This window comes from Pseudomonas sp. HLMP (genome assembly GCF_046365545.1).
Taxonomy (GTDB): domain Bacteria; phylum Pseudomonadota; class Gammaproteobacteria; order Pseudomonadales; family Pseudomonadaceae; genus Aquipseudomonas; species Aquipseudomonas guariconensis_B.
The window spans coordinates 4,649,033-4,704,787 of the sequence record NZ_JBDLLR010000001.1; the positions used below are offsets into that span (position 1 = coordinate 4,649,033).

At 64.9% G+C, this 55,755-nt stretch carries 48 protein-coding genes, 1 tRNA gene and 2 pseudogenes (1 of these 51 running past the window's edge); 20 read left to right on the top strand and 31 right to left on the bottom strand.

Translation table 11 applies throughout. The annotated features are described in order from the left end of the window. The 3 genes and pseudogenes from ABFA30_RS21495 to ABFA30_RS21505 all read left to right on the top strand — a co-directional run. Window positions 1-905 (top strand): annotated as a pseudogene (locus ABFA30_RS21495) (PAAR domain-containing protein); the annotation flags it as partial. Then, a complete protein-coding gene (locus tag ABFA30_RS21500) occupies window positions 898-1,299 on the top strand; it encodes a hypothetical protein (RefSeq protein WP_410045902.1) in 402 nt (133 codons plus the stop codon). The pseudogene ABFA30_RS21495 and the gene ABFA30_RS21500, both read left to right, overlap by 8 nt. Before the next feature lie 389 nt (window positions 1,300-1,688). Then, a complete protein-coding gene (locus ABFA30_RS21505) occupies window positions 1,689-2,099 on the top strand; it encodes a hypothetical protein (protein ID WP_410045903.1) in 411 nt (136 codons plus the stop codon). Window positions 2,100-2,215: 116 nt separating this feature from the next. On the opposite strand, the gene ABFA30_RS21510 is transcribed toward ABFA30_RS21505, so the two are convergent. After that, on the bottom strand, window positions 2,216-3,301 hold the full coding sequence (locus ABFA30_RS21510; RefSeq protein WP_253104548.1) for a TerC family protein: 1,086 nt from the start codon (window positions 3,299-3,301) through the stop codon (window positions 2,216-2,218). 327 nt (window positions 3,302-3,628) lie between these two features. Between ABFA30_RS21510 and ABFA30_RS21515 the strand changes: the two genes are divergently transcribed. Then, window positions 3,629-5,866, top strand: a complete 2,238-nt coding sequence (locus ABFA30_RS21515) for a TonB-dependent siderophore receptor (RefSeq protein ID WP_410045904.1) — start codon at window positions 3,629-3,631, stop codon at window positions 5,864-5,866. 46 nt (window positions 5,867-5,912) lie between these two features. Here ABFA30_RS21515 and ABFA30_RS21520 read toward each other — a convergent pair whose 3' ends face one another. The 3 genes from ABFA30_RS21520 to ABFA30_RS21530 all read right to left on the bottom strand — a co-directional run bounded on the left by ABFA30_RS21520 (window position 5,913) and on the right by ABFA30_RS21530 (window position 9,928). Continuing rightward, entirely contained in the window at window positions 5,913-7,220 is a 1,308-nt protein-coding gene (locus tag ABFA30_RS21520) for a substrate-binding domain-containing protein (protein ID WP_410046064.1), read from the bottom strand. 333 nt (window positions 7,221-7,553) lie between these two features. After that, a complete protein-coding gene (locus tag ABFA30_RS21525; protein ID WP_225789643.1) occupies window positions 7,554-8,798 on the bottom strand; it encodes a saccharopine dehydrogenase family protein in 1,245 nt (414 codons plus the stop codon). Window positions 8,799-8,830: 32 nt separating this feature from the next. Beyond that, on the bottom strand, window positions 8,831-9,928 hold the full coding sequence (locus ABFA30_RS21530) for a carboxynorspermidine decarboxylase (protein WP_225789642.1): 1,098 nt from the start codon (window positions 9,926-9,928) through the stop codon (window positions 8,831-8,833). 259 nt (window positions 9,929-10,187) lie between these two features. Between ABFA30_RS21530 and ABFA30_RS21535 the strand changes: the two genes are divergently transcribed. Beyond that, window positions 10,188-10,646 (top strand): metallophosphoesterase family protein, encoded by a 459-nt coding sequence (locus ABFA30_RS21535; RefSeq protein ID WP_225789641.1) that lies wholly within the window; start codon window positions 10,188-10,190, stop codon window positions 10,644-10,646. A gap of 30 nt (window positions 10,647-10,676) precedes the next feature. Here the strand turns inward: ABFA30_RS21535 and ABFA30_RS21540 are convergent, their stop codons facing one another. Continuing rightward, complete coding sequence (locus ABFA30_RS21540; RefSeq protein ID WP_225789640.1) at window positions 10,677-11,072, bottom strand: RidA family protein; 396 nt, start codon at window positions 11,070-11,072, stop codon at window positions 10,677-10,679. Between the two features lie 112 nt (window positions 11,073-11,184). Between ABFA30_RS21540 and ABFA30_RS21545 the strand changes: the two genes are divergently transcribed. Beyond that, on the top strand, window positions 11,185-12,084 hold the full coding sequence (locus ABFA30_RS21545; RefSeq protein WP_225789639.1) for a LysR family transcriptional regulator: 900 nt from the start codon (window positions 11,185-11,187) through the stop codon (window positions 12,082-12,084). Window positions 12,085-12,087: 3 nt separating this feature from the next. Here ABFA30_RS21545 and ABFA30_RS21550 read toward each other — a convergent pair whose 3' ends face one another. Then, a complete protein-coding gene (locus ABFA30_RS21550; RefSeq protein ID WP_253104559.1) occupies window positions 12,088-13,011 on the bottom strand; it encodes a pyridoxal-phosphate dependent enzyme in 924 nt (307 codons plus the stop codon). 154 nt (window positions 13,012-13,165) lie between these two features. Then, window positions 13,166-14,869, bottom strand: a complete 1,704-nt coding sequence (locus tag ABFA30_RS21555) for an amidase (RefSeq protein ID WP_253104562.1) — start codon at window positions 14,867-14,869, stop codon at window positions 13,166-13,168. Window positions 14,870-15,131: 262 nt separating this feature from the next. On the opposite strand from ABFA30_RS21555, the gene ABFA30_RS21560 reads away from it, so the two are divergent. Further along, window positions 15,132-17,102: a BCCT family transporter gene (locus ABFA30_RS21560; RefSeq protein WP_225789636.1), complete on the top strand. Its 1,971-nt coding sequence runs from the start codon at window positions 15,132-15,134 to the stop codon at window positions 17,100-17,102. A gap of 40 nt (window positions 17,103-17,142) precedes the next feature. Here ABFA30_RS21560 and yghU read toward each other — a convergent pair whose 3' ends face one another. The 7 genes from yghU to ABFA30_RS21595 all read right to left on the bottom strand — a co-directional run bounded on the left by yghU (window position 17,143) and on the right by ABFA30_RS21595 (window position 24,914). Then, window positions 17,143-17,982 (bottom strand): glutathione-dependent disulfide-bond oxidoreductase, encoded by an 840-nt coding sequence (yghU, locus tag ABFA30_RS21565; RefSeq protein WP_225789635.1) that lies wholly within the window; start codon window positions 17,980-17,982, stop codon window positions 17,143-17,145. Between the two features lie 290 nt (window positions 17,983-18,272). Further along, window positions 18,273-19,481: an NAD(P)/FAD-dependent oxidoreductase gene (locus ABFA30_RS21570; protein ID WP_410045905.1), complete on the bottom strand. Its 1,209-nt coding sequence runs from the start codon at window positions 19,479-19,481 to the stop codon at window positions 18,273-18,275. 253 nt (window positions 19,482-19,734) lie between these two features. Next, window positions 19,735-20,799, bottom strand: coding sequence for a GlxA family transcriptional regulator (locus tag ABFA30_RS21575; RefSeq protein WP_368816562.1), 1,065 nt, complete (start codon window positions 20,797-20,799; stop codon window positions 19,735-19,737). A gap of 191 nt (window positions 20,800-20,990) precedes the next feature. Beyond that, a complete protein-coding gene (locus tag ABFA30_RS21580) occupies window positions 20,991-22,139 on the bottom strand; it encodes an ABC transporter ATP-binding protein (protein WP_368816561.1) in 1,149 nt (382 codons plus the stop codon). Window positions 22,140-22,158: 19 nt separating this feature from the next. Beyond that, window positions 22,159-22,968, bottom strand: a complete 810-nt coding sequence (locus tag ABFA30_RS21585; RefSeq protein WP_225789631.1) for an ABC transporter permease — start codon at window positions 22,966-22,968, stop codon at window positions 22,159-22,161. A gap of 6 nt (window positions 22,969-22,974) precedes the next feature. Continuing rightward, entirely contained in the window at window positions 22,975-23,892 is a 918-nt protein-coding gene (locus tag ABFA30_RS21590) for an ABC transporter permease (RefSeq protein WP_410045906.1), read from the bottom strand. After that, on the bottom strand, window positions 23,889-24,914 hold the full coding sequence (locus ABFA30_RS21595; protein WP_225789629.1) for a polyamine ABC transporter substrate-binding protein: 1,026 nt from the start codon (window positions 24,912-24,914) through the stop codon (window positions 23,889-23,891). Before ABFA30_RS21595 ends, ABFA30_RS21590 begins: the two co-directional genes overlap by 4 nt. Before the next feature lie 360 nt (window positions 24,915-25,274). Here ABFA30_RS21595 and ABFA30_RS21600 point away from each other — a divergent pair. Beyond that, a pseudogene (locus tag ABFA30_RS21600) lies at window positions 25,275-25,986 on the top strand (PAAR domain-containing protein); the annotation flags it as partial. Between the two features lie 712 nt (window positions 25,987-26,698). Here the strand turns inward: ABFA30_RS21600 and ABFA30_RS21605 are convergent. The 3 genes from ABFA30_RS21605 to ABFA30_RS21615 all read right to left on the bottom strand — a co-directional run bounded on the left by ABFA30_RS21605 (window position 26,699) and on the right by ABFA30_RS21615 (window position 30,996). Further along, the gene (locus ABFA30_RS21605; protein WP_225790554.1) at window positions 26,699-29,080 is read right to left on the bottom strand and encodes a DUF3772 domain-containing protein; all 2,382 of its coding nucleotides are present in this window, start codon (window positions 29,078-29,080) and stop codon (window positions 26,699-26,701) included. 57 nt (window positions 29,081-29,137) lie between these two features. After that, window positions 29,138-30,205 (bottom strand): bifunctional DNA-binding transcriptional regulator/O6-methylguanine-DNA methyltransferase Ada, encoded by a 1,068-nt coding sequence (ada, locus tag ABFA30_RS21610; RefSeq protein ID WP_410045907.1) that lies wholly within the window; start codon window positions 30,203-30,205, stop codon window positions 29,138-29,140. Between the two features lie 164 nt (window positions 30,206-30,369). After that, window positions 30,370-30,996 (bottom strand): DNA-3-methyladenine glycosylase family protein, encoded by a 627-nt coding sequence (locus tag ABFA30_RS21615; protein WP_225790556.1) that lies wholly within the window; start codon window positions 30,994-30,996, stop codon window positions 30,370-30,372. Between the two features lie 176 nt (window positions 30,997-31,172). On the opposite strand from ABFA30_RS21615, the gene ABFA30_RS21620 reads away from it, so the two are divergent. From ABFA30_RS21620 to ABFA30_RS21630, 3 genes are all read left to right on the top strand, one after another. Continuing rightward, window positions 31,173-31,688, top strand: coding sequence for a sigma-70 family RNA polymerase sigma factor (locus ABFA30_RS21620; RefSeq protein WP_368816418.1), 516 nt, complete (start codon window positions 31,173-31,175; stop codon window positions 31,686-31,688). Next, a complete protein-coding gene (locus ABFA30_RS21625; protein ID WP_253103481.1) occupies window positions 31,675-32,631 on the top strand; it encodes a FecR domain-containing protein in 957 nt (318 codons plus the stop codon). The genes ABFA30_RS21620 and ABFA30_RS21625 overlap by 14 nt, the downstream gene beginning before the upstream one ends. A gap of 96 nt (window positions 32,632-32,727) precedes the next feature. Beyond that, complete coding sequence (locus tag ABFA30_RS21630; protein ID WP_410045908.1) at window positions 32,728-35,217, top strand: TonB-dependent siderophore receptor; 2,490 nt, start codon at window positions 32,728-32,730, stop codon at window positions 35,215-35,217. A gap of 101 nt (window positions 35,218-35,318) precedes the next feature. Here the strand turns inward: ABFA30_RS21630 and ABFA30_RS21635 are convergent, their stop codons facing one another. Beyond that, a complete protein-coding gene (locus ABFA30_RS21635) occupies window positions 35,319-36,479 on the bottom strand; it encodes an MFS transporter (RefSeq protein WP_410045909.1) in 1,161 nt (386 codons plus the stop codon). A gap of 411 nt (window positions 36,480-36,890) precedes the next feature. Then, window positions 36,891-38,108 carry an MFS transporter gene (locus ABFA30_RS21640; protein ID WP_253103477.1) on the bottom strand — a complete coding sequence of 406 codons (1,218 nt, stop codon included), beginning with the start codon at window positions 38,106-38,108 and terminating at the stop codon, window positions 36,891-36,893. A gap of 183 nt (window positions 38,109-38,291) precedes the next feature. Between ABFA30_RS21640 and ABFA30_RS21645 the strand changes: the two genes are divergently transcribed. Continuing rightward, a complete protein-coding gene (locus ABFA30_RS21645; protein WP_253103476.1) occupies window positions 38,292-39,224 on the top strand; it encodes a FecR family protein in 933 nt (310 codons plus the stop codon). Between the two features lie 97 nt (window positions 39,225-39,321). Further along, window positions 39,322-39,398: transfer RNA gene (locus ABFA30_RS21650), tRNA-Met, on the top strand. A gap of 130 nt (window positions 39,399-39,528) precedes the next feature. On the opposite strand, the gene ABFA30_RS21655 is transcribed toward ABFA30_RS21650, so the two are convergent. Next, entirely contained in the window at window positions 39,529-40,143 is a 615-nt protein-coding gene (locus tag ABFA30_RS21655; protein ID WP_253091498.1) for a LysE family translocator, read from the bottom strand. A 141-nt stretch (window positions 40,144-40,284) separates the two neighbouring features. Between ABFA30_RS21655 and ABFA30_RS21660 the strand changes: the two genes are divergently transcribed. Beyond that, the gene (locus tag ABFA30_RS21660) at window positions 40,285-41,202 is read left to right on the top strand and encodes a LysR substrate-binding domain-containing protein (protein ID WP_410045910.1); all 918 of its coding nucleotides are present in this window, start codon (window positions 40,285-40,287) and stop codon (window positions 41,200-41,202) included. On the opposite strand, the gene ABFA30_RS21665 is transcribed toward ABFA30_RS21660, so the two are convergent. The 4 genes from ABFA30_RS21665 to ABFA30_RS21680 form a co-directional block, all read right to left on the bottom strand. Continuing rightward, window positions 41,142-41,684 (bottom strand): D-Ala-D-Ala carboxypeptidase family metallohydrolase, encoded by a 543-nt coding sequence (locus ABFA30_RS21665; protein ID WP_225790565.1) that lies wholly within the window; start codon window positions 41,682-41,684, stop codon window positions 41,142-41,144. The two genes, ABFA30_RS21660 and ABFA30_RS21665, sit on opposite strands and share 61 nt — an antisense overlap. A gap of 168 nt (window positions 41,685-41,852) precedes the next feature. Continuing rightward, on the bottom strand, window positions 41,853-42,497 hold the full coding sequence (can, locus tag ABFA30_RS21670) for a carbonate dehydratase (RefSeq protein ID WP_225790566.1): 645 nt from the start codon (window positions 42,495-42,497) through the stop codon (window positions 41,853-41,855). A gap of 52 nt (window positions 42,498-42,549) precedes the next feature. After that, on the bottom strand, window positions 42,550-43,005 hold the full coding sequence (gene rimI / locus ABFA30_RS21675; RefSeq protein WP_225790567.1) for a ribosomal protein S18-alanine N-acetyltransferase: 456 nt from the start codon (window positions 43,003-43,005) through the stop codon (window positions 42,550-42,552). Continuing rightward, window positions 43,002-43,790, bottom strand: coding sequence for an energy transducer TonB (locus ABFA30_RS21680; RefSeq protein ID WP_410045911.1), 789 nt, complete (start codon window positions 43,788-43,790; stop codon window positions 43,002-43,004). Before ABFA30_RS21680 ends, rimI begins: the two co-directional genes overlap by 4 nt. Window positions 43,791-43,994: 204 nt before the next feature. On the opposite strand from ABFA30_RS21680, the gene mksB reads away from it, so the two are divergent. The 3 genes from mksB to mksF are packed head-to-tail and all read left to right on the top strand — an operon-like array spanning window position 43,995 to window position 48,809. Next, window positions 43,995-45,284, top strand: a complete 1,290-nt coding sequence (gene mksB / locus ABFA30_RS21685; RefSeq protein WP_253081612.1) for an Mks condensin complex protein MksB — start codon at window positions 43,995-43,997, stop codon at window positions 45,282-45,284. After that, window positions 45,274-45,981: an Mks condensin complex protein MksE gene (gene mksE, locus ABFA30_RS21690; RefSeq protein ID WP_225790570.1), complete on the top strand. Its 708-nt coding sequence runs from the start codon at window positions 45,274-45,276 to the stop codon at window positions 45,979-45,981. Before mksB ends, mksE begins: the two co-directional genes overlap by 11 nt. Next, window positions 45,978-48,809 carry an Mks condensin complex protein MksF gene (gene mksF, locus ABFA30_RS21695; RefSeq protein WP_410045912.1) on the top strand — a complete coding sequence of 944 codons (2,832 nt, stop codon included), beginning with the start codon at window positions 45,978-45,980 and terminating at the stop codon, window positions 48,807-48,809. The genes mksE and mksF overlap by 4 nt, the downstream gene beginning before the upstream one ends. Window positions 48,810-48,925: 116 nt before the next feature. Here the strand turns inward: mksF and ABFA30_RS21700 are convergent, their stop codons facing one another. From ABFA30_RS21700 to rplU, 5 genes are all read right to left on the bottom strand, one after another. Next, complete coding sequence (locus ABFA30_RS21700; protein ID WP_225790592.1) at window positions 48,926-49,369, bottom strand: CreA family protein; 444 nt, start codon at window positions 49,367-49,369, stop codon at window positions 48,926-48,928. Window positions 49,370-49,391: 22 nt separating this feature from the next. Next, a complete protein-coding gene (proB, locus tag ABFA30_RS21705) occupies window positions 49,392-50,510 on the bottom strand; it encodes a glutamate 5-kinase (protein WP_225790572.1) in 1,119 nt (372 codons plus the stop codon). Between the two features lie 87 nt (window positions 50,511-50,597). Continuing rightward, a complete protein-coding gene (gene cgtA, locus ABFA30_RS21710) occupies window positions 50,598-51,821 on the bottom strand; it encodes an Obg family GTPase CgtA (protein WP_225790573.1) in 1,224 nt (407 codons plus the stop codon). Between the two features lie 189 nt (window positions 51,822-52,010). Then, a complete protein-coding gene (rpmA, locus tag ABFA30_RS21715) occupies window positions 52,011-52,268 on the bottom strand; it encodes a 50S ribosomal protein L27 (RefSeq protein ID WP_225790574.1) in 258 nt (85 codons plus the stop codon). Window positions 52,269-52,306: 38 nt separating this feature from the next. Further along, the gene (gene rplU, locus ABFA30_RS21720) at window positions 52,307-52,621 is read right to left on the bottom strand and encodes a 50S ribosomal protein L21 (RefSeq protein WP_225790593.1); all 315 of its coding nucleotides are present in this window, start codon (window positions 52,619-52,621) and stop codon (window positions 52,307-52,309) included. A gap of 246 nt (window positions 52,622-52,867) precedes the next feature. Here rplU and ABFA30_RS21725 point away from each other — a divergent pair, with 246 nt between their 5' ends. The 3 genes from ABFA30_RS21725 to ABFA30_RS21735 all read left to right on the top strand — a co-directional run bounded on the left by ABFA30_RS21725 (window position 52,868) and on the right by ABFA30_RS21735 (window position 54,742). Next, entirely contained in the window at window positions 52,868-53,836 is a 969-nt protein-coding gene (locus tag ABFA30_RS21725; RefSeq protein WP_225790575.1) for a polyprenyl synthetase family protein, read from the top strand. A gap of 167 nt (window positions 53,837-54,003) precedes the next feature. Continuing rightward, window positions 54,004-54,345, top strand: coding sequence for a zinc ribbon domain-containing protein YjdM (locus tag ABFA30_RS21730; RefSeq protein ID WP_225790576.1), 342 nt, complete (start codon window positions 54,004-54,006; stop codon window positions 54,343-54,345). Between the two features lie 151 nt (window positions 54,346-54,496). Beyond that, window positions 54,497-54,742 (top strand): hypothetical protein, encoded by a 246-nt coding sequence (locus ABFA30_RS21735; RefSeq protein WP_225790577.1) that lies wholly within the window; start codon window positions 54,497-54,499, stop codon window positions 54,740-54,742. A 149-nt stretch (window positions 54,743-54,891) separates the two neighbouring features. Here ABFA30_RS21735 and ABFA30_RS21740 read toward each other — a convergent pair whose 3' ends face one another. Both ABFA30_RS21740 and ABFA30_RS21745 read right to left on the bottom strand, forming a co-directional pair. Next, the gene (locus ABFA30_RS21740; RefSeq protein ID WP_225790578.1) at window positions 54,892-55,509 is read right to left on the bottom strand and encodes an FKBP-type peptidyl-prolyl cis-trans isomerase; all 618 of its coding nucleotides are present in this window, start codon (window positions 55,507-55,509) and stop codon (window positions 54,892-54,894) included. An 87-nt stretch (window positions 55,510-55,596) separates the two neighbouring features. Continuing rightward, a protein-coding gene (locus ABFA30_RS21745; RefSeq protein WP_225790579.1) for a DUF6482 family protein crosses the window boundary here: on the bottom strand, window positions 55,597-55,755 show its 3' portion. It continues 147 nt past the right edge of the window; only the last 159 of its 306 coding nucleotides appear in the window; its start codon lies off the right edge, out of view — the gene reads right to left on this strand; its stop codon occupies window positions 55,597-55,599.

Sequence of the window (55,755 nt, forward strand, 5' to 3'; positions counted from 1 at the left end):
TGCAAATGCTCAACCCCACGTTCGAGGAGGGGTTCAAGGCGGGAGAGATCTTCGTCATCGGCGACCCGGACAAGGGTGATGCCTGCACCCGTGAGGAAGCCCAACTGATGGAGGCTGCGGAGCGTGCGCGGCGCGCCTTGGTTGCGCTTGATTTCGCTGAGGCAGATTTCATGATGCAGCACCAAGCCGAGATCGCGGGTTTGCTCAGCGGGGCGAGCCAGTCGATGGGCGTAGGCAAGGACATGCTGGACCAAGGGTTGAAGCAAGTCAGCAGGACGTTGACGCAGATCGAGCAACTGCATCAGCGTGAGTTCGTGCAGCATGGACATTTGAACAGCCCGCAGTTCTTCGCTTCGCGGCGTCAACTCTTGCAACAGCTGGACGGCCAGCTGAAAGCGGCATTTCTCAACAAGCAACTGAACCTTGGAAACTATGAACGGTTAAGAAAGGATTTGAATATTTCAACCAAGAGCCTTGTTCATCACTGGTCGAAAGCGGGTGGGCCGGGGCAGATTCCAGGGTATGCGACGCATCTGGAAAGGGTGGCCAAGGCTGGTAAATACCTTAAGTACGGTGGACATATTGCGGTTGGGTTGGGTGGTGCTTCGTCCTATTTGAAAGTGCAAGAGGTATGTCGTGCCGGCGAGACGGAGGCTTGCAAGAAAGTTCGTTTGACCGAAGCTGGAAGCTTTACCGGTGGCCTTGCAGGAGGCACAGCAGGTGGTCAACTCGCAGGGCTGGCGGCCCTTTCGGTCTGTGGTGTTTTTTCCGTAGGGACGGCAGGTATTGGGGCGCCGGTGTGCGGCATTGCACTCGTGGGGGCTGGCTCGGTTGTCGGTGGTCTTGCTGGCGAAGGCTTTGGCGAGCTTGTAGGGGAGAAGATTTATGAGGGGCAGCATGATTGATATAAACAGCTGGCCACTGAAAGTGCAGCTTGCCTTTACGGTTACACCACTCATTTTCATGATGATGGGAGTGGCCATCAGCACATACGTTGCTTGGTCGCATGAGTTCGAGATCGTGAAGTCGTCGATACGCAGTAGTCCTTACTTGGAACAAATGAAGAATTTTTTGGGTGCCACCAGTTATCGGGCACGCTGGATAGTAGTTTGCCTAGCGGGTGGGCTTCTCTCTTTTCCTAGATATCATGCACGTAGAAGGCTTGTTAGTTTGGAGGAGTTAAAGGCGTTCCCTAAGGCCCTCAAGCGCAAGCTGGTGCTCTCAACTTGGCTGGTAATCGTTGGCTTTAGTTGGATGATGGTCGGGTATGCGTTGATACAGTTTGCAAAGACGAAGTGAGCGTTCAAGTTTGCACTACCTGGTCGCGTGCTCTGCCATCGCCAGTGATCCCCATTTAGAGCAGGTGAAACGTGCGTGGGGACTGGAAGTTTCAAATGGCGATGATTATTTGTGCAAAAATAATATTGCGAAAAAATTAAGTGATTTTATTTTTTGGCCGTATCTGTAGATCTTTTTCTTTTGTTGTTGCGTTCTCGCATGAGTCATGCTTCGCTTGACTGGCCTCCACAGGTTCCTGCCCAACGAATCACAGATCAAAAACGAGGGGAGACACCCAGGATGTGGGTCACCGTTAAATAAGATAGCGAAGGCGGCAAAATATTTAAAGTATGGTTATTGGGGCGGAGGGTCAGGCGAGCGGATGGCCGGAAAGGTTTATGAGGACGACAATGATTGATATAAATGGATGGCCAGTGAAACTACAGATAATTCTAATCATGATACCTTTTGTTATTGGAATGTCTGGAGTGGCAATCAGCGCGTGCATTGCGGGTTCTGCTAGTTTTTATATTGCTATCTCTGCTATTAAGAGTAATCCGTATCTTGAACAGATGAAAGGTTTCTGGGGGATGGGGAGTTTCAAGTCCCGCTGGTTGCTCATATGCTCGGTATGCGGACTGGTGACCTTTCCAGGGCCGCATTTGCGCAGGGGGCTACTAAGCCCAGAGGAGCTTGATAATTTTCCTGTAAAGCTGAGAAGGAGAATGGTCATATCAGTATGGCTAACGATCGTTGGGTTGGTATGGTTGGCGATTTTTGCAGGCTTGGTTGAATTGACGGAATATTTTTCCAAGAGTTAGGACCTGGTTTTCGCTGCGAGTCATCACTTTGGGTAAATGCGCACGTGGAATTTGTTGCCTTGACGTTCGACGGAGCCAGCGGCCTTGAGTCGCATCGGTAATGGTCAAGCCCAGAGTCAGACCCGCATATGCGGGTCTTTCTTTTCTTCATTCCTTGATTCGTTGTCAACCGCTGACGACGGCGCTTCTGGCTTTGCATCTTCGACAGTGGCTGCTACCGGACTGGCATGCCCATCCCGCGTCCTGACCAACGACAACACCACCCCACCCAGCAGCAACCCGAACGTCACCCCCAGCGACAACAGCGCCGGCACCTTGCCCACCAGCCCATGGTAGAAGATCTTGCAGCCAATGAAGATCAGCACCAGGGCCAGTGCGTACTTGAGATAGACGAAACGGTGCATCAGCGCCGCGAGGGCGAAGTACAGCGAGCGCAGGCCGAGGATGGCGAAGATGTTCGAGGTATAGACGATGAACGGGTCCTGGGTGATGGCGAAGATCGCCGGCACGCTGTCGACGGCGAACACCAGGTCGGCCAGCTCGATCAGCACCAGGGCCAGGAACAGCGGGGTGGCATAGCGCAAGGCCTTGTGCGTTCCTGGTGGGGTGAGGCGGACGAAGAAGTGCGCGCCGTGGAGTTGGTCGGTCACCCGCATGTGTCGGCGCACGAAGCGCAGTACCGGGTTGTTGGCCAGGTCCGGATGGCTCTCCTGGCGCGAGAAGGCCATCTTCACCCCGGTGAACAGCAGGAAGGCGCCGAACAGGTACAGCACCCAGGCGAAGTTCTGCACCAGCGCCGCCCCCACGCCGATCATGATCGCCCGCAGGAACACCACCCCGAGGATGCCCCAGAACAGCACCCGGTGCTGGTAGCGGCGAGGGATGGCGAAGAAGCCGAAGATCATCGCCATGACGAACACATTGTCCATCGACAACGATTGTTCCACCAGGAACCCGGTATAGAACTCCAGGGCCGACTGGGCGCCCAGTTCGTACCAGACCCATGCGCCGAACAGCACGCCGACGCTGAAATAGCCTGAGTACAACAGCAGGCTTTCACGCATCTCGATCTCGCGGTTCTCACGGTGCAGCACGCCCAGGTCCAGGACCAGCAGGCCGACGACGATAGCGATGAACACCAGCCACAACCAGGTGCTGGTGCCGAGGAAAGAAGTCGTGAGGAATGTCTGTAGAGCCGCCATAGCCCCTCCTTGATTGTCGACGTTGCATGGCAACAGTGATTCCGACATGGCGGCTCGGCAGCCGTCAGAGGGGCCCGGCATCACATGGGCTTGAGCCTAGACCTGTTTTGCCAGGAATGCCGACCGATGTGCTGTTACATTTTTTTGCCTGGATCCAATATTTGAGATTAATTCCCAATTGTAAATAAATCGTGAAAAACATTAAGATTCGTTCCGGCCTGCCGCAGAGCGGGCATGCCGTTCGGCAATGCATTCAAAACCAAGAATAAATCCCGTGATGAGCCCCCAAACGTATCGAGCAAACAGATCAACTAGGGGTCAACAAGCGTGCAACAGCACCACTCTCTGAACGCGGTCCACCTGGCAGGGAATGCCGTCACCGTTCGCTTGCGGCGCCAGCCGCTGGCATTGGCCGTTCTTGCGGCAAGCCTGGCCGCACCGAGCAGCATGGCCTGGGCCGAGGACGCCAGCAGCAAGGGCCCTCTGGAGCTGGGCGCCACCGCCATCACCGACACTCGCCTGGGCGAGATTACCGAGGGCAGCCGCTCCTACACCACCGGCGCCACCCGTACCGCCACGCGCATGGCCCTGTCGCCGCGGGAAACGCCACAGTCAGTGAGCGTGATCACCCGCCAGCAAATGGACGACCAGAACCTCACCAGCATCAGTGACGTACTCGGCAAGACGCCCGGTGTGACCGTCACCAAGCTCGACAGCAACCGCACCAGCTTCCAGGCCCGTGGCTTCGAGATCGATAACTTCCAGATCGATGGCGTTCCGGCGGCGTTTCGCTTCGGCAACGGCATCGACCAGACCGACATGGTCATCTACGACCGCGTCGAGGTGCTGCGTGGCGCCACCGGCCTGCTCAGCGGCTTCGGCAGCCCTTCGGCCACCGTCAACCTGGTGCGCAAGCGGCCGACCCGCGAGCTCTCCGGCTATGCCTCCCTCGGTGCCGGCAGTTGGGACACCTACCGTGGCGAGTTCGACATCGGTGGCGCACTGACGCCGGGCGGCAACGTGCGCGGACGCTTCGTCACCGCCTATGAGGACAGCCAGTCGTTCATGGACAACCTGTCCGAGAAGAAGCAGGTGATGTACGGCATCGTCGAGGCCGACCTGTCGGAAGACACCCTGCTCAGCGTCGGGCTCAGCCGTCAGACCAATCGCCCGGAAGGTTCTTCGTGGGGGCCGTCGACGCCGCTGCTGGATAACAATGGTAACGACTTCGCCATGTCGCGCTCGTTCAACCCCGCCGCCAAGTGGAGCCAGTGGGACAACACCGCCGACAACCTGTTCGTCACCCTCGAGCAGCGCCTGGCCAACGACTGGACGATCAAGGCCTCGGCCAGCCGTACCGAAACCGATTCGCCGGCCACCCTGGGCTCGGCGGCCAGTGGCTTTCCCGATGCGGCCACCGGTGGTGGCATGGGCGTATGGCTGGGGCGCTACCGCTACAAGACCGACCAGAACGCCTACGACCTGTATGCCAGCGGCCCGTTCCAGTTGCTGGGCCGCGAGCACGAGTTGGTGGCCGGGATTTCCCACCGTGATATCCGCGCCCACGAGGACAATTGGCCGTTCTTTTTCGGCAGCGCCAATATCTACCAGTGGGCCGGCGATTTCCCTGAGCCGGACTGGGGGCGCCCGCTCACCAAGGTCGATACTCGACTGCGTGAAGAGGCTGCCTACCTGACCGCCCGTTTCAAGCCAACCGACAAGCTCTCGGTGATCGTCGGTAGCCGCCTGTCCAACTGGGAACTGGACAGCACGCGCCTGACCACCGCGACCGACCAGCGCGAGAAGGTCCAGGACCTGGAGGAGAATGGCGTGGTCGTGCCCTATGCCGGGGTGGTCTACGACCTGAACGACACCTGGTCGGTCTACGGCAGCTACACCAGCATCTTCAAGCCCCATGAAAGCGAACAGGACGCCAGCGGCAAGATGATCGAGCCGGAGGAGGGCGATGCCTACGAGTTGGGGATCAAGAGCGAGTTCTTCGACGGCCGCCTGAATGCCAGCCTGGCGCTGTTCGAGGTGCAGCAGGACAACCTCGCGGAGTTCGCGGCGACCGACCCTGTGACCAACCGTGGCATCTACCGCTCGATCCAGGGCGCCAAGACCCGTGGCTTCGAACTGGAAGTGGCCGGCGAGCTGACCCCGGACTGGCACGTGCAAGGGGGCTTCACCCATCGCATCACCCGGGATGGCGACGACCACAAGATCTCCACCATCGAGCCGGAGAACCTGCTGCGCCTGTCCACCACCTACCGCCTGCCGGGCGTATGGAGCAAGCTGACCGTCGGCGGTTCGGCCAACTGGCAGAGCAAGGTGTGGAAGGACCTGGACAGCCCGGCAGGCAACGGCGAAACCGAACGCTACACCCAGTCGAGCTACCTGATCCTCGATGCCATGGCCAGGTACCAGGTGACCGACCAGCTGTCGGTGACCCTGAACGGCAACAACCTGACCGACAAGAAGTACTTCAACAACCTGGGCTTCTACAACGGTGGCTACTACGGTGACCCGCGCAATTTCATGTTGACCACGCGGTACGACTTCTAAAGGCCCAGCGCTTTTCGGGGCCGCTGTGCGGCCCCGTTCGCAACGTTCAGTACACCCACACCTCGACCCGACGGTTGCGCAGGCGTCCCTGCTCGACGTCGTTGTCGGCCACCGGCAGCTCATCCCCCATGCCGGTCACCTCCCTGGTTTCCACCCCATCCCGGGCCAGCTCCCGGCGTACCGCCATCGCCCGCAGGCGCGAGAGCAAGGCAGCGCGCCCCGGGGTGTCCTTGGGGTCGCCAAAGCCCACCAGCACCACCTTGCGCTGCAGTTTGCCGGCCTGGCGCAGGTAATCGGCGACCCGCTGTACATCGCGCTGGGCCTTGCTGTCGAGGCTGGCGCTGCCCTCCTGGAAGCGAAAGTTGACGGTCAGGCGTTGTGCCTCGCCGGCCAGGGCCTGGTAGCGGGGCGGCATGTTGGCCTGGATCGGCACGGGCAGGGCCTTGACCTGTTGGGAGACGAACCCCTGGTCGGCGACGATGGCCTGGCCGGCGGGGCCCTGGGTGAATTCGACCAGGGCCTGGGCCAGGGGGTGGGGATTGGTGGGCAGGTAGAAGTACAGCCGTCGTGTCAGCGGATAGTCTTCGCTGGCCACCAAGGCGCGTCTGGGCAGCATGGCCGGCGCGTCGCCTTCGGCGATGGCCAGGACCTTGGCCCCATGCACCGTGGCCAGGCTGCTGAAGCCGATGCCCTGGCGGTCGGCCCTGACCCGCTCGGCCAGCGTTTCGCTGGATTCGAAGCGTTGCACCTGGGCGGCCAGTTCGCTGTGGTGCGGGTCGAGCACCAGCGCCTTGAAGGTCTCGAAGGTGCCGGAGCGGTCGTCGCGCGCGTACAGGCGGATCGCTCCGCCGGGTACGCCCAGCTGTTCCCAGCGTTGTACCTGGCCGGAGAACACCTGTGCCAGTTGCGTGATGGTCAGTTGTGCCAGCGGGTTGTCGGGGTGGACGATCACCGCCACGCCGTCCAGGCCAATGACGTGCTCCGACCGGCTGCTGCGCAGGTTGCCCAGGCTCCGTAGGCGCTGCGCCTCGTCGTCGCTGATCGAGCGCGAGGCGGCAGCCAGGTCCGCCTCGCCACTCGCCAAGGCAGTGAAGCCGGTGCTGGAGCCGTGGGCGGCGATCGTGATGCGCACGGGGTGGCCTTGGCTGTCACGGGCGCGAATCTCGCTTTCATTGGCCACCGCCCCAGGCGTCTGCTCGATGGCCATGGCACCTTGGGCACGCAGCAAGCCTTGCACGAGCGCCGGTGCCAGGCCCGCGCCGATGGTGTTGGAGCCCTGGATGCGCAGCTGCGCCGGCTCGGCCAGGGCCAGCAGGGGGAACAGGTAGAGCAACAGGGCGAGGAAGCGGGGCATGCCGGAGGCCTTTGGCATGGAGTTGTCCCGCAGATTACGACAGTGGCGTGAACGTTGGGTGACAGTGGCAGTCATGAGGGCGGTGGTTCGATGACTCGACTTACCCCGCGAATAGGCCAGCACTTCCAGGTGATTGAAGCACTGTGCCAATTGGGGCAGCTTTGCAGCCCTTTCGCGGCACAAGGCCGCTCCCACAGACTGAGAGCACTAACATGGGAGCGGCCTTGCCAGGGCGCCGGAACAGTCGGAAAAGGGGGGCGTAACAGCCCCCGGCTTTGTGCACTCTGCACAAACCAGAAGGGGCGCCTTCATGGCGCCCCTTCGTCTTGCTGTTTAGGCTTCGGCGTCCCAGGGACGATCGCCTTTCTCATCCTTGACCCGGGTCGGCAGGCCCATCACGTCCAGCGCCTTGAGGAACGGCTCGGCCGGCAGCTCCTCGACGTTGACCATGCGCTTGGCGTCCCAGTCGCCGCGGGCGACCAGCAGGGCAGCGGCCACCGGCGGTACGCCGGCGGTGTAGGAGATGCCCTGGCTGTCGGTCTCGGCGTAGGCTTGCTCGTGGTCGGCCACGTTGTAGATGAACACTTCGCGTGGCTGGCCGTCCTTGGTGCCCTTGACCAGGTCACCGATGCAGGTCTTGCCGGTGTAGCCCGGGGCCAGGGAGGCCGGGTCTGGCAGGACGGCCTTGACCACCTTCAGTGGCACCACTTCCAGGCCTTCGGCGGTCTTGACCGGCTGCTCGGAGAGCAGGCCCAGGTTCTTCAGCACGGTGAACACATTGATGTAGTGCTCGCCGAAGCTCATCCAGAAGCGGATGTTCGGCACATCGAGGTTCTTCGACAGCGAATGGACTTCGTCGTGGCCGGTCAGGTAGAGGTTCTGCGAGCCCACGACCGGCAGGTCGTCGGTGCGCTTGACCTCGAACATCTTGTTGCTGGTCCACTGGCTGTTCTGCCAGCTCCAGACTTGCCCGGTGAACTCGCGGAAGTTGATCTCCGGGTCGAAATTGGTGGCGAAATACTTGCCATGGGAGCCCGCATTGACATCCAGGATGTCGATCGAATCAATGCGGTCGAAATACTGTTGTTGCGCAAGGGCGGCGTAGCTGTTCACCACACCCGGGTCGAAACCGACGCCGAGAATGGCGGTGATGTTCTTTTGTTGGCACTCTTCGAGGTGTTTCCACTCGTAGTTGCCGTACCAGGGCGGCGTCTCGCAGATCTTGCCCGGTTCTTCGTGGATGGCGGTGTCCAGGTAGGCGGCACCGGTATCGATGCAGGCACGCAGCACCGACATGTTGAGGAAGGCGGAACCGACGTTGATCACGATCTGCGATTCGGTCTCGCGGATCAGCGCCTTGGTCGCCTCGACATCGAGGGCATTGAGCGCGAAGGCCTGGATGTCGGCGGGTACCTTGAGGCTACCCTTGGCCTTGACGCTGTCGATGATGGCCTGGCATTTGGAGATGTTCCGCGACGCAATCGCAATACGACCGAGTTCGTCGTTATGCTGCGCGCACTTGTGGGCCACCACCTTGGCGACACCTCCTGCACCAATGATAAGAACGTTCTTCTTCAATTTAACCCTTTCTCCTTACTGAAGGCCTGTCGTCAGGACAGGCTGGACACGTAGTCTTCGAAACCGAACTCGCGAACCACCTCGACGCTGCCGTCGAGCTGCTTGACCACGATGGCCGGCATCTTCAGACCGTTGAACCAGTTTTTCTTGACCATGGTGTAGCCCGCCGCGTCGATGAACGACAGGCGATCGCCGATGGCCAGCGGACGATCGAACTGGTACTCGCCGAAGATGTCACCGGCCAGGCACGACTTGCCGCAGACCATGTAGGTGTGCTCGCCGTCGTTGGGAGCCATCTTGGCGTTGAGGCGGTAGATCAGCAGGTCGAGCATGTGCGCTTCGATGGAGCTGTCGACCACGGCGAGGTGCTTGCCGTTGTACAGGGTGTCGAGCACGGTGACTTCCAGCGAGGCGCTCTGGGTGATGGCCGCTTCGCCCGGCTCCAGGTACACCTGCACGCCGTACGTCTCGGAGAACGCCTTCAGGCGCGCGCAGAAGGCGTCCAGGGCGTAGTCCTCGCCGGTGAAGTGGATACCACCGCCCAGGCTGACCCACTCGACCTTGTGCAGCAGGTGGCCGAAGCGTTCCTCGATGTGCGAGAGCATCTTGTCGAACAGGCCGAAATCACCGTTCTCGCAGTTGTTGTGGAACATGAAGCCGGAAATCTGCCCGATGACCTTCTCGATCTTGTCCGGGTCCCACTCGCCCAGGCGGCTGAACGGGCGCGCCGGGTCGGCCAGCAGGTAGTCGGAGCTGCTCACCTGTGGGTTGACCCGCAGGCCGCGGACTTTGCCTTCGGACTGCTCGGCGAAGCGCTGCAACTGGCCGATGGAGTTGAAGATGATCTTGTCGCAGTTGGCGAGCATTTCCTCGATCTCGTCGTCGGCCCAGGCCACGCTGTAGGCGTGGGTTTCGCCGGCGAACTTCTGGCGACCGAGCTTGAGCTCGTAGAGCGACGAAGAGGTGGTGCCATCCATGTACTGCTGCATCAGGTCGAACACCGACCAGGTGGCGAAGCACTTCAGTGCCAGCAGGGCCTTGGCCCCGGACTGCTCGCGCACGTAGGCAATCTTCTGCATGTTGCCCAGCAGCTTCTGTTTGTCGATGAGGTAATACGGCGTCTTGATCATTTAAAGGCCCCCGGCCAGGCCGGCCAAAAAAAGGACACGCATTGTGCCTTCACTTGCCGCATATCGAAAGGGCGCAAGGCGCATTTCGTCCGAGTTCTGTTGCAGGTTGCTACCACGGTGCCACCGCTCCTGTGCATGCGCCATCCCCAGGGCCCAGTTGAACAGGGCAATATGACACCGATATAACCGAGCCGAGGCGTTGCGAGGCCCATCGCAGGGTATGATTGCCGGGTCAATCCTCGATACCGGGAGCCTGTGCATGAAGGTCGGCGTCATCTCCGATACCCATGGCCTGCTGCGACCTGAAGCGCTCGCGGCGCTGCAAGGCTGCGAGCTGATCGTCCATGCCGGCGACATCGGCAAACCGCAGATACTCGATGCCCTGGCGGCACTGGCCCCCCTGCAGGTGGTGCGGGGCAACAACGATCTCGGGTTGCCCTGGGCCGAGGCGCTGGAAGACGTGCGCCAGTTCGACATGGGGGGATGGACGACCCTGCTGGTGCACGACAAGGCCGACGTGCCCGACACGCTCGCCAGGGACGTGCGGGTGGTGATCACCGGGCATTCCCATAAGCCGTGCATCGACTGGCGCGAAGGGCGGCTTTATCTCAACCCGGGCAGTGCCGGGCCCAGGCGCTTCAAGTTGCCGGTGAGCGTTGCGTTGCTCGAGGTGAGTGCACGCGAGGTGGCGCCGAGGATCGTCAATTTGCTGGAGTGAAAGGGCCGTGGCTCCAACACGGTGTGGGGATTACGCCGGCAACCGGGCAACCACCTTGATCTCGAAATCGAACCCATACAGCCAGGTGACCCCGATCGCCGTCACGGTCGGGTAGGGCGCAGGCCCCCAGAACTCCGCGCGCACCAGGTTCCAGATGGTGTCGAACTTGTCCTGTGGATCGACGATGAACAGTGTCACGTCCTGCACATCGTCGAAGCTGCAGCCGGCTTCGGCAAGGATCGCGTTGAGGTTGCCGAATGCCCTGCGCACCTGGTTTTCCAGGCCAGGCTCGGGCGAGCCATCCTCGCGGCTGCCGACCTGTCCGGAAACGAAGAGCAAGCCATTGGTGCGGATCGCCGGGGAGTAGTGGTTGATGTCATACAAGGCCTGACGGCCTGGCGGGAACACGACGTCACGCTGAGTCATGGCATATCTCCATCGGGTGGGTGATGACGCTACTCTACGAAGCCCGGCTCGCGCGATAAATGCACAAGTCTGGTTATCATTGTTTGTTCATCCCAAATAATCGGGGCCGCTGATGGACCGTTTCGATGCAATGCGTGCGTTTGCCCGAGTGGTGGAGGCCGGCAGCTTCACCAAGGCCGCCGATACCTTGCACATGAGTCGCACCAGCGTCACCCAGCTGGTGCAGCAGTTGGAGACGCGACTGCGGGTGCGCCTGCTCAACCGCACCACACGCAAGGTGCGGCTGACCAATGATGGCGCGCTGTTCTACGAGCGGGTGGTGCGCCTGCTGGCGGACCTGGAGGATGCCGAGGCCAGCCTGAGCGGTGCGGCTAGCCAGCCCCGGGGCAAGCTGCGGGTGGATGTACCCAGCCCTTTGGCGAGCATGGTGCTGATACCGGCGCTGGCGCAATTCCACACGCGCTATCCGGACATCCAGATCGACATGGGCGTGAGCGACCGCATCGTCGACATCATCGGCGAGCACGTCGATTGCGTGGTGCGCGGCGGCGAACTGCTGGACCAGTCGCTGATGGCGCGCAAGGTCGCCGACCTGCAGTTGGGCGTCTATGCCTCACCGGCCTATCTGGAGCGGCTGGGGAGACCCCTGCATCCGCTGGAGCTGGAAGGGCCGGTGCAGCGTGTCGTCGGGTTTCTCTGGGCACGCACCGGCAAGCCGGTGCCCTATGCCCTGAGCCGGGGAGAGGAGCGCTTGCAGGTGCAAGGGCGGCCGGTGCTGGCGGTGGATGACGGCAGTGCCTATCTCGCCGCGGGGCTCGCCGGGTTGGGTGTGCTCTGGTTGCCGGACTACATGGCCCGGCCGCACCTGGCCACCGGCGCGCTGGTGCGGTTGTTCGAAGACTGGGCCCTGGAGCCTATGCCGCTGTATGTAGCCTACCCACCCAATCGCCATGTGGGCGCGAAGTTGCGGGTATTCATCGATTGGGTGGTCGAGGTGATGGCGAGGCCTTGATGCTCATCGGTCGCCCACCTGTTCCAGCCAGCTGCGAATCTGCTCCAGGGTCGCCGTGGCCCCGCCACAGACGATCACCAGCACATTGCGGTACTCCCCCAGGCGTCCAGGTGTGTAGGCCAGGGCCAGCGCCGCGCCGCAGGCCGGCTCGACCAGCACGCGGTGATCGAGCAAAAACCGCTCGCACGCCAGCAGGGCTTCGCGGTCGCTGACCAATTCGCTGTGAACGGGATGCTGGCGCACACAGTCCATCGCCCGGTCGGCCACACGCTTGGCCCCCAGGGAGGTGGCCACCGATGCGATACGTTCCAGCGCCACCGGGTGCCCGGCCTCGATGGCCGCATGCAGCGAGGCGGCGCCTTCGGTTTCCACTGCCAGCACCGGCACATCGTGCCAGTCGTTGCGTTGCAGGCCCTCGACCACACCGCTGAGCAGCCCGCCACCGCCGACCGACAGCACCACCGCGTCGGGCTTGTGGCCTTCCCGGGCCACTTCGTCGATCAGGCTGGCATGGCCGGTCCAGAGCAGCGGGTCGTCGAACGGGTGGATGAAGGCATCGCCCGGTCCCACCAGGCTCTGCGCCAGTTCGTTGGCCTCCTGCCAGGAGCTGCCGTGCACCACCACCTTGGCCTGCTCCAGGCGCAGCAGTTCCTGGGCCCGCTCGGTGGTCGTCTGCGGCACGACCACGGTCACTGGCACGCCGAGCCGGCGACCGGCATAGGCCACCGCCAGGCCGGCGTTGCCGCCGGAGGAGCAGACGAAGTGCCGGGCGCCACGGGCATGGTGGACCTCACAGGCATGGCCCACCCCGCGCAGCTTGAACGAGCCGCAGGGTTGCAGGGCTTCGAGCTTGAGCCAGACCGAGCGCTGGGTGGCCAGGGAGAGGGGGCGGGATTCGATCAGGGGTGTCTGGATGTGCAGGGGCATGGCAGTTTCCAATGAGTCGTTTTACGACCCAAGCATGCACCATTCGGGGCGGGGAGTGCACAAGCTCATTGGCGGGCGAGCCGCAATGTTGGTCAGCTAGCATTGGGGCTGCAAAGCAGCCCCGATGCTAGCTGAAAGCCTTACCTGCTCGGACTCAGCCCAGCGGTGGCGTACGCGGCGGGACCAGGCGGCGCGAGCCGGTGGACTCGAACGCCGCGCCAAAGCGCAGCAGCGCCGAGTCGTCGTAGGCGCGGCCAGCGAACGTCAGGCCGACCGGCATGCCGATGTCGGCCATCACGCCCATGGGCACGGTGACGGTGGGCACGCCCAGGTGACGGATCGCCAGGTTGCCATTGGCCACCCACACGCCGTTGCTCCAGGCGATATCCGCCGATGCCGGGTTGACGTCGGCGTCCGCCGGGCCGACGTCGGCCACGGTGGGGAACAGCACGGCGTCCAGGCCGAGGTCGTCCATCCAGTCCTCGAGGTCGAGCTTGCGCGTCTTCTCCAGGCCACGCAGGCCGTCCGGCACGGTCTCGATCTGGTCCCACGACTTGAGGCCGCGCTTGGCCATGTTCACGTACTCGTCCATGCCGGCAGCCAGGTCGTCCTCGCGGTTCGGCAGGGTGCCTGGGTCATGGGGGAAGATCTGCATGCCGTCGACATCGGCCAGGCGATTGAGTTTCGGGTCGCCGTTGGCCCGCAGGAAGTCGTCGAAGGCCCAGCCGGACAGCTCCCAGAGCTCGTCGTGCAGGAACTCCTTGGAAACGATGCCGCGGTTGAACACGGTCGGCGCACCGGGGCGGTCGCCCTCGCAGTTGGAGACCAGCGGGAAATCCACCTCGATCACCTCGGCACCGGCCGCTTCCAGGGCCTGGCGGGCCTGGTTCCACAGATCGATGACGCTGGCGCGGGTATTGATGCGCTGGCCGGTCGGGCCGCCGATACCTGGCTTCTGCGAGGTGCCGGCCTCGGGGTCGGCATTGATGTACATGCGTGGCACGCCGAAACGCTTGCCCTTGAGCGCGCTGGCGTCGGCGGCCAGGTCCAGGTACGAGGCCGGGCGCACTTGCGAGGCGGCCGGGATCGGTACCCAGGGTTGCAGGCGCCACAGGTCGCCGCGGGTATCGGCGTCGTCGGCGACCACCACGTCGAGGATCTCCAGCAGGTCGGCCATGGTCCGGGCATAGGGCACCACCACGTCCATGGTCGGGGTCAGCGGCCAGTTGCCACGCACCGAGATCACCCCGCGCGAGGGGGTGTAGGCGCACAGGCCATTGTTGGACGCCGGGCCGCGACCGCTGGACCAGGTTTCCTCGGCCAGGCCGAAGGCCGAGAAGCTGGCGGCGGTGGCGGTACCGGCACCGTTGGAGGAGCCGGACGCGAACGGCGCGGTCAGGTAGGCGGCGTTGTACGGGCTTTCGGCACGGCCGTAGACGCCACGCTGCATGCCGCCGTTGGCCATGGGCGGCATGTTGGTCTTGCCCAGGCAGATGGCGCCAGCGGCACGCAGGCGCTCGATGGTGAAGGCGTCACGCTGGGCCACCAGGTCCTTGAACGCCGGGCTGCCGGAGGCGGCCGTGAGGCCCTTGACCAGGTAGCTGTCCTTGGCGGTGTAGGGGATGCCATCCAGCGGGCCGAGGGTTTCGCCCCGGGCCCGGCGGGCATCGGAGGCCTCGGCCTCCTTGAGTGCGTCAGGGTTGCGTACCACCACGGCATTCAGGGCAGTGGCGGTGTCGGCTCCGTCATAGGCGTCGATGCGGGCCAGGTAGGCCTTGACCAGCTCGACCGCCGTCGTGCGGCCGGTCTCGAGCGCGTCGCGCAGCTCGGCAATGGAAACCTCGGTTACCTCGATCATGCTGTCACCAGTTGTGCAGGTGGAAAATCATGGCCGCGAGTGTAGCAAGAAGCCCTTGCCGGGCGCAGGCATGCAGCGTGGCAATGGTTTGTTGCAGCGCGGCACGATGGAGGGAACGCAGGCGAAGTTGACGGGTCGCAGTCTAGTCTTAGGCTTTGCATGAAAAGCCGTCGAGCGCTGCTCAGGCGCTTTTCGTACCAAGCCCAGGCCCATGTCGCCCGCGTTGGGGCTGGCAAGATCAACGATCCGGAGCCACCGATACATGCCCAATACGCCAGAATCTGCCTCCACCTCCACCGTCAACCCGCCAGTCTTCTGGATTTCCGCTGCCTTGCTGCTGGTGCTGGTGCTCTATGCCAGCGTCTTCCAGTCCCATGCCCAGGCCTTGTTCGCGCACATCCAGGGCTGGATCATCGGCAACGTCAGCTGGTTCTATATCCTGGCGGTGGCGATCATCCTCGGCACCGTGGTGTTCCTCGGTGTCAGCCGCTATGGCGACATCAAGCTTGGCCCCGACCACAGCACGCCGGACTACAGCAGCACCACTTGGTTCGCCATGCTGTTCTCCGCCGGCATGGGCATCGGTTTGATGTTCTTCGGCGTCGCCGAGCCGGTGATGCACTTCGTCAAGCCGCCGGTGGGCGAGGGCGGCACGGTGATGGCGGCCTCCGACGCGATGCGCATCACCTTCTTCCACTGGGGCCTGCATGCCTGGGCGATCTACGCCATCGTCGCCCTGATCCTGGCCTACTTCAGCTTCCGCCACGGCCTGCCGCTGACCTTGCGCTCGGCGCTCTATCCGTTGATTGGCGAGCGTATCCATGGGCCGATCGGTCATGCGGTGGACATCTTCGCCATCATCGGCACGGTGTTCGGGGTGGCCACCTCGCTGGGCTTCGGTGTCGCGCAGATCAATACCGGCCTCAACGCGCTGTTCGGCGTGCCGGTGTCGATACCGGTGCAGATCGTGCTGATCATCGGCACCACCTTCCTCGCCACCCTGTCGGTGGTTTCCGGCCTGGACAAGGGCATCCGCCGCCTGTCGGAGCTGAACCTGGGCCTGGCGGTGCTGCTGTTGCTGATGGTGGTGCTGCTCGGGCCGACGGTGCTGATCCTGCAGACGTTCGTGCAGAACACCGGCGGCTACCTGGGCGAAATCGTCAGCCGTACCCTCAACCTCTATGCCTACCAACCCACCGACTGGATCGGCGGCTGGACGCTGTTCTACTGGGGCTGGTGGCTGGCTTGGTCGCCCTTCGTCGGGCTGTTCATCGCACGCATCTCCCGGGGCAGGACGATCCGCGAGTTCGTCACCGGCGTGCTGCTGGTGCCGACCGGCTTCACCTTGCTGTGGATGACCGTGTTCGGCAACACGGCGATCCACATGATCCTCGACGAGGGCTTGACCGACTTGGCCCGGGCGGTGGACCAGGACACTTCGCTGGCGTTGTTCGCCTTCCTCGAGCACTTCCCGTTCGCCGGCGCCATCAGCACCTTGGCGATCGTCATGGTGCTGGTGTTCTTCGTCACCTCGGCAGACTCCGGCGCCATGGTCGTGGACATGCTCGCCTCGGGTGGGCAGGAGCACACGCCGGTCCGCCAGCGTATCTTCTGGGCCGCGAGCATGGGCGTGGTGGCCATCGCCTTGTTGCTGGCCGACGGCCTCAAGGCCCTGCAGACGGCGACCATCGCCAGTGCGCTACCGTTCACCATCGCCTTGCTGTGCAGCATGCGCGGGCTGCTCAAGGCGCTCAAGCTCGACGCCACCAAGCGCGGCCTGCGCTACCAGGCCCTGGCGATCTCGCCGACCGCCTCCCGCGCCGCCGGCAACTGGCAGCGGCGTTTGCGCACCCTGGCCATGTTCCCGCGCAGGGCGCATGTGCTGCGGTTCATCGCCGAAGTGGGGTTGCCGGCCTGCCAGTCGGTGGCCGAGGAGTGGCGCCGGCAGGGCTATGAATGCAGCGTGGAGGAGGGTGAGGGCGGCAGTGTCACGCTCAAGGTGGGGCCGAGCGACCATCCCTTCGTCTACGAGATCAGGCCCCATGCCTACACCATGCCCAGCTTCGTCATGAGCGATACGCCGGGTGAGGAGCGCAAGTACTTCCGCGCCGAGGTGCACCTGCGTGAAGGCGGGCAGGACCATGATGTGATGGGGTGGTCGAAGGAGGAGGTGATCGGCGACATTCTCGATCACTTCGAGCGGCACATGCACTTCCTGCACCTGGTGGGCTGAGGTGGCAGCGGGGCCGCTCTTGCCGGAGCGGCCCGTGCGGTCAATCCAGGTCTGCCGCCGAGTGGCGTTCCGGCACTTGGCTTTGCTCGTCGCCCCAGGTCCGGTTGACCCGCGTGCCACGCTGCACTGCCGGCCGCTGGGCGATCTCCTCGGCCCAGCGGCGCACATGGGTGTACTCGTGCACGGCGAGGAACTCGGCCGCGTCGTAGAGGTTGCCGCGCACCAGTTGGCCGTACCAGGGCCAGACGGCGATGTCGGCGATGCTGTATTCGTCCCCGCCCAGGTAGCGGCTTTCGGCCAGGCGCCGATCGAGCACATCCAACTGGCGCTTGGCTTCCATGGTGAAGCGGTTGATGGCGTATTCGAACTTCTCTGGCGCATACACGTAGAAGTGGCCGAAGCCGCCGCCCAGGTAGGGTGCCGCGCCCATCTGCCAGAACAGCCAGTTCAGGCTCTCGGTACGCGCCGCCGGGGTGGTTGGCAGGAACGCGCCGAACTTCTCGGCCAGGTACAGCAGGATCGAGCCGGACTCGAACACCCGCACCGGCGGCTCGGCACTGCGATCGAGCAGGGCGGGGATCTTGGAGTTGGGGTTGACCTGGACGAAGCCGCTGGAGAACTGGTCGCCCTCGCCGATACGGATCAGCCAGGCGTCGTACTCGGCGCCGCGGTGGCCCAGGGCGAGGAGCTCTTCCAGCAGGATGGTCACCTTGACCCCGTTGGGCGTGGCCAGGGAGTAGAGCTGCAGCGGGTGCTTGCCGACCGGCAGATCCTGCTCATGGGTGGGGCCGGCGATGGGGCGGTTGATGCTGGCGAACTGGCCGCCGGAGGCTGTGTCGTTGGTCCAGACCTTGGGCGGGACGTAGGGGGACTTGCTCATGCACGGAATCTCCTGATGGCTCGAAGCGGTCACGTAAAGACGTGGACCTGCATCTATGCCACGGGTTCGGAGCAAAGGGCAAATACGGAGGGGCCTTTCCTGGGCGTTCAGCGCTAGTCAAGACGCTCTATTGGCATTCGGGGGCGCGGTGCGCCCCATCGCCGGCAAGGTACAGCGCAATTCTGGAGTCCGGCGCCACCCTGTGGGAGCCGGCTTGCCGGCGATGGGCTGCAAAGCAGCCCCAGGACCGCCAAGCGCTGCTCAACTGAGCGCCGAGGCGACGTGATCGGTCAGGCCACGGGGATCAGCGGGTCCGCTGCCGCCAGCGCCGCGGTGCGTTCCGCTGCCGGCGGGTAGATCCACACGGTATTGATCTGCGCCTTGAGCTTCTTGGCCTCGGCCCTGTCCTCGGGCGGCATGACCTTGCGTTCCCAGCCCTCGGTGTACACCGCGCCCCAGGCGCCGAGGTCGAGGCAGGTGACGTACTTGGGCTGGCTGTAGGTCATCGGGGCCACGCCGATCAGCTCGGCGGCGGCGTTGTTGCCCGCGTAGCGGCCCAGCGGAATGGCATGCTGGCAGGACATCACCGCATGGTTGCCAACCTCGTCGCAGGCGGCGTAGGCGACGTCGCCTGCGGCGTACACCGCATCGTTGCCCTTGACCTTGAGGTGGCCGTCCACGTGCAGGCGGCCCTGGCGGTCGTGCTCGCCGCTGATCTGCCCGGTGAGCGGGTTGGCCTTGAAACCGACGGTCCAGACCACGGTATTGGCGGCGATGCGCTGGCCGTTGTCGAGCAACACCCCATCGGCATCCACCGAGGCCACGGTGGCTGCGCAGATCCATTCGATGCCCAATGCCGCGGATGCCTCCACGATGGCCGGGCTGATGCCGTCGCCCAGGGCGGCGCCAATCCTCGCGCCGCGGTCGACCACGACGATACGCGGCTTGACCTGCTCGCCCAGGATCGCCCGCAGGCGGCTGGGCAGCTCGGTGGCGGTCTCGATGCCGGTGAAACCACCACCGGCGATCACCACGGTGTTGCGTGCCGCGCTGTCGGGTCGCGAGGCCAGGGACTTGAGGTGCTCTTCCAGGCGCACCGCCGACTCGATCTTGTCGACGTCGAAGGCATGCTGGTCGAAACCAGCGAGATCCGGGCGATTGAGCAGGCTGCCACAGGCCATGATCAAGCGGTCGTAGCCCAGGCTCGCCTCCTGGCCGGTGGGATCACGGTAGGCCACCGTACGGGCCGCCTCGTCGATGCGCTGGGCCGTGCCCCTGACGAAACGCACGTTGACCGCGTCGAACAGCGCCTGCAGGGGCGCTGCCATGTTGTGCACGTCGGCTTCGTAGAAGCGCGGGCGGACATGCAGTTCGGCCTGGGGGGCGAGCACGGTCACCTCGACATCGTCCCGGCCATGCTGGTCCAGCAGGCGTACAGCGCTCAGGGCGCTCCACAGACCAGCGAATCCTGCACCGATAATCAGAATCTGTCGTTTCATGTTGTGCTCCTGGAGAAAGTGACGGGCAGATGCATCCCCGAGGGCGTTCTCCAGAGGCCTGGAGAGGATACCGCTCAGTGGATGCGTGGCTGGCGGGCACGCGGTGTCTGCGTGTCGCCGGACACGGTCTGGCCTGTTGTCGTTCTTGGGGTCATGCGTTTGTTGGCGGATGGGCTGGAATCGATGCTAAGCGCAACGGCGTGCGCCACATAGGCCAAAAAACCCTGACTTTCGGCCAGCCCGGTCGAACGCCCTAGAGCGGGTTGGCGGGGAGGGCGACGCCGGCAAGGTTGAACGGGCGGGTGAAGCGGCTGCGGTAGTCCCGTGGCGACACCGCCAGGTGACGCTGGAAGGCATGGCGCATGCGCTCCTCGGTGCCGAAGCCGCAGTGGCGGGCGATCTGGTCGATGTTGCTGGTGGAGTTCTCCAGCAAGCGGCGTGCGGCTTCCAGGCGGAACACCTCGATGGCCTTGGCCGGCGTGCGGCCGGTTTTGGCCTTGTAGACGCGCGAGAAGTTGCGCACGCTCATGCGCACCTGCTGGGCCATGCTTTCCACGCTCAGGCGTGGGTCGTCCAGGCGCTGGCTCAGCCACAGGTGCAGCGCCTCGAACTCGGCGCAGTCCTGGCCCTGGGACTTGAGCAGCTCGCTGAACTGCGCCTGCCCGCCGGGGCGCTTGAGGAACACCACCAGCTCCCGCGCCACCTGCATCGCCACCTCACGGCCACAGTCGGCCTCCACCAGTGCCAGGGCCATGTCGATGCCAGCGCTGACGCCGGCAGAAGTCCAGACCTTGTCCTGCTGGACGAAGATCGACTCGTTGTCCACCTCCACCGCCGGAAAGTCCCGGCGCAGGACATCGCACATGGCCCAGTGGGTGGCCGCGCGACGGCCGTCGAGCAGGCCGGCGCTGGCCAGCAGGAAGGTGCCGCTGCACACCGAGGCGGTGCGCCTCACGCCTTTGGCCGCCTCGCGCAACCAGGCCACCAGGGGGGCATGATCGGGGAGGGTACGGATGATGTCCGGTGCGCCGGGCACGATCAGCGTATCGACGGGCTGGTGCATCAGGGGCGCGAGGCGCTCGGTGGCTACTGCCAGGCCTTCGGCGGTCGGCTGCAGGCCGCCTTCGAGGCTGGCGGTATGCATCTGGTAGCCGGGCAGGCCACGTTCGCCCATGGCCTTGGTGGCGGCCCAGAACACCGTCTGGGCGCCGGTCAGGTCGAGCAGGCCCATCTGGGGGTAGGCGAGGAACACCAGCCGGCGCGGCTGGCCGACGGGTTGCAGGGCAGGGGACTGCGGGATGTGGGCGATATCGTTCATGGTGGCGCAATCGTTCGGCTGTCATGGGAGGCGCATGGACTGAGGTCGGCCCTGACCTTGGCCCATGGTAGTACATGCCGGGGGAGCGGGGTAAGGCGCCTTGCGTTCTATGAGTTCCCTGTGGGGCTGTTGTCGTGCAGAGAGCACACAGGGGCCGCGAAAGCGGCCCCCAAGATTACACCCAGGCTGGCTCAGTGCGCGCCCGCCGCCTTGCTCAGGTCGCTTTCGGCCCAGGTGGTATACACACAGGCATCGGCCACCGCCCAGCGCACCTTGACGGTATCCCCGGGCAGCATCGGCATGCCCGCGGCGGACAGCGCCTTCACGGTCATCTCGGTCCCTCCGGCGGTGACTACATGGCAGGTCTGGCTCTCGCCCAGGAACAGCACCTCGCCCACGCGGGCACTGACCTCGTTCCACCCCGCCGGCAACGGCTCGCGCAGGGCCTGCTCGGCCGTCAGCGCCAGGGCCTTCTCCGGTCGCACCATGACCAGCGCATCCTGTTCGGCAACCAGCCCCGGGGTCAGGCGGATCGCCAGCGACTGTCCCTCGAAACCCGCCGCGCCATTGCTGCTGGCCTTGACCCGGAGGAAATTGGAGTTGCCCAGGAACGAGGCGACGAAGGCGTTCGGTGGGTTCTGGTAGAGGTCGTAGCCGCTGCCCAGACCGACGATCTTGCCGTGGCTGAAGATGGCGATACGTTGGGACAGGCGCATGGCCTCTTCCTGGTCATGGGTCACGTAGACGATGGTGATGCCCAGGCGCCGATGCAACTGGCGCAATTCGTCCTGCAGGTCCTCGCGCAGCTTCTTGTCCAGGGCGCCGAGGGGTTCGTCCATCAGCAGGATGCGCGGTTCGTACACCAGTGCCCGGGCGATCGCCACGCGCTGCTGCTGGCCGCCGGACAGCTGCGCCGGGCGGCGGTGGGCGAACTTCTCCAGTTGCACCAGCTTGAGCATGGCATCGACCTGTTTGGCTGTTTGTGCGGCGTTTTGCTTGCGAATCGCCAGGGGGAAGGCGATGTTGTCGCGCACCGACAGGTGCGGGAACAGCGAGTAGCGCTGGAACACCATGCCGATGTCGCGCTTGTGCGGCGGCACCTTCACCAGCGACTGGCCCTGGACCAGGATCTCGCCGCTGCTGGGCGTCTCGAAGCCGGCCAGCATCGACAGCGTGGTCGACTTGCCCGAGCCGCTGGAGCCGAGGAAGGTGAGGAACTCGCCGTCCTGGATGTCCAGGCTGATGTTGTCCACGGCGGCGAAGTCGCCGTAGTGCTTGTTCAGGTTGCGCAGGCTGACCAGGGTCTTGTCGTGCGCGGAATCGTTCATGACTGCACTCATTGTCGTTGTCTCCGGGCGCTCAGGCGCTGACTTCGTTGCGCCGGCGCAGGGCGGCGGCGATGACCATGACCAGTACCGACAGGCCGATCAGCAGCGTCGAGGCGACGGCGATCACCGGGGTCAGGTCCTGGCGCAGGGTGGTCCACATCTTCACGGGCAGGGTCTGCAGGGTCGGGCTGGCCATCATCACGCTGAGCACCACCTCGTCCCACGACACCAGGAAGGCGAACAGCCCGCCGGCGATCATCCCCGGGCGGATCGCCGGGAAGGTCACCTTGAAGATCGCCTGCAGGCGCGAGGCGCCGCAGATCACCGCGGCATCCTCGATCGACTGGTCGAACAGCTTGAGCGAGTTGATGATCGAGATGATGGTGAAGGGCAGGGCGACGATCACGTGGCTGACCACGAAGGAAAACAGCGTGCCGGTGTAGCCGAGCTTGAGGAACAGTGCGTACACCGCCACGGCGATGATCACCAGCGGCACGATCATCGGCAGGGTGAACAGGCCATAGAGGAACTCGCGGCCCGGGAAGCGCCCGCGCACCAGGGCGAAGGCCGTGGGCAGGCCCAGCAGCACCGCGCATAGGGTGGTCAGCACGGCGACCTTGAGGCTGGCCAGGGCCGCGTCCATCCATTCGGGGTTGGAGAAGAACTGGCCGTACCACTTGAAGGTCCAGCCCGGCGGCGGGAAAACCAGCCACTGGGATGAGCCGAACGACAGCAGCACGATGAACAGGATCGGCAGCAGCAGGAAGGCCGCGATCACGCCGGTGGTCAGGTACAGGCCCACCCGCAGCGGGCGGCCCATGGCGTTGGGAGTCAGGAGCATGGCGGCTTACCTCGCGTTGCCGACCGGCGATTCCGGCTGCAGCTTCAGGTAGAAGTAGAAGAGCACCAGGGTGATCAGCACCAGCAACGCGGCGGCGGCGCTGGCCAGCCCCCAGTTGAGGAACGACTGCACCTGCTGGACGATGAACTCAGGCAGCATCATGTTCTGCGCGCCACCGAGCAGGGCCGGGGTGACGTAGTAGCCCAGGGACATGACGAACACCATCAGCGCGCCGGAGAACAGGCCCGAGCGGCACAGCGGCAGGAACACCCGCCAGAAGTTGGTCCAGGGGCTGGCGCCGCAGATCGAGCCGGCCTGCAGCACCATCGGGTCGATCGCCTGCATGGTCGCCTGCAGCGGCAGGACGATGAACGGGATCATGATGTAGCTCATGCCGATCACCACGCCGGTGAGGTTGTGCACCAGCTCCAGCGGCGCATCGATGATGCCGACGGCCATCAACACCTTGTTCACCACCCCGGAGGCTTGCAGCAATACCAGCCACGAGTAGGTGCGCGCCAGCAGGCTGGTCCACATCGACAGCAGCACGATGTTCAGCAGCCAGCGGCCCCAGCCGCGTGGCACCAGGGTGATCGCCCAAGCCAGGGGAAAGCCCAGCAGCACGCTGATCAGGGTGACCAGGCCAGCGACCGAGAAGGTGTTGAACAGCACCCGCGCATAGGCCGAGTTGGCGAACAACTGCTCGTAGTTGCCCAGCCCTGGCACCGGCTCCAGCACCCCGCGCAGCAACAGGCCGATCAGCGGGGCGAAGAAGAACAGGCCGAGAAACAGCAGGGCCGGCAACAGGTTGCGGCTGCCGCGCCAGCGTTGGCTCAGGGATGGGCGGCCCACGGCCGCCCCTGGTGCGCCGGTGCCGCTGGGGGCGCCTTGCGTGTCGCGCAGGGCGTTGATGGCGACTTTCATTTGACCAGCCACTCATTCCAGCGGGCCGCGATGGCCTGGCCGTTCTTCGCCCAGTAGGCGAAGTCCAGGGTCACCTGGTCCTGGGCGTAGGCGGTCGGCAGGTTCGGCGCCAGGTCGGGCTTGAGTTGGGCGATGCTGTCCAGGTTGACCGGGGCGTAGGCGGTGAGGTTGGCGAAGTCGGCCTGGCCCTTGGCGCTGCTGGCGTTGGCCAGGAACTTCATGGCCGCGTCCTTGTTCTTGGCACCCTTGGGGATGACCAGGAAGTCGGCCATGACCAGGTTCTGCTTCCAGCTCACGCCGACCGGCGCGCCGTCCTGCTGCAGGGCATAGACCCGGCCGTTCCAGAACTGCCCCAGCGAGGCCTCGCCGGAGGCCAGCAGTTGCTGGGACTGGGCGCCGCCGCCCCACCAGACGATGTTCTTCTTGATGGTGTCGAGCTTCTTGAAGGCGCGGTCCAGGTCCAGCGGGTAGAGCTTGTCGGCCGGCACGCCGTCGGCCAGCAGGGCCAGCTCCAGCACGCCGGGGCTTGGCCACTTGTACAGGGCGCGTTTGCCTGGGTAAGTCTGGGTGTCGAACAGGGCCGACCAGTCCACCGGCTTGTTGGCGCCGAGCTTGCCTTCGTTGTAGCCGAGCACGAAGGAGAAGAAGAACGAGCCGACACCGTGGTCGGAGACGAAGCGCGGGTCGATGCGGTCGCGCTGGATGGTGGAGAAGTCCAGGGGCTCGAGCAGGCCTTCGCTGGCGGCACGCAGGGCGAAATCGGCTTCGACGTCGACCACGTCCCACTGCACGTTGCCGCTCTCGACCATGGCCTTGAGCTTGCCGTAGTCGGTGGGGCCGTCCTGCACGACCTTGATCTTGCTGCTCTGGCTGAAGGGTTCGGCCCATGCCTGTTTCTGGGCGTCCTGGGTGGTACCGCCCCAGCTGACGAAGTTCAGGCTGTCTGCGGCCAGGGTGGCCTGGCAGGCCAGGGTCAGCAGGCTGGCGGACAGCACTGCGGTTACACGTTTGCTCAACAGCATGGTTAACGCCCTCGTTGCTTTTGTTATTTCAGCGGGCTTCCTGTCGCCCGCCATGTATTCGGGGAGCAGCTTTGCAAAGGATGTCGCGCGGCCGTGTTGTGCTTGTGAAGTCGGCCGAAAACTCAAGGTCTACGGGATATCATATTATGGTATTCCAAGTTTTTGGCAAGAGGTGTGAGGCTACCGGCCATCATTTGTGCCGTGCCAGCGGCAGGCTCATCGCTGAGCCTGTCGGGTCGCGATTGGGCTGCAGAATCTTTCCTGTGCGGTGTAGGAAAGGTCTCTTTTGTCAGCGCCAAGGCAACAGGCCCGCTTGCACCTGTTAGGTTTCGGAGCTTTTCCAGGCAAAGGAACCTGCATATGTACCGCGTCAGTCTCGAGGGCAGAGGCCAGGCAGTAGACGGTGACATCACCACGACGGGGGCGATCTGCATCGCCAGTGGCGAGGGCTATCTCTGCGAGGGGCGCAAGGTCCTGCGGGTTGGGGATGCAACCACTGAATGCCCACTGTGTGGCGAACCTGGGATCGTCGTGGAGGGCTATCTCGGGTGGATTTCCAATGGCCAGCCACTGGCGATGGATGGCTCGCTGGTCGCGTGTGGATGCCCCAGTGGCCGCAACAGGGTGGTGGCGCCCTTGCATGGCGAGGTACCGTCCAGCCGTTCACTGGGCGGCGTCACGCCCACTGCCCGTTCGGCGCACGCTGCCGCCGGCACGCAGGCAGTGTCTGCCGTGCAGGCACCGGCGGGCATCACCTCATCGCCGGTCGCGCTCGAGCCCGGTTTCTACATCGTCCCCCGCAGCATGTCTGGCCCACAACTGCTGGGCCGGTTGCTGGAGCAGGACCAGACGCTGCCCATCGCCCGTATCCAACGGCTTAACCCCACCTTCGAGCAGGGCTTCAAGGCCGGCGAGATCTTCGTCATCGGCGACCCCGACAACCACCATGCCTGTACCCGTGAAGAAGCCGACCTGATGCGCGCGGCCGAGCATGCACGGGAGTCGTTGGCGATCCTCAGCGAGGAGGAGGCCAATTTCATGATGGCGCATATCGGGGAAATTGCCGCGGCAATTTCCCCGATATGCGCCATCATGAAATTGGCCTCCTCCTCGCTGAGGATCGCCAACGACTCCCGTGCATGCTCGGCCGCGCGCATCAGGTCGGCTTCCTCGCGGGTACAGGCATGGTGGTTGTCGGGGTCGCCGATGACGAAGATCTCGCCGGCCTTGAAGCCCTGCTCGAAGGTGGGATTAAGCCGTTGGATACGGGCGATGGGCAGCGTCTGGTCCTGCTCCAGCAACCGGCTCAGCAGTTGTGGGCCAGACATGCTGCGGGGGACGATGTAGAAGCCGGGCTCGAGCGCGACCGGCGATGAGGTGATGCCCGCCGGTGCCTGCACGGCGGACACTGCCTGGCCTCTGCCCTCGAGACTGACGCGGTACATAGGCAGGTTCCTTTGCCTGGAAAAGCTCCGAAACCTAACAGGTGCAAGCGGGCCTGTTGCCTGGGCGCTGACAAAAGAGACCTTTCCTACGCCACGCAGAAAGTATTCTCGCAGGATCGGCTCCCATGGCGTCTGAGTCGATCACACATGATGTGATTTGCCGAGCCTTGTGGGGCCTTGCCCCACGAATGAGCTCCCTCGCGTCCTGTCTCGGAAATACGTTCGCTTTTGGCGAGTGGCTTGGGTGTTCGGTCAAGGCGCCGCCAAAAGCGAACAACTTATCTCCGAGACAGGGCACTAGGATGACAACCTTGAGCTGACTGGCATTAGCCCCCTACTTCACGCCGACTGCCCAGGCTCCTGCAACAACACCATGCTCTGCGGCGACGACAAGGCGATGCCCTCGTCACGCAAGCGCCCGAGCACGGTGAACAGCAGGTCGCTGCGTGTGCCCGACACCTGCCGTGGGCTGGCCACGTAGCCACTGACGCTGAGCACCATGCCGCTGGCGGTGATGTCCTTGAACGACACCGACGTCGCGGGCGCATCGAGGATCGACTCGTGCTCGTGATAAGCCGCCAGCAGCAGTTCGCGCACCTTGTTGGCGTCGGTATCCAGCGGCAGGGTCAGGGTGATACCGACCACGCCCAGGGCATTGCCCATGGTCACGTTGCGCACGTTCTGCGAGATGAACTGGGAGTTGGGCACGATCACCGTGGAGCGGTCGGACATCTGGATCTCGGTGGCACGCACGTTGATCCGGCGGATATCCCCCTCGACCCCGGCCAGGCTCACCCAGTCGCCCACCTTGACCGGGCGCTCGGTGAGCAGGATCAGGCCAGAGATGAAGTTCTGCACGATCTGCTGCAGGCCGAAACCGATACCCACCGACAGGGCACTGACCACCCAGGTCAGGCTCGTCAGGTTGATGTGCAGGGTCGACATCACCAGCATGGCCAGGAACAAAAAGCCCAGGTAGCCGACCAGCGTCACCAGGGAGGCGCGCATGCCAGCGTCCATGTCGGTCTCCGGCAGCAGGCGCTCGCTCAGCCAGCGCTTGAGCACACGAAGACCGAACATGCCGCCGATGAACATGGCCACGGCCAGGAAGATGTCCTGGGGCACGATGTTCAGGTTGCCGAGGACCTTGCCACCGCTCCCGTCCCATTCCCCCAGGCTCAACAGCAGCTCGCCGGGGCTGGTGCCCGACGGCATGAAGGCGAACAGCGCGGCGACGAACAGCAACAAAGTGCGGCCGATACCCGCCAGGATGGTGCTGGCCTGGGCCTGGTGGCGCTGCTGCAGGCCCAGGGCCGAAGCCAGGGCCAGGCCGCCAGGCTGGCGCGGCGAGAGCAGGTTTTCGCAGAGATCGCCGAACAACGTGATGAGCAGGTAGGCGCAAGTGGCTACCACGCTGATCCACAGGAGCTTGGCAGTGAGGAAGTAGGCCAGGGTCAGGTAGCCGGTGAGCAGCGCCAGCAGGATCAGGCCGACCCACACCAGGCTCACGAACGGGATCAACCCAGCCAGCCCAGGCGGGCGCGCCAGGCCATGCTGGCGCCGGGTGCGGCTGTAGCGCACCAGGGCCGCGACGAAGATCAGCGACACCACCAGGGCGGTCAGGCCGTTGGTGGCCACGGTGAGCGCCAGGCTGGTGCCGATCACACTGTTGATGCGCTCCTGGGTCAGCAGCACCATCAGGGCCAATGCCAGCAGCGGTGGGAACCAGCCCAGGGCACGGGCGATCTCGTCGGGGATCGGCGGCAAGCGCCAGGTGGGGCGTTGCAGCATCAGCATGGCGCGGCCAAGGCCGGAGATGAAGGCGCTGAACACCACCAGGGTGAGGATGTGGTTGGTCAGGCTGGCGATGTCGGCGCCCAGCTCGGCGCTGCTCTCCAGGCCCCAGCGCACCAAGGACACCGCGCCGCCGATGGTGGCCAGGGTGGCCAGGCTGACACCCACGGCCAGGGCGCTGCGGCGCAGTCGGCCCTCGGGCAGCCAGCGGATCGTGGCGTCGGCCAGCAGGCGTTCGACCATCCGCCGGAGCAAGGTCCAGACCAGCACCGCGATCACCAGGCTGGCGACGAACAGCCAGCGCTGCCCGGCACTGAAAGCGCTGGCCACGGCATCCGCCGCCTCGCCGCGCAGGCTGCGCAGGCGCGCCAGGTCCTCGTCGGTGGGGCGGATCAGGCTCGACCAGAACGCCGGGCTCAGGGGGCTGGCGGCACGGCTTGTGACCTGCGAGTTGAACAGGCTGCGGCGCAGGTTGACGATCTGTGTCGACAGGTCGCGGGCCGACTGGGTCAGCTGGGTGGCCTGCGTCTGCTGGGCGAGCAGGGATTTCTTCTCGTCCTCCAGCTGCTTGCGCTGGCGGGTGATGCTCTCGGCCTCGTCCGGCAACACCGGGCCGAGGACCTTGAGCTGGTCGTCCAGGCGCTCCACGTCGGTGGTCCGCAACGTGCCCAGGGCGTCAGCCTGGCGCTGGACCTGCAAGGCGGCCTGGCGCAACTGCGACAGCAGGTCGTCGTTGGCATTGCTGGTAACGCCCTGGCGGATCTGGTCGAGCCGGTCGCCCAGTTGCTCCAGGCTGGCGTTTTCATCCAGCACCGACAGCTCCGCCGGCGCCAAAGGTGCTGCCGACGCCGACCAGGCCGGTGTCGCCACGCACAGGAGCAAGGCCAGCAGGCCGATGCATAAATGGTCAAGGCTCAAGCGCCTCATCCGAATTCCCCTATTGATAAGCTCTGTTGCGCGGGAATTCTACGCTGCTCGTGATGATCAGGTGAGTGCCGTTTCTCGCTCCAGCAACTGCCGTTTGCGCTCCACGCCCCAGCGATAGCCGCTGATGTCGCCATCACGGCGCACCACCCGGTGGCAGGGGATGGCCACGGCGATGTGGTTGGCCGCGCAAGCCTGGGCCACGGCGCGCACTGCCTTGGGCGCACCGATGCGTTCGGCGATCTCGGTGTAGCTGACCCGGCTGCCGGCCGGCACTTCGCGCAGGGCCTGCCAGACCCGCTCCTGGAATGCCGTGCCCTGCACATCCAGCGGCAGGTCCAGGCCCAGGGCGGGCGCCTCGACGAAGCCCACCACTTCGGCGACCAGGCGCTCGAAACCGGTGTCCGCGCCAATCAGCCGTGCCTTGGCGAACTGGTCCTGCAGGTCTTGCAACAACTGTTCAGGGTCATCGCCCAGCAGGATGGCACAGATGCCTCGCTCGCTCTGCGCCACGAGGATCGCGCCCAGCGAGCACTGGCCGATGGCGAAGCGGATGGTCGCGCCTTCGCCGCCGGCGCGGTATTGCCGTGGGCGCATGCCCAGACGCTGGTCGGCGTTTTCGTAGAAGCGGCTGTTGGAGTTGTAGCCAGCGTCGTAGATGGCCTCGGTGACCGTGCTGCCTTCAGCGTCGAGCCGCTGGCGCAGGCGCCGGGCGCGGAAGGCCGAGGCATAGGCCTTGGGCGTCAGGCCGGTCTCGGCCTTGAACAGGCGGTGCAGGTGAAAGGGGCTGACGGCGAGCGCGGTGCCGAGCTGGTCGAGGCTTGGGGGCGTCTCGCTGGCCTCGATCAGGCGGCAGGCGCGGGTCACCAGTTCGGTACGGCGTCCATTCGGGTCGGCCATGGCGTTCATGCAACGCTTGCAGGCACGGTAGCCGGCAGCCTCGGCGCTGGCGGCATCGGCGAAGAACTCGACGTTTTCGCGCTTGGCCAGGCGCGAGCTACAGCCGGGGCGGCAGTACACGCCGGTGGTGCGCACGGCGTAGACGAAGTGGCCAACGGCCTCGGTATCACGGGCCTGCACGGCGAGCCAGCGTTCGTGGTCGGAGGCACAGGTGGGGGCAGGCTTCATGGGGAGGTCTCCTTGCGGTTGATGGCACTAGCCTGGCAGGCCTGGCTTGGGCCATCACTCCGATTCTTGCCGGTGAATCTTCGGTGTCTGCATCTGGAAAGCAATGGGGCTGCCGTGCAGCCCCGACTCCCCGGCCTGAAGTATGCCATTCCCCCTGGCCCGCACTAGGCCCGCCACAGGTACCAGGCCGCCACTGTCCGGTACGGGCTCCAGCCACCACCCAGCGAGCGCAACTGCGCCGGTGTCGGCGCCTTGTCCAGGCCTTTCATCCGACGATACCCCTCACGCACGCCAAAGTCGTCCACCGGTAGGATGTCGGAGCGCTCCAGGCAATAGATCAACAGCATCTCGACCGTCCAACGCCCGACGCCACGCAGGGGCACCAGGCGCTCGATCAACGCATCGTCATGCAGGGTCAACGCCTCCTCGCGGCTCGGCACGATGCCCTCCAGGCTCGCCTGGGCGATGCCTTGGAGGGTCGCAAGCTTGCTGGCAGAAAAGCCGCAGGCCCGCAGCGTCTCGGGCGCGGTCGCCAGCAGTTGCCCAGGACTGGGGAACGCCACGTCGGGAAACAGCGCCAGCAGCCGCCCGAGGATCGCCTCGGCCGCCCGCGCATGCAGTTGCTGGTAAGCGATGGCCCGCACCAAGGCCTCGTATGGCTCGCGCCCTGGCATCGCCGCATGCTGGCAAGGACCGATCGCGGCGATGTGCCGCGCCCAGTCAGGGTCCAGGGAGGCAAGAAAGTCCGTAGCCTCGCGGTAGGCCTCGGGCGACAGATCGGCCAGGATCATGGCGTGGTACCTGTGGGTGTTGGGGAACAACCAGCTTAGCCCAACCGCTCATCGGGCAAACGCCGGATCTTGCGCGGCAAATTCCCGGCATGCCATTGCTCTGCGACCGATGGCCCGCATAGAATTGAGAACTATTAGCAAACGCACCGCCATCCGGGACCAGGGTTTTCGACACGATGCAGATGAACGACACGCTCAAGCCGTCCGAGGTCGATCTGCTCTATCAAACCCACCACGCCTGGTTGCGCGGCTGGCTGCGAGCACGGGTCGGCTGCCGGGAGAATGCCGCCGACCTGGCCCAGGACACCTTCGTGCGCTTGCTGCGTGCACGCCAGCCTTCACCCCTGAAGGAACCCCGCGCCTACCTGAGCAGCATCGCCCGGGGCCTGATGATCGACCAGTTCCGCCGCCGTGCCCTGGAGCGCGCCTACCAGGAAAGCCTGGCCAGCCTGCCCGAGGGCGAAGCGCCCAGCGAGGAACACCGGCTGGTCATCCTCGACACCCTCGGACGCCTCGACCAAGCCCTGCACCAGCTCAAGCCACGGGCACGCCAGGCGTTCCTGCTCGCCCAGCTCGACGGCCTGAGCCTGGTGCAGGTCGCCCAGCGCCTGGGCGTGTCGCGGGCCACCGTCGAACGCGACCTGGCCAAGGCCCTGGGTGTCTGCTACCGGTTGCGCTATGCCGACGCCTGATCGCCACCCAGCCCAGTCCCAGGTCGACCAGGCCATCGACTGGCTGGTGCGACTGCGCTTCGACACGCCCAGTGCGAAGACAGAGCAGCAGTTCCAGCAATGGCTGGCCAGCCATCCGCAGAACGCCGTGGCCTGGCAGCGGGTCAGCCACCTCAGCGACGAGCTGGCGGGCTTGCCCAGCGAGCTGAGCCGACGCACCCTCGAAGGCAGCCGTCGCCAACGCATCGGCCGCCGTGACCACCTCAAGCTACTGGCCGTGCTGGCCGTAGGCGGCAGCCTCGGCTGGACCGCGCGCGAGCCGCTGGGTCTACCAGCGCTGCTGGCCGACTCCAGCACCGGTACCGGCGAGCGACGCAGCCTGCAAGGCAGCGATGGCAGCCGCATCCAGCTCAACACGGCCAGTGCCGTCGACCTGCGCTACAGCGCCGATCAGCGCCTGCTGACACTGGTCAGGGGCGAGGTCAGCCTGGACAGCAACGCCAACGACAACCGGCCGTTCCGCATCGACACCCGCGTCGGCCCCCTGGGAACCCAGGGCGGCCAGTTGCTGCTCCGGGAGAACGACCAGGGCCTGCTGCTGGCGGTGCGCCGCGGCGAAGTCACGCTGTTCCCCTCCTCTGCTTCGCCGCGCCTGGTGCGCAGCGGCGAGGTCCTGCAAGTGTCGCCGTCGGGTACGTACCAGGCCGCCGCCCTGCATGGCGACCCCTGGGGCTGGACCGAGGGAGTGCTCAGCGTGCAACGGATGCCGCTGGGCGAGTTCGTCGCGGAGCTCTCGCGCTACCGGCCCGGGCTGCTGCGTTGTGCCCCTGGAGTGGCCGACCTCAGGGTGTCCGGCACCTACCAGTTGGCCGATACCGAGCAGATCCTGTTGCTGCTCGCCCGTAGCCTGCCGGTGCGCGTCGACTACCGCACACGCTATTGGGTGAGCATCGAGGCGGCCTGAAAAAATTTTGAAAATAAATGAGGTGGAATCTCATTCTCGTTCGGCCTGAAGGAACAAAGCCCGAAAAGTGGTCTTCACAACCTTCAGGAGCGCTTCATGAGTCACCCCTGTTCCCCCCACAACGACCGGCTGCGCCATGCCGCGCGCGCCGCCGTGCTCGGCTTCGGCCTGGCCGGCGCCTGCTGCCTGCCGGCCCAGGCCCTGGCGGCCCCGGTCAGCCAAGGCCAGCAGATCGACTGGAACATCCCGGCAGGCCCACTGGCCGTCGCGCTGGACCAGATGGCCCGCCAGGGCGGTCTGAACCTGTCGTTCGATGCGAACAGCCTGCAAGGCAAGACCACCGGCGGCGTCCGGGGGCATTACGACAGCGCCCAGGCCTTGTCGATCCTGCTCCAGGGCAGCGACGTGCAAGTGCAGCAGCAAAGTGACAAGAGCTTCCTGCTGATCCCCGCCATGGATGTCGGCAGCGCCCTGGAGCTGGGCGCCACCAGCATTTCCAGCAACCGCCTGGGCGAGACCACCGAGCACAGCGGCTCCTACACCACCGGTGCAGTGACCATCGGCAAAGCGCCCCAAAGCCTGCGCCGCACGCCGCAGTCGGTGACCGTGGTGACCCGCCAGCGGATCGACGACCAGAACATCACCAACCTGACCAACCTGCTCGAACAGACCCCAGGCGTGGTGGTCAACCTCACCGACAGCGAGCGGGTGCAGTACTACTCACGAGGCTATGCGATCGATGCCATCCAGTACGACGGCGCCACCGTGGTGCAGAGCAGCGGTGGCGGCTCGTTCATCCAGAGCGATTCGGCGATCATCGACCGCGCCGAAATCCTGCGGGGGGCCACCGGCATGTTGCGCGGCGCCGGCAACCCGTCGGGCACAGTGAACCTGGTGCGCAAGCGGCCAACCTACGAGTTCCAGGGCGAAGGCAGCGTGACCCTCGGCTCCTGGGATGCCCAGCGCTACGTCGCCGACCTCTCCGGCCCGCTGACCGAGACGGGCAACGTGCGTGGCCGGGTGATCGCTGTGCATGACGACAAGGATCACTTCCAGGACTCACGCATGGAGCGCAAGGAAGTGTTCTACGGCGTGCTGGCCTTCGACCTGAACGACAGCACCACCCTCACCACCGGCCTCGAATGGACCAAGCTGGACGCCACCGGCGCCTGGGGCAACCTGCCGGCCGACTATGACGGCTCGCCCCTGCCCCTGGGCCGCAGCACCTACCTGGGCGCCGACTGGAACCGCTGGGACCGCAGCAACCTGCAGACCTTCGCCGAGCTGGAGCACCGCTTCGACAACGACTGGAAGCTCAAGCTGATGGCCCAGCGCACCCACTTCGAGCTCGATGACCACGGCTTCAAGCAAACCTACTTCACCCGCGCCAGCGGTGCCGACAACCCGACCAACAACCCGTACCTGATGAACTACCAGGTCACCGAGGGCGATGGCGGCGAAAGCCTGCAGAACAACCTCAGCGCCACCCTCAACGGCCCGTTCGAGCTGTTCGGGCGAACCCACGAACTGATGCTCGGGGTCGAACGCATCCGCAACGACTCCTATGCCTCGGCCACCCATTTCACCCCCTCGGGCCTCTTCGACATCCGCGACTGGGATCCGAAGACCAGCCTGCCGGAGCCGGACATCGACATCACCGCCCCCCCGGTGCGCACCCGTACCACCCAGGAAGGTGCCTACGCCACCTGGCGCATCTCCCTGGCCGACCCGCTCACCGCGATCATTGGTGCACGGAACAACTGGTACGACTACGAGCAGGAGAACAACACCAGCGGCAACGGCACGTTCAGCGTCGACAACAAGCTCGTGCCCTACGCCGCGCTGATCTACGACCTGAACGAAAACTTCAGCGCCTACGCCAGCTATACCGAGATCTTCAACCCGCAGACCGTGACCGACGTCAGCGGCTCGGTACTCAAGCCAGTCGAAGGCGAGGCCTACGAGACGGGGATCAAGGGCGAGTTCTATGATGGGCGCCTGAATGCGTCGCTGGCGTTCTTCCGTATCTACCAGGTCGGCAACGCCATCGATGACATCGCCTCCGGCATGCCATGTGGCGGCAACACCGGCTACTGCAAGATCGCGGCGGGCAAGAACCGCAGCCAGGGCTTCGAGCTGGAGATCTCCGGCGAAGTGCTGCCGGGCTGGAACGTCACCGGTGGCTACACCTACAACACCACCGAGTACCTGAACGACCCCAACAACCAGGGCAACGCGATCCGCACCACCGACCCCAAGCACATGCTCAAGCTGTTCACCAGCTATCGCCTGCCGGGTGAGCTCGACGCCTGGACCATCGGTGGCGGCGTGCAGGCGCAGAGCGACATCTATTCACGCGCCACGGCCAGCTCGCGCGGCGTCAACCCCGACGCCGTGGCCAGCCAGTCGGGCTATGCGGTGTACAATGCCATGGTCAACTACCGCTTCAACGAGCACTACTCGCTGCAGCTCAACGCCAACAACATCTTCGACAAGAAGTACTACCGCCAGGTGGCACCGACCCCGACCGGTTACTACTGGGGCGATCCACGCAATGTGTCGGTGACCTTGCGCGGGAGCTTCTGAGCCTGGCCCATCCAGGGCCAGTGCTTGCAAGGTCTTCTAATGATGAGTCAGGGCAAAACTGGGGGCGCGAAGCGGCCCCAGTGGCTGTCTTGGAGGGCACCTCACTCCGCCACCGCCCGCAGCCTCCCCGCCCGCCGATACGACTGCCGGGCAAAGCACACGAACAACCCCGCCATCAGCGCCAGGGCCATGGGCAGCCCGTGGGGCGCCACGTCCATGGCCGCGCCACTGAGCAACGGCCCGACCAGGCTGCCGACACCCCACAGCAAGCCCACGCTGGCATTGGCGGTGACCAGGTCCTGGCCCTTGAAGCGCTGGCCGATCAACACCAGCGCCAGGGTGTAGATGCCCCCGGCCACCGCCCCCAGCAACACCAGCAGCGGCCACAGCAGCCAGGTCATCTGCAGCAGCCACGGCAGGCCGATGCCGATCGCCATGGCCACCAGCCCGCACACCAGGTGCAGCCCGGTACGCTCCACCCGGTCGGCCAGCCAACCCAGGGGCAGTTGGAAGAGCATGTCGCCAGCGAACACCACGGTGACCATCAGCGCCGCCACACCCACCGCGAAACCATGACTGGTGGCGTACACCGGCAGCAGCGACAACACCACCGCATCGAAGAACGAGAAGAACAGCACCGCCACGCACAACGCCGGCGCCACCCGGAAGAATCCTGCCAGGGTGAAACTCTTCTCGCCCTCGTCGCCATGCTCTACATGATCGTCGGGCACGGTCAGCAGGATGCACAGCAGCGCCAGGCCGTAGCAGGCGGTGACCACACCGGTCACCCAGGGGCTGTTGGCACCGAGCACCGCCAGCATCGCCGGGCCGAGCACCTGGAAGCCAGTGAAGCTGGTGGCGTACAGGGCCATGATCTTGCCGCGGTTGTGCTCCGGGCACAGCTCGTTGACCCAGGACTCGCCGAGGATGATCGCGATGCCCATGCCGATCCCCAGGCCCAGGCGCAGCAGCGCCAGCAGCCAGATCGAGGAGAACGCCCACTCCAGCAGTGCGATGCTCAGGGTGCACAGGCTGAAGCACAGCAGGTAGATGGAGCGCCGGGTCAGGTGGCGGCAGCAGGTGTCGACCATGAACGCCGAGAGCATCATCCCCGCGGCGGGAATGGCCGAGAGAATGCCGATCTCCAGGGTCCCCGCACCGGCCTCGTGCAGGCGCAACGACACCAGCGGCAGGCTCGCCCCCAGGCTGAAGCCCACCACCGACACGGCGAACAACAGGCCCGCCAGCAAACGCATGTTCATGTACCACTCCTTGCACGCCGACGCACTGGCCCCCTGGGCACCGGTCGGCGGGAAATCACTGAAAAGATGTTCGAACGCAGGCGCCCGCAGCCACGCCATGGCGGCGGGTCATGCAGGGACGCGGATCAATTCAGGCAAGGTGTGGCGAAAAGGTGAAAGCGAACAGCACGCTACGCCGACGCTTGAGCACCGTGTCGCTCGGCCATGCACGACGTACCACCTGGACGACAGACTGGCGGACGGGGCGAAGGCTCGGGGTACGGCGCATTGCATCGACTACATGGATTGAAAGGAGGCGGCACTCTAGGCCAAGGGCAGTCGGCTCGTCAATTGCCGGGGCCGCTTCGCGCGGTCTGGCAAGCCCGGGAGCCGGCTTGCCGGCGATGGGCTGCAAAGCAGCCCCAACCACGCTCAACGCTTGCCGGTAGAAGGCAGGAACACCGCCAGCAACCCGAACAACGGCAGGAACGAGCACAACCCATAGACATACTCGATGCCACGCAGGTCGGCCAGGTACCCCAGCAACGCCGCGCCAATGCCGCCGAAGCCGAACATCAGGCCGAAGAAGATCCCGGCGATCATACCGACGCTCCCCGGTACCAGCTCCTGGGCATAGACCACGATGGCAGAGAACGCCGAGGCCAGAATGAAGCCAATCACCACGCTGAGCACGGTGGTCCAGAACAGGTCGGCATAGGGCAGCGCCAGGGTGAACGGTGCCACGCCCAGGATCGAGAACCAGATCACCGCCTTGCGCCCGATGCGGTCGCCGATCGGCCCACCGAAGAAGGTGCCGGCCGCCACCGCGCCGAGGAACAGGAACAGGTGCAACTGGGAACTGGCCACCGACACGCCGAACTTCTCGATCAGGTAGAAGGTGAAATAGCTGGTGAAGCTGGCCATGTAGAAGTACTTGGAAAACACCAGCAGCCCCAGGACCACCAGCGCCAGGATCACTCGCTGGCGGGAGATGCCGTGGCTCGCCGGGGCGGCCTTGCGTGCCTTGAACTGGTTGAGGTGGCCCTGGTACCAGCGGCGCAGCAGCAAGGTCACGGCGAAGAAGAACAGCCCGGCCAGACCGAACCAGGCCACGTGAGTCTGGCCGAAGGGGATGACGATGGCGGCCGCCAGCAATGGGCCAAGGGCCGAACCTGCGTTGCCACCGACCTGGAAGGTCGACTGCGCCAGGCCGAAGCGCCCACCCGAGGCCAGGCGGGCGATACGCGAGGTCTCCGGGTGGAAGGTCGAGGAGCCGATGCCCACCAGCGCCGAGGCCAACAGGATCATCGGGAAACTACCGACGAAGGCCAGCATGACGATCCCCACCAGGGTACACAGGGTGCCCAACGGCAGCAGGTTCGGCGTCGGCCGGCGATCGGTGAAGAAACCGACCCAGGGCTGCAGCAACGACGCGGTGATCTGGAAGGTCAGGGTGATCATGCCGATCTGGGCGAAACTCAGGTCGTAGTTGGCCTTGAGCATCGGGTAGATGGCTGGCAACACTGCCTGGATCAGGTCGTTGATCAGGTGCGCCAGCGCGCAGAAGGCGATGATGCGCATCACCAGTGGGTTGGCTTGCGCTGCCGTCTGCGGGGCGGCGCTGGTGGTCTGGGCACTGCTCATGGCCATGGGCTGGGTATCCGTGCGTGCGCGAGTTGGGATCCGATTATCCGGAAACAAGTAGATACATAGCTAGCTTTTTATGGCGCTCATCAAACACGCACTTGTAAATGGTTCTCAATATATTTAGCATCTTCAATTCTATACCCCTGTAAACATTGGGCGAAACCGCCCTTTCCGCGAGCAGATCCCATGAGCCCGATGCCCGCCTTGCAGATCCAGGCCGATCCCCAACGGGAGGCGCTGGAATGGTTTTCCCGCCTGCGCCAGCCCGGTGGCGACGAACGGCTGCACCAGGCGTTCAGCGCCTGGTGCCAGGAGCCCGACAACGCACGGGCCTATGCCGAGCTGGAAGCCTACTGGCAACGGCTGCAGCCACCTCCGGCACGGCCACGCCCCCGACAAGTCAAGGCGCGTCGCAGTCGGGCCGGCACGTGGCTGGCGGTGCTGTTCTTGCTGGTGCTGGCGGGCCTGGCCTACCTCTACTGGCCACTGGCGCAGCGCCTGGGCAGCGAGCTGCACACCGCCAGCGGCGAGCGCCGCAGCCTGCGCCTGGCCGACGGCTCCACCCTGCACCTGGACAGCGCCAGTGCCATGAACGTCGACTTGCGTGGCCGCACGCGCCTGTTGCAGCTGGTGCAGGGCCAGGTCTACCTGGAAGTGATGCTCGACGGGCGCGCCATGGAGGTGCAGGTCGACGCAGCACGCATCCAGGTGTTCGGCACGCGCCTGATGATCGCCCGTCATGCCGGCCATGACGAACTGGTGGTGCTCAAGGGCAAGGCCATGGTCATCCAGGGCGGCGAGCAGCGCATGGTCTCGGCCGGCGAGCGGGTCACCTTCACCGATACACGCATCGACCCGGTGCAGAAGATCGACGCCAAGGCAGCCGACGCCTGGCGCAGCGGCCATCTGCTGGCCAAGGACACGCCCCTGGGCGAAGTCCTGGAGCGCCTGGCCGGCTACCTGGGCCGACGGGTCTGGCTGATGGACGAGCAGACCGCCTATCGACGCGTCAGCGGCGACTTCAACCTCGAGCGCCCCGTCGAAAGCCTCGAGCGCCTGGCCAACGACCAGCGCCTGCAACTGCACGACGTGCTCGGTCATTGGCTGATCGTCCGCTGAAGATCGGGCTTTCTGGCTAAGCGTTTGAAAGCGCGTAAATTTTTTTTGAAAGGGGTGTTGACAGGATCGGGATTCAAGCGAATAATGCGCGCCACTTGGCTACATAGCTCAGTCGGTTAGAGCACGGCATTCATAATGCCGGTGTCCGGGGTTCAAGTCCCTGTGTAGCCACCATCTTCGAAAAGGGTTTACCGCAAGGTAAGCCCTTTTTCTTTTGCCCTGCGAAAACCATTCGCGTAATGCCGGTCGATTAAGGCTTCCATTTAGTAGGGCCGCTTCGCAGCCCAACGTGATGGACAATCTCTCAACGCACACCCGCAACCACCACCGTCACCCCCAACCCGATCAAGGCCACGCCGATCACCCGGTCGACCACCCGCTGCCGTTCGATCATCGCCCTGCGCAGCGCCACACTGGAAAAGAACACCGCCACCAGGCTGAACCACAGCCAGTGAGCGAAGGACATGAATGCGCCGTAGGCGAAGTCCAGTGCCAATGGGCTGCCCGGCTGGACCACCTGGGTAAAGGCACTGACCACGAACAACAGGGTCTTGGGGTTCAGGGCATTGGTCAGGAACCCCGTGCATAACGCCGCCCGAGCGCTCGTGCGGGCTTGCTCGACGCCCTCGTGGCTGATGCGCGTGGTGTTGGTCAGCGACTGGTAGCCCAGGTAGATGAGGTACCCCGCCCCCACCACCTTCATGACCATGAATAGAGCCGGGCTCTGGCTGACGATCACGGCGATGCCGAGCACCGTGTAGCACACATGCACCTGCACCCCCAGGGCGATGCCCACTGCGGCCGCCAGGCCGGCCTTGCGGCCCTGTGCATAACTGCTGCGGGTGACCATGGCGAAGTCAGCCCCCGGGCTGATGACAGCCAGCACGGTGAACAGGGCCACGGCAATCAGTTCGTTCACGCAAAAGCTCCTCGATAGACGATGAAAAGGCACAGAGGCACTGATTATCGAAGGCTTATCCACAAGGAAAAATCGATTTATAGTGCGCTTGATCCGCTAGTTTTTCTCACACAAAAATATTGCGCATTCGACGGCAACCCCATGAAACGGCCCCCATTGACCGCCTTGCACTACTTCGACATCGCTGCCGAAACCGAGAGCTTCGTACGGGCCGCCGAGCGCCTGCACGTCACCCATGGCGCAGTCAGCCGCCAGGTACGGCTGCTGGAGGAAAGCCTCGGCGTGGAACTGTTCGAACGGCGCAATCGGGCGATCTTCCTCACCCCCGCCGGCCGCGCGCTGCACGGCACCACCCAGGCGATCTTCGAGCAACTGGACGGTACGGTGCAGCGCCTGCAGGCCCAGGCGCGCGACAATGTGCTGGTACTGTCGTGCGAACCCACCATCGCCATGCGCTGGCTGATCCCACGGCTGCCCCGTTTCCATGTCGCCCATCCAAGCCTGCAACTGCACCTGGTGGCTGCCGGTGGCCCGCTGGACTTCACCCGCACCGGCGTCGACCTGGCGCTACGGCGCGATGACTTCCATTGGGACCGCCAGTTGTACAGCCTGAAGATCTGCGACGAGTGGATCGGCCCAGTCGGCCGCCCAGGCATGGGCGATGGCCTCGACGGGCAACGCCTGTTGCACAGCACCACCCGCCCCGACGCGTGGAACACCTGGCTGCGCCTGAGCGCTCGTCAGGCCCGACCTGACGCGCACAGTGACTATGAACATTTCTACCTGTCGGTCCAGGCCGCCAGCGCCGGGCTGGGCCTGGCCATCGCCTCGGCACTGATGGTCCGCGACGAACTCGACAGCGGGCAGCTACAGGCGCCGTTCGGCTTCCTGCGCGACGGTTCGGCCTATCATCTGCTCAGCCCTCGCCCACTGGATGATGGTGGCAAGCGCCAGTGCTTTGTCGAATGGGTGATGGCCGAGTGCCAGGCCTGTCTCGCTCACCTGGGCTTGGCGCAGAACGACGAACCCGAGCGGCCGTCTCCACCCCAGGTCCGATAGCCCGCCGTATCGAGGTGGATACGCCCGGACGGGTAGCGCCCCAGGCCCATGTTCCAGGCTCGGCCGTGTTGCTGCCAGAAGCGGCACAACGGGTTCGGGTCGGCCCAGGCCGGCAGCAGCAGGTCGACGGCGAAGGCGCGGGTATGGGCGCTGCCCACCGCACCACCGGCGCAGGCGTTCAGGCGGGGATCGCGGTAGGCCGAGACCACTTCGAACTGGCGCAGGATGCCCTGGTCGCCGAGGGTCTTGAGCAGCATCAGGGTGGAACGCACCTGGGGCCAGTGGGTAGCCGGTGGCACGGCGAAAGGCGAGGCACGGCACAGGCGCCAGTCCGAGGCCGAGCGCAGCAGTTGATGGATCGGCACCACGCCATACAGCCGGGCATCCACCAGCATCTGGCGGAAGGGGCGGGTCTGGTGATCCCCCGCCCACTGGGCGAACATCCACAGGTCGCGCTCGTCGGCCTGGGCGATACCTGCCATTAGCAAGCACCCAGCCAACGCCAGCAGCCTCGTGCTTTTCATTCCTTTCCCCCTTGCTCCAACTATGGCAGCCCCTGGCAAGGAGTTAAGCATGGCGTGTCGCGCACGGAGGTTTCGGGCTGGCCTCACGAGGGGCCGCTACGCGCCCCAATGCCGCATGCCTGGCCCTCAGCCCTGCTCCACCGGCCGCAACCGATACTGCGCCGGCAACTGGGCGAAGCCGCTGATGGTGGTGTCCAGGCTCTTCCAGCGACCATCCTTGATGCCATAGATGCACCCGTGGATCGACAGTTCCTGCCCGCGATGCCAGGCGTTCTGCACGATGCTGGTATGGGCCACGTTGGCCACCTGCTGGATCACGTTCAATTCGCACAGGCGGTCGACCTTGGCCTCCTCGCCGTCCAGCTTGGCCAGCTCGGCGCGCTTCTCGTAGTACAGATCGCGGATCGAGCGCAGCCAACCGTCGATCAAACCCAGCTGGCGGTCCTGCATGGCCGCACGCACACCGCCGCAGCCGTAGTGACCGGTGACCAGGATATGCTTGACCTTGAGCACCTCCACCGCGTACTGGATCACCGACAGGCAGTTCAGGTCGGTGTGCAGCACCACGTTGGCGACGTTGCGGTGGACGAACAGGTCGCCCGGCAGCATGCCGACGATCTCGTTGGCCGGCACCCGGGCATCGGAGCAGCCGATCCAGAGGAATTCAGGCGCCTGCTGGCGGGCCAGCTTGGCGAAGAAGTCCGGGTCGCGCTGCTTGATCGCATCGGCCCAACGCTCATTGTTGTCGATCAGTTCCTGCAGGTCATGCATGGTCGTTGCCTCATCAGGGTATGCCTGTGTGACTTGGCCAGCCCCCGTCAGGTCACTCTTCGAGCAGGGTGCAGGCCATCACCAGGGCGTCTTCGCGCCCACCGGCAACCGGGTAGTAGTCCCGGCGCCGGCCGATTTCGTTGAATCCGTAGCGTTCGTAGAGACGATAGGCCGACTGGTTGCTGGCCCGTACCTCCAGGAAGCATTCGCGGCCATTGAGCTGGTAGGCCCGTGCCATCAGGTGCTGGAGCAGGCGCAGGCCGAGGCCACGGCCCTGGCTTTCCGGTTTGACGGTGATGTTGAGCAAGTGCGCCTCGTCGATGATCACGTTGATCACGCCATGGCCGACCTGCTGCTGCCCCTCGAACATCAGCCAGACTTCATAAGACTTGAGCGCATCCTGGAAGATGCCACGGGTCCAGGGATGACTGAACGCGGCATATTCGATCTTAAGCACGGCATCCAGATCCGCCTCGGTCATCGGGCGGAAACTGATCGAGTCACTCATTCAACGCTCTTCCAGCGCGCCATCAGCCGGCGCATCGCTTGCCAGACGTCCGCCTTGCGCCGCGGCTCGTCCATCAACAGTTCAAGGCCTGGCAGGGCCCAGGCATCGCCCAGGCCCTCGACCTTGAGTTCTTGGTAGTAGGCCTCGGCGTCGGCCTGGCCGGCGAAGCGCACCGCAGGCAGGCCGACCAGCCACAGGCAGGTGCACGGGGCTTCTTCCAGGCGGGCCTGGATGAAGGCCTGGACGAAGTCCCGTGCCGCCTCCGGGCCCTGGTCCATGTTGCCGCGTACCAGCAGGGGCCAACGCACCGGTTCGCCGACGATCTGCGGGGCATCCGGCAGGCCGGCGGCGCGCAGCATGTCCTTGAGCAGCAGGTACGACGGGTCGCGGCTCTGGAACGGCTGGCCGGTGGCCAATTCCACCAACAGCAGGCAGTGACCGGCGCGCAGCAGCTGCAGGGCGAAGCGCGGCGGCGGCACCGGGGTCGGACGAGGCGCTGGCGCCTGCTCCTCGGCTTCGACCGGCTTGCTGGCTGGCTTGGGCGCGCTGCCTGGGCGGAGAATTTCGATCTTCGGTCGCTCGCTGGGGCGGGCCTGGGGCGCGACAGGCGCCTCGCGGGCCGCCGGCGCCGAGGGCTTGACCTCGAACTCGAGCACCTCGACCGGCGCCTGCGGCAACAGCAGCTCGGGCCGTGACGGCGCGGCGAACGGCAGTTCGGCACGCGGCAGCCAATGCACCACTTGCATGGCGGAAAGGTAGGCGCGGCGGCGAGGCTCGGTCAGCAAGGCACGGTCATCCGGGGGGAGAAGTCAGTCGGCCATTCTACCGCTGTTGTCCATCGAACGCCGCAACTGGGCGACGGAAATTTGTTGTCCGCGAAAGGGCCGGCACTGGCAACGGATACCCACCATTACAGACCAAGGGGTGAAATCCTCCCCCCGGGATGCAGTACAATCGCCCCTTTTATTTGGCAACGAGTCGACCCGCCAATGATCGAACCCAAGCGCGTCCTGCGCGCCCTAGCCGAACACTGGGCCCTGATCGAGCCGCTGTGCGAGCGCTTCGACCAGGGCACCCTGAGCCTGGTCGAACTACGCCAGCAACTGGCCCGCCAGCAGGTGGAGAGTACCCCGCAGGACATCACCCAGCTGCTCGATGTGTGGATCCGCCTGGATATCCTAGTGCCGGTGGCCAAGAGCCCGAACCGCTTCGAGCTCAACGCCCAGATCCACGACTTCCTCGCTTACCTGCGCCGCGAACACCGCCTGGGCCTGTGCCTGGAGATCGAGGCCTACCTGCGTCACCTGGAGCGCCTGGCCGGGCATATCCAGGACGCCTTCGACAACCGCGACAGCGACGACCTGGCGCGCCAGTTGCGCCTGCTCGACATGCGCGTGCGCGACGTGCTCAAGAAGCTCGACAACGACGAGCAGGCGCTGGTCGCCGTGGCCGAACGGGCCAAGACCAGCAACCGCCAGATCCCCCTGCGCCAACGCTACGCCGAGGTCCTGGCGACCTGGGACGAGTATGTCGAGCCGATGATCCAACTGGTCAACGCCGACGGTGCCTTCGAGCAGGGCGTGCGCAAGGTCGAGACCGTGCTGCTGCGCCTGCTCGGCGAGCAGGCGCGCCTGGGCCACCTGGTCGACGACGACATGCTGCTGCGCACCCACGCGCGCATCCTCGAGATGCAGACCAGCGCCCAGTTGACCCTGCGCCATGCCCGCGAGCTCTTGCTGCCGCTGCGCGAAGAAGCGCGCCGGCACAATGCCGTGACCCGCGGCGCCGCCCTGGCCCTGTCGGTGATCCGCCGCAAGGGCATCGACGCCGTGCCCCACGCGGCCATGCCACTGTTCACCCGGCCGCAGAGCACCTTCCTCGGCAGTGCCAGCCAGGTCGAGGCCTACGTCTATGCCCTGGCCCGCTTCGAACCGAAACCGGCGCGCTTCCCCAAGGCGCACAAGACCCAGAAGGGCCCGTTGCCGCGCGCACCGCGCACGGTCAAGGAAATGCTCGAGCGCTGCGAGGACGCCCTGCCCCTGCCGGACCTGATGGTCTGGTTGCTGGAGCAGGAACCCGAAGGCGCCACCGACGAGCTGCTGTACTGGTTCTCACGCCTGTCGCGGGAGAAGCGCTTCAACCGCGAGCGCCTCGACCGGCGCGAGTACACCACCCGCGAACACCTGGTCAGCCTGCGCTCCTTCGCCCTGACCTCCAGCCGCGAAAACACGCCCGCGGCCACGCCCGAATCCAACGCGAGCCCAGCCCATGCATCTTGATCTTTCCGAACTGTCCCAGCTCGCGCCGATCTTCCGCGAGCTGTTCAAGGGCTTCCATATCAGCCGCCGCGACCCTGAGCTGTACGCCCAGCTGTCGAACTTCCAGGACCAGTACCGCACCCTGTTCAAGGCCCTGGGCTTCGAGCTGGTGTGCGACACCCGCGGTTTCTACTACTTCGTCCCCGAACAGGCTGCCGCCCAGGTCAACAAGACCGCCCAGCGGCTGTCGCTGTTCACCTTCATCCTGGTCGAGCACCTGGCCGACCAGGGCCGCGACCCGATGGCCGTGCTCGATGGCGGCAGCATTGGCCGCGACGAGCTGCCATCGCTGCTGGAAAAATACCGCGACCTGTTCATCCAGGCCGAGGTGCAGACGGTCGACGAGCTGGAGGAGAAGATCCTGCGGCGCATGACCCAGCTGGGCTTCGCCCACGAGGAAGGCGGCATCTACCGCTTCCTGCCACCGATGCACCGCTTCCTCGACGTCTGCCTGTCGGTCCAGCAGGACCGCGACCTGGCCGCCAGCCTGCACAGCGACCTGCCGCTGCCGACGCCGGTACTGGTCGAGGAAGAAAGCCCGGAAGAACTCAACCGTACCGACGACCCGCTCGACCTGACCCCCTTCGAGGCCGAGGAAAGCGAGGAAGAAGCCCTGGCCCGGGCCATCCGCGAAGAGCAACAGGAGATTGACGCATGAGCCAGGAACGCTACGGCATCCGCCGCTTCGCACTGCTCAACACCGCCGGCTACAGCCTGGGCCTGTTCCCCCTGGAGCACCCGCTGTCGGTCTACGGCGCCAACAACCTGGGCAAGTCCGCCTCGATCAACGCCCTGCAGTTCCCGATCCTGGCGCGCATGTCCGACATGAGCTTCGGCAAGTACAGCCTGGAGCAGTCGCGCCGCTTCTACTTCGCCAGCGACACCAGCTACATCCTCTGCGAACTGAACCTGCCCCACGGTCCGCACGTGATCGGTGTGGTCGGTCGTGGCCCGGGCGGCGGCTTCGGCCACCAGTTCTTCGCCTACCAGGGCCAACTGGACCTGGCGCACTACCAGAAAGACGACACCTGCCTGCGCCAGAAAGAACTGTTCACCAACCTCGAGCGCCACGGCCTGAAGGCCTACGAGCTCAAGCCGGACGAACTGCGCCGGTTGCTGGTCGGCGGCCACACCTCGGTGCCGCTGGACCTGACCCTGATCCCGCTGCGCTCGACCAGCGAGCAGAGCCTGAAGACCTTCCGTGCCCTGTTCATCAACCTGCTGCACATGCGCGAGATCACCGCAGCCAAGCTCAAGCAGCTGTTCCTCGATGCCTTCGAGCACAGCCTGCGCTCGGGCAGCGTCGACTACATCGCCGCCTGCGAGGAAGCCTTCCGCGACGTGCGCCGCATGGAGCAGGACTACAACGCCCTGGTCGCCGCAGGCCCGCTGGTCGAGGCACTGGCCGGCGGCGTGGCCCAGCGCGACATCCTGCGCGGCAAGCTGCACCGCCTCTCGCCGCTGCTCGACAACCTGCTGGGCACCTGGCAGGACTACGCCATGGCGCGCAAGGAAGAGCTGATCATCCAGGCCGAGCACTACCGCAACGAGCAGGACAGCCTGCAGAACGACCAGCGCAGCGGCACCCAGGAGCTGATGCGCCTGGAGCGCGAGATCACCGGCATCCAGCGCTGGCTCGGCGAACTGTCGGTGCTCAAGCACCGCTTCGCCCTGGTCGACGACGTCAAGGTCCTGGAGCAGCAGTTGCTGGCGGCCAAGGACGCCCATGACGAACTGGCCGGCGCCCTGGCCCAGTCGCGGCAGTTCTCCGCCGAGGACCTGGACGAGCGAGTGCGCGACCTGGAAAAACGCCTCAAGCAGGTCAGGCAGCAGCTCGACCACGCCGACAACAACAGCTACGCCCGCCTGCGCGAGGAGTTCTCCCAGCAGGATGTGGACCGCCTGATGCGCCTGTTCAACGGCGCGCTGTTCAGCCTGCCGCTGGGCGAGCGCGGCATCGAGCTGGACGACAGCGACCTGTGGGTGAAAACCCTGGAGGCCGTGCTCGACGGCTTCAAGGGCGAGCGCTTCGAGGCCCCGGGCCTGGCCATCGACCTGTCGCACATCGATCCGCCGGCCCTGCAGGCCCTGGCCGACCGCGCCGCCCTGCGCGACCAGAAAGAACGCCTGGAAAAAGAGCTCAAGCAGCTCAAGACCCAACAGGCCGTGGCCCTCGACCGTGCCGCCAGCAAGGCGCAGACCGAGGCCCTGTACCAGCAGGTGCTGGATGCGCAGAAGGCCCTGGAGGACTTCCGCCGCACCGAGACCCTGAGCGCCGAAGAGCCGGAAAAGCTCGAGCAACTGGCGCAACTGGAAGCTGCCCAGGACGAGCTCAAGCGCTCCAGCGACGCCTTCACCGAGCGCGTCCAGCAGCTGTCGGCCAAGCTGCAACTGGTGGGCCGGCAGATCGCCGACCTGGAAGCCAAGCAGCGCACTCTCGACGACGCCCTGCGCCGTCGCCAGTTGCTGCCGGCCGACCTGCCCTTCGGCACGCCCTTCATGGAGGCGGTCGACGACTCCATGGACAACCTGCTGCCACTGCTCAACGACTACCAGGACAGTTGGCAGGCCCTGCAGCGGGTGGACAACCAGATCGAGGCGCTGTACGCCCAGGTACGCCTCAAGGGCGTGGCCAAGTTCGACAGCGAAGACGACATGGAGCGCCGCCTGCAACTGCTGATCAACGCCTACTCGCACCGCACCGAAGAGGCCCTGACCCTGGCCAAGGCACGCCGCGCCGCAGTCACCGACATCGCCCGGACACTGCGCAACATCCGCAGCGACTACGACAGCCTGGAGCACCAGCTGGCCCTGTTCAACCGCGAGATCAACAAGCGCCAGGTGTCCAACCTGGAGAGCTTCCGCGTGGTCCTGGCGCCGAACAAGGAAGCGCTCAAGCACATCGACCAGATCATCCACAGCGCCGGCCAGTACGAGGAAGGCGAGACCCTGTCAGTGTTCGACCTGACCCAGAGCGCCGAGCAGGATCACAAGAACGAAGAGGCCAAGGAGTACCTGGCGCGGCTGGTGGCGGCCAACCACAACCAGCTGGGCCTGAAGGACTTGTTCGAGCTGGCCTTCGAGATCACCAAGATCAACAGCCAGCCGGTGATCCACGCCGACATCGATGGCGCGGCGTCCAACGGCACCACCATGACCATCAAGGCGCTGACCAACATGTACCTGTTGCTGCACCTGATGGACCGCGACCTGGCCGGCCGCATCCGCCTGCCCTACTACCTCGACGAGGCGGCGGACATCGACGAGCGCAACCAGGCCGCGCTGCTGGAGACCAGCCAGCAACTAGGCTTCGTGCCGATCCTGGCGAGCGTGAAGCCGCAGGTGTCGGCGCGGGTGGCGATCGACCTGGAAGGCGGCAGCGGGCCGAACGGTATCTACATCGACGAGGCGGACTGGAAGTTCATCAGCCGCCGGGATGAGGTGAAGGCGATCGTTCGTGAGGATCAGGCCGAGGAACTGGCCTGAGATGGGGGTAACCGGGGCCGCTTCGCGGCCCCACTACCAGATGGCCAACGCCGAACTTGTGGGAGCGGGCTTGCCCGCGAATGGAGGCCGAAGGCCTCCCCGCCCTCGACCCGGTATCACTGGGCCCACGGCACGATCGGAATCGCCGTCACCGCATTCTGCGGGCTGCCTTCGATCAGCCGGTCGCTGTACACCAGGTACACCAGCGTATTGCGCTTCTTGTCGAGAAAGCGCACCACCTGCATGGTCTTGAACACCAGCGAGGTGCGTTCCTTGAACACCTCCTCGCCCTCCTTGAGCTCACCCTTGAAGTTGATCGGCCCCACCTGGCGGCAGGCGATCGACGCCTCCGCACGGTCCTCGGCCAACCCCAGGCCACCCTTCAGGCCGCCGGTCTTGGCCCGCGATAGGTAGCAGGTCACGCCCTCGACCTTGGGATCGTCGAACGCCTCGACCACGATACGGTCGTTGGGCCCGACGAACTTGAACACCGTGGAGACCTGGCCGATCTCCTCGGCCCCGGCCAGCATCGGCAGCGCCAGGGCGGCCACGGCAAACATCCTTTTCAGCACGGTGCGCTCCTCAGACCAGAACCAGGTTGTCGCGGTGCACCAGCTCCGGCTCGGCGATGTAGCCGAGCAACCCTTCGATGGCGTCAGAAGGCTGGCCGATGATCTTCTGTGCCTCCAGGGCACTGTAGTTGGCCAGGCCACGGGCCACTTCCTGGCCGTCCGGGCCGACGCAGACCACCATCTCGCCACGGCGGAAGCTGCCCTGCACGGTCTTCACGCCGACCGGCAACAGGCTCTTGTTATCCTCGCGCAGGGCCCGCACGGCACCGGCATCGAGCACCAGGGTGCCGCGTGTCTGCAGGTGACCGGCCAGCCATTGCTTGCGCGCGGCGAGCATGCCGCGCTCGGGCGACAGCAGGGTACCCAGGCGCTCGCCGGCCTTGAGCCGGTCCAGCACACGCTCGATACGCCCACCGACGATGATGGTGTGGGCGCCGGAACGCGCAGCCAGGCGTGCGGCGCGCAGCTTGGTCTGCATGCCGCCACGGCCCAGCGCGCCGCCGGAGCTGCCTGCCACGGCATCGAGGCTCGGGTCGTCGGCGCGGGCCTCGAAGATCAGCTGGGCGTCGGGGTTATTGCGTGGGTCGGCGTCGAACATGCCGTCGCGGTCGGTGAGGATCACCAGCAGGTCGGCCTCTACCAGGTTGGCCACCAGGGCCGCCAGGGTGTCGTTGTCGCCGAAGCGGATCTCGTCGGTGACCACGGTGTCGTTCTCGTTGATCACCGGCACCACGCCCAGGTCCACCAGGGTGCGCAGGGTGCTGCGGGCGTTGAGGTAGCGCTTGCGGTCGGACAGGTCGTCATGGGTCAGGAGAATCTGCGCGGTGTGCTTGCCATGCTGGCCGAAGCTCGACTCCCAGGCCTGCACCAGGCGCATCTGGCCGAGCGAGGCAGCAGCCTGCAACTCGTTCATCGCACTCGGTCGCTTGGCCCAGCCCAGCTGGCTCATGCCAGCGGCCACGGCCCCGGAGGAAACCAGCACCAACTCCACGCCTGCCTCCCGCAGCGCGACCATCTGCTCGACCCAGACGGCCATGGCGCCGCTGTCCAGCCCCTTGCCATCCGCCGTCAGCAGGGCGCTGCCGATCTTCACGACCCAGCGCTTGGCGCCTGTCACCTTGCTTCGCATCTTCTCTTCCAACCTATGTCGAATCTGTAGATACCGTAGATACCAAAACGCCGCTCCAGAGAGCGGCGTTTAGTGTACTGCAACCGGTCAGTCGCGCACGTAAATGATTTCCGGGCCGTCCCCGTCGTCCTCGTCATCATCCCAGTCGTCATCGTCGCCGATGTCGTGCACGCTCTTGACGCCGCTGCGGCGCAGGGCGCGGGCGTCGTCCAGGGCTTGCAGCTGGGCGCGGGCCTCGTCCTCGATGCGCTGGTCGAGCTCGGCCAGTTCCTCGGCATAGGCCGGGTCGTTGGCCAGGCGGTCGGCGCGGTCTTCGAGGTAGCGCATGATGTCGTGGCTGAGCTGCTCGGTGCCCTGCTTGGAGATGGCCGAGATCACGTAGACCGGGCCTTCCCACTGCAGGCGCTCGACCACTTCCTTGACTCGCTCGTCGCGCTCGTCGTCCATGACCATGTCCGACTTGTTCAGCACCAGCCAGCGTTCACGCTCGGTCAGCGAGGGGCTGAAGCGGGTGAGCTCGTTGACGATCACCTCGGCGGCATCGGCCGGGCTGCTGCCGTCCAGTGGCGCCAGGTCGACCAGGTGCAGGAGGATGCGGGTACGCGCCAGGTGCTTGAGGAAGCGGATCCCCAGGCCGGCACCGTCGGAGGCACCTTCGATCAGGCCAGGGATGTCGGCGATGACGAAGCTCTTCCAGCGGTCGACACTGACCACGCCCAGGTTCGGTACCAGGGTGGTGAAGGGATAGTCGGCGACCTTCGGCTTGGCCGCCGAGACCGAGCGAATGAAAGTGCTCTTGCCCGCGTTGGGCAGGCCCAGCAGGCCAACGTCGGCCAGGACCTTGAGCTCGAGCTTCAGGTCGCGCTGATCGCCCGGCTTGCCTGGCGTGGTCTGGCGCGGCGCACGGTTGGTACTGGACTTGAAGCGGGTGTTGCCCAGGCCATGCCAGCCACCCTGGGCGACCAGCAGCTTCTGGCCGGGGGTGACCAGGTCGCCGATGATCTCCTGGGTACCGGCGTCGATCACCGTGGTGCCGACCGGCACGCGCAGGACCAGGTCATCGCCCTTCTTGCCGGTGCAGTCGGTGCTGCCGCCGTTGGCGCCACGCTGGGCCTCGAAGTGGCGGGTGTAGCGGTAATCGACCAGGGTGTTGAGGTTCTCGTCGGCGACCATGAACACCGAACCGCCATCGCCACCGTCACCACCGTTGGGGCCACCGTTCTCGATGAACTTCTCGCGGCGGAAGCTCATGCAACCATTGCCGCCGTCACCGGCCTTGACCCGGATCGATACTTCGTCAACAAACTTCATAGAAACCGCCTCTCGTCGGCAGACGAGCTGAATGACTCAAAAACATGAGGCTCTTGCAAAAATGAGCGCGGCGGCCCCGTAACGACCGTAAACACCAGCGCCAGCAGCCCATACAAACAGCTTTGCAAGAGGCTCACCACAAACGAAAAAGCCCCGTCGCATGACGGGGCTTCTCCAGCGACTTCGCGATCAGGCCGCGACGACGCTTACATAGCGACGGCCGAACTCGCCCTTCTTCTCGAACTTGATCACGCCTTCGATCTTGGCGAACAGGGTGTGATCCTTGCCCATGCCAACGCCGTAGCCGGCGTGGAACTGGGTGCCGCGCTGGCGGACGATGATGTTGCCGGCCTTGATGACCTGGCCGCCATACATCTTCACGCCAAGGCGTTTCGATTCTGAGTCGCGACCGTTACGAGTACTACCACCAGCCTTCTTGTGAGCCATGGTTCAATTCTCCAAATAAATTCAGGGGATCTAGGGGATTAAGCCTGGATACCGGTGATTTTGATCTCGGTGAACCACTGGCGGTGGCCCATACGCTTCATGTGGTGCTTACGACGACGGAACTTGATGATGCGGACCTTGTCGTGACGGCCTTGCGAAACGACTTCAGCCACAACCTTGGCACCTTCGACGACTGGCGCGCCGATGGTGACGTCGTCGCCATTGGCGACCAGCAGAACGCGATCGAAAGTCACGGATTCGCCGGTGGCGACTTCCAGCTTCTCGACCTTCAGGAATTCACCTTCAGCGACTTTGTACTGCTTGCCGCCGGTAACGATTACTGCGTAAGACATGGTATTTCTCCGATAATCCTGCTCACCCAGCGCTTTATAGGAAAGAGTATTGGCTGGCATGGCTGCACTGGGCTGGAACGGCCCGGTGCAATTGCGTAAGGCAGGTGCTGCCCAGGAAAGTTAGGGTGCGCGATTGTACGCAACCGCTGATTACCTTGCAAGTCCCGCCCCCGGCCCGCGGGCAGCGCGCCTTGACACACCGGGACCCGCGACCTAGCATGCCGCGCAACCTCAATGGAGCAGCCGATGCAACCCCAATCCTTCTACCGCGCGGTGGCTGACGATTTCAGCGCCGTCGACGAGATCATCAAGAAGCAGCTGACCTCGCGCGTGCCGCTGGTATCGAAGATCGGCGACTATATCACCTCCGCCGGCGGCAAGCGCCTGCGCCCACTGCTGGTGCTGCTGTGCGGCAAGGCCCTGGGCCGCGAAGGCGACGACCTGCGCCTGCTGGCGGCGACCATCGAGTTCCTGCACACCGCCACCCTGCTGCACGACGACGTGGTCGACATGTCCGGCATGCGCCGCGGCCGCTCCACCGCCAACGCCCTGTGGGGCAACGCGCCGAGCGTGCTGGTGGGCGACTTCCTCTATTCGCGCTCGTTCGAGATGATGGTCGAGCTCGGCTCGATGCCGGTCATGCAGATCCTCTCCAAGGCCACCCGGGTCATCGCCGAGGGCGAAGTGCTGCAACTGTCGCGGGTACGCGATGCCAGCACCAGCGAAGCGGTATACATGGAGGTCATCCGCGGCAAGACCGCGATGCTGTTCGAGGCCTCGACCCACAGCGCCGCCGCGCTGGCAGAAGGCACCGACGAACAGCGCGAGGCGCTGCGCACCTTCGGCGACCACCTTGGGGTCGCCTTCCAGCTGGTCGACGACCTGCTGGACTACAAGGGCGACTCGCAGACCCTGGGCAAGAACGTCGGCGACGACCTGGCCGAGGGCAAGCCGACCCTGCCGCTGATCTACACCATGCGCGAAGGCACGCCCGAACAGGCTGCGCTGGTACGCCAGGCGATCCAGAAGGGCGGCCTGGAAGACCTGGAGCAGATCCGCATTGCGGTCGAAACCTCCGGCGCCCTGGACTACACCGCGCAGCTGGCACGTGACTACGTCGCCCGCGCCATCGCCTGCCTGGAAGTGCTGCCGGCCAGCGAGTATCGCGATGCCCTGGTCGAGCTGAGCGAGTTCGCGGTCGCCCGTACCCACTGACCACACCGAAAAACTCCATTCGCGGGCAAGCCCGCTTCTACAAGGCCAATGCGGCCCCTGTGGAAGCGGGCTTGCCCGCGAATGCATTTGCACAGGCGGCACACACCTGGCAGACAAAACCTTATACAATATGCGTCTTTAACCGCCCGTCTGTTTAAGGAACCCCCGTGAGCACTCTGCCACCCTGCCCCAAATGCAACTCCGAATACACCTATGAGGATGGCACCCAACTGATCTGTCCCGAATGCGCCCACGAATGGTCGGCCAGCGGCGAAGCCGAAGCCGTCAGCGACGAGGTGGTGAAGAAGGACTCGGTAGGCAACATCCTCCAGGACGGCGATACCGTTACCGTGATCAAGGACCTCAAGGTCAAGGGCTCGTCCCTGGTGGTCAAGGTCGGTACCAAGGTCAAGAACATCCGCCTGTGCGATGGCGACCACGACATCGACTGCAAGATCGACGGCATCGGCGCCATGAAGCTGAAGTCGGAGTTCGTGCGCAAGGTCTGATGCACTGCCACTCGGGGCTGCCGGCGCGGCGGCCCTGACAGGTCCTGCAACAGGGCCCCTGCCCCATTCGGAAGAATTCCGCCAATAGGGGCTTGCTATTCTGATAATAAGAATTATTCTCATTGGAGTCGCTATCCAATGGAGAATAGCCATGACCTATCTGATCGACGCCTGGCTGGACCGGCCACACCCCTACCTACGTATCCTGCACCGCGAGACCGGCGAGGTCTGTGCCGTGCTCGAGGAAGACGCGCTCGACGAACTGCGCGACCAGGGCGACCTGGACCTCAATGGGCTGAATTCAAGCGAGCCGGTGGTGCTCAAGGAACTGGTGCGCAACCTGTTCCTGTTCTGCTATGCGCGGGCATTGCGCCCTGGAGGGACGGATTGGAACTGAGGGTGTGTCGGCCGATGGGGCTTTGCAGCCCATTATTCGCGGACAAGCCCGCTCCCACAGGGGCCGCGTCGATCGCACATGATGCGATTTGCAGGGCCTTGTGGGAGCGAGCTTGCCCACGATAAGGCCGCGAAGCGGCCCCAGAGGTATTACAGAACGTCGAGCAGCTCGACGTCGAACACCAGCACGCTGTGCGGCGGGATGCTGCCAACGCCCTGGGCGCCATAGGCCAGCTCGCTCGGCACGTACAGGCGCCACTTGCTACCGGCGTTCATCAGTTGCAGGGCTTCGGTCCAGCCCGCGATCACGCCGCCGACCGGGAACTCGGCCGGCTGGCCGCGCTCGTAGGAGCTGTCGAACACGGTGCCATCGATCAGGGTGCCGTGGTAGTGGGTGCGCACGTTGTCCTCGCGGGACGGCTTGGCGCCCTCGCCGGTGTTCAGCACTTCGTACTGCAGGCCCGACGCCAGGGTAGTGATGCCTTCGCGCTTGGCATTCTCGGCCAGGAAGGCCTTGCCGGCGGCAGCAGCGGCTTCGGCCTTGGCTGCGGCCTCGGCCTGCATCAGGTCACGGATGACCTTGAAGCTGGCCGACAGGTCGGCTTCGCTGACACGGCTGTCGGCACCGTTGAAGGCATCGCTCAGACCGGCCAGGATGGCCTCCAGGCTGACGCCCGGCGGCGGGTTGTCACGCAGCTGGCCGCCCAGCTGACGGCCGATGCCGTAGCTGACGCGGGTTTCGTCGGTGGACAGGTTGAGTTCGGACATTGGCTTGCTCCGCTGCAGGGCGCAATGAAGCCGCGCCCTTGATGAAAAGGGCGAGCAGCCTAGCACACTGGGGCTGCGCCAGGCAGCTTACCAAGCCGAACGCTGGGAAATCGGCACCTTGAGGTCGTCGTCCGACTGCACGCTCATGCCACACATTTCGTCCTGCACCGACCAGTGCACCAGGTTCATCGACAGCATCGGCAGCGATTGCAGGAGGTTGCGCGCATCTTCCACGCAGTGCACCCG

What these genes read in the sequence shown, in the direction of transcription:
- ABFA30_RS21585 (WP_225789631.1), bottom strand. Translation starts at nt 22,968, where the DNA reads ATGCTCCTGACTCCCAACGCCATGGGCCGCCCGCTGCGGGTGGGCCTG.
- ABFA30_RS21570 (WP_410045905.1), bottom strand. Translation starts at nt 19,481, where the DNA reads ATGAAACGACAGATTCTGATTATCGGTGCAGGATTCGCTGGTCTGTGG.
- mksF (WP_410045912.1), top strand. Translation starts at nt 45,978, where the DNA reads ATGAGCCAGGAACGCTACGGCATCCGCCGCTTCGCACTGCTCAACACC.
- ABFA30_RS21575 (WP_368816562.1), bottom strand. Translation starts at nt 20,799, where the DNA reads ATGAACGATATCGCCCACATCCCGCAGTCCCCTGCCCTGCAACCCGTC.
- ABFA30_RS21510 (WP_253104548.1), bottom strand. Translation starts at nt 3,301, where the DNA reads ATGGCGGCTCTACAGACATTCCTCACGACTTCTTTCCTCGGCACCAGC.
- rimI (WP_225790567.1), bottom strand. Translation starts at nt 43,005, where the DNA reads ATGAGTGACTCGATCAGTTTCCGCCCGATGACCGAGGCGGATCTGGAT.
- ABFA30_RS21580 (WP_368816561.1), bottom strand. Translation starts at nt 22,139, where the DNA reads ATGAGTGCAGTCATGAACGATTCCGCGCACGACAAGACCCTGGTCAGC.
- ABFA30_RS21540 (WP_225789640.1), bottom strand. Translation starts at nt 11,072, where the DNA reads ATGACTCAGCGTGACGTCGTGTTCCCGCCAGGCCGTCAGGCCTTGTAT.
- can (WP_225790566.1), bottom strand. Translation starts at nt 42,497, where the DNA reads ATGCATGACCTGCAGGAACTGATCGACAACAATGAGCGTTGGGCCGAT.
- ABFA30_RS21665 (WP_225790565.1), bottom strand. Translation starts at nt 41,684, where the DNA reads ATGGCAGGTATCGCCCAGGCCGACGAGCGCGACCTGTGGATGTTCGCC.
- ABFA30_RS21555 (WP_253104562.1), bottom strand. Translation starts at nt 14,869, where the DNA reads ATGATCGAGGTAACCGAGGTTTCCATTGCCGAGCTGCGCGACGCGCTC.
- ABFA30_RS21740 (WP_225790578.1), bottom strand. Translation starts at nt 55,509, where the DNA reads ATGTCCGAACTCAACCTGTCCACCGACGAAACCCGCGTCAGCTACGGC.
- mksB (WP_253081612.1), top strand. Translation starts at nt 43,995, where the DNA reads ATGATCGAACCCAAGCGCGTCCTGCGCGCCCTAGCCGAACACTGGGCC.
- ABFA30_RS21530 (WP_225789642.1), bottom strand. Translation starts at nt 9,928, where the DNA reads ATGATCAAGACGCCGTATTACCTCATCGACAAACAGAAGCTGCTGGGC.
- mksE (WP_225790570.1), top strand. Translation starts at nt 45,274, where the DNA reads ATGCATCTTGATCTTTCCGAACTGTCCCAGCTCGCGCCGATCTTCCGC.
- ABFA30_RS21520 (WP_410046064.1), bottom strand. Translation starts at nt 7,220, where the DNA reads ATGCCCCGCTTCCTCGCCCTGTTGCTCTACCTGTTCCCCCTGCTGGCC.
- ABFA30_RS21625 (WP_253103481.1), top strand. Translation starts at nt 31,675, where the DNA reads ATGCCGACGCCTGATCGCCACCCAGCCCAGTCCCAGGTCGACCAGGCC.
- ABFA30_RS21550 (WP_253104559.1), bottom strand. Translation starts at nt 13,011, where the DNA reads ATGCCCCTGCACATCCAGACACCCCTGATCGAATCCCGCCCCCTCTCC.
- ABFA30_RS21615 (WP_225790556.1), bottom strand. Translation starts at nt 30,996, where the DNA reads ATGATCCTGGCCGATCTGTCGCCCGAGGCCTACCGCGAGGCTACGGAC.
- ABFA30_RS21635 (WP_410045909.1), bottom strand. Translation starts at nt 36,479, where the DNA reads ATGAACATGCGTTTGCTGGCGGGCCTGTTGTTCGCCGTGTCGGTGGTG.
- ABFA30_RS21605 (WP_225790554.1), bottom strand. Translation starts at nt 29,080, where the DNA reads ATGAGGCGCTTGAGCCTTGACCATTTATGCATCGGCCTGCTGGCCTTG.
- ABFA30_RS21735 (WP_225790577.1), top strand. Translation starts at nt 54,497, where the DNA reads ATGACCTATCTGATCGACGCCTGGCTGGACCGGCCACACCCCTACCTA.
- ABFA30_RS21700 (WP_225790592.1), bottom strand. Translation starts at nt 49,369, where the DNA reads ATGTTTGCCGTGGCCGCCCTGGCGCTGCCGATGCTGGCCGGGGCCGAG.
- cgtA (WP_225790573.1), bottom strand. Translation starts at nt 51,821, where the DNA reads ATGAAGTTTGTTGACGAAGTATCGATCCGGGTCAAGGCCGGTGACGGC.
- ABFA30_RS21535 (WP_225789641.1), top strand. Translation starts at nt 10,188, where the DNA reads ATGAAGGTCGGCGTCATCTCCGATACCCATGGCCTGCTGCGACCTGAA.
- ABFA30_RS21560 (WP_225789636.1), top strand. Translation starts at nt 15,132, where the DNA reads ATGCCCAATACGCCAGAATCTGCCTCCACCTCCACCGTCAACCCGCCA.
- ABFA30_RS21725 (WP_225790575.1), top strand. Translation starts at nt 52,868, where the DNA reads ATGCAACCCCAATCCTTCTACCGCGCGGTGGCTGACGATTTCAGCGCC.
- ABFA30_RS21545 (WP_225789639.1), top strand. Translation starts at nt 11,185, where the DNA reads ATGGACCGTTTCGATGCAATGCGTGCGTTTGCCCGAGTGGTGGAGGCC.
- ABFA30_RS21640 (WP_253103477.1), bottom strand. Translation starts at nt 38,108, where the DNA reads ATGGCCATGAGCAGTGCCCAGACCACCAGCGCCGCCCCGCAGACGGCA.
- ABFA30_RS21660 (WP_410045910.1), top strand. Translation starts at nt 40,285, where the DNA reads ATGAAACGGCCCCCATTGACCGCCTTGCACTACTTCGACATCGCTGCC.
- ABFA30_RS21590 (WP_410045906.1), bottom strand. Translation starts at nt 23,892, where the DNA reads ATGAAAGTCGCCATCAACGCCCTGCGCGACACGCAAGGCGCCCCCAGC.
- rpmA (WP_225790574.1), bottom strand. Translation starts at nt 52,268, where the DNA reads ATGGCTCACAAGAAGGCTGGTGGTAGTACTCGTAACGGTCGCGACTCA.
- proB (WP_225790572.1), bottom strand. Translation starts at nt 50,510, where the DNA reads ATGCGAAGCAAGGTGACAGGCGCCAAGCGCTGGGTCGTGAAGATCGGC.
- ABFA30_RS21630 (WP_410045908.1), top strand. Translation starts at nt 32,728, where the DNA reads ATGAGTCACCCCTGTTCCCCCCACAACGACCGGCTGCGCCATGCCGCG.
- ABFA30_RS21620 (WP_368816418.1), top strand. Translation starts at nt 31,173, where the DNA reads ATGCAGATGAACGACACGCTCAAGCCGTCCGAGGTCGATCTGCTCTAT.
- rplU (WP_225790593.1), bottom strand. Translation starts at nt 52,621, where the DNA reads ATGTCTTACGCAGTAATCGTTACCGGCGGCAAGCAGTACAAAGTCGCT.
- ABFA30_RS21645 (WP_253103476.1), top strand. Translation starts at nt 38,292, where the DNA reads ATGAGCCCGATGCCCGCCTTGCAGATCCAGGCCGATCCCCAACGGGAG.
- ABFA30_RS21595 (WP_225789629.1), bottom strand. Translation starts at nt 24,914, where the DNA reads ATGCTGTTGAGCAAACGTGTAACCGCAGTGCTGTCCGCCAGCCTGCTG.
- yghU (WP_225789635.1), bottom strand. Translation starts at nt 17,982, where the DNA reads ATGAGCAAGTCCCCCTACGTCCCGCCCAAGGTCTGGACCAACGACACA.
- ABFA30_RS21505 (WP_410045903.1), top strand. Translation starts at nt 1,689, where the DNA reads ATGATTGATATAAATGGATGGCCAGTGAAACTACAGATAATTCTAATC.
- ada (WP_410045907.1), bottom strand. Translation starts at nt 30,205, where the DNA reads ATGAAGCCTGCCCCCACCTGTGCCTCCGACCACGAACGCTGGCTCGCC.
- ABFA30_RS21500 (WP_410045902.1), top strand. Translation starts at nt 898, where the DNA reads ATGATTGATATAAACAGCTGGCCACTGAAAGTGCAGCTTGCCTTTACG.